General features: G+C 60.6%; 51 protein-coding genes, 1 tRNA gene and 2 pseudogenes (2 of these 54 running past the window's edge). 14 read left to right on the plus strand and 40 right to left on the minus strand.

What is annotated here, in order from left to right; genetic code table 11:
- Positions 1 to 1381, plus strand: partial view of an efflux RND transporter permease subunit gene (locus D0T21_RS16115; RefSeq protein WP_116990609.1) — the end only. It extends 1754 nt beyond the left edge of the window; 1381 of the gene's 3135 nt are visible here — the last part of the coding sequence; the start codon falls outside the window, past its left edge; its stop codon occupies positions 1379 to 1381.
- A 16-nt stretch (positions 1382 to 1397) separates the two neighbouring features.
- Positions 1398 to 1856 (plus strand): GyrI-like domain-containing protein, encoded by a 459-nt coding sequence (locus D0T21_RS16120; protein WP_116990610.1) that lies wholly within the window; start codon positions 1398 to 1400, stop codon positions 1854 to 1856.
- 10 nt (positions 1857 to 1866) lie between these two features.
- On the opposite strand, the gene D0T21_RS16125 is transcribed toward D0T21_RS16120, so the two are convergent.
- The 4 genes from D0T21_RS16125 to D0T21_RS16140 all read right to left on the minus strand — a co-directional run bounded on the left by D0T21_RS16125 (position 1867) and on the right by D0T21_RS16140 (position 6711).
- Complete coding sequence (locus tag D0T21_RS16125) at positions 1867 to 3312, minus strand: efflux transporter outer membrane subunit (RefSeq protein ID WP_229211496.1); 1446 nt, start codon at positions 3310 to 3312, stop codon at positions 1867 to 1869.
- On the minus strand, positions 3309 to 4508 hold the full coding sequence (locus tag D0T21_RS16130) for an HlyD family secretion protein (protein ID WP_116990612.1): 1200 nt from the start codon (positions 4506 to 4508) through the stop codon (positions 3309 to 3311). Before D0T21_RS16130 ends, D0T21_RS16125 begins: the two co-directional genes overlap by 4 nt.
- A gap of 5 nt (positions 4509 to 4513) precedes the next feature.
- Positions 4514 to 6187 carry an MFS transporter gene (locus D0T21_RS16135; protein WP_116990613.1) on the minus strand — a complete coding sequence of 558 codons (1674 nt, stop codon included), beginning with the start codon at positions 6185 to 6187 and terminating at the stop codon, positions 4514 to 4516.
- Between the two features lie 149 nt (positions 6188 to 6336).
- The gene (locus D0T21_RS16140) at positions 6337 to 6711 is read right to left on the minus strand and encodes a hypothetical protein (protein WP_116990614.1); all 375 of its coding nucleotides are present in this window, start codon (positions 6709 to 6711) and stop codon (positions 6337 to 6339) included.
- Between the two features lie 177 nt (positions 6712 to 6888).
- On the opposite strand from D0T21_RS16140, the gene D0T21_RS16145 reads away from it, so the two are divergent.
- Entirely contained in the window at positions 6889 to 8385 is a 1497-nt protein-coding gene (locus D0T21_RS16145; RefSeq protein WP_147328116.1) for a hypothetical protein, read from the plus strand.
- A 60-nt stretch (positions 8386 to 8445) separates the two neighbouring features.
- Positions 8446 to 9249, plus strand: coding sequence for an ABC transporter substrate-binding protein (locus D0T21_RS16150; protein ID WP_229211497.1), 804 nt, complete (start codon positions 8446 to 8448; stop codon positions 9247 to 9249).
- Between the two features lie 28 nt (positions 9250 to 9277).
- Here the strand turns inward: D0T21_RS16150 and D0T21_RS16155 are convergent, their stop codons facing one another.
- Positions 9278 to 9559, minus strand: a complete 282-nt coding sequence (locus tag D0T21_RS16155; RefSeq protein ID WP_116990617.1) for a hypothetical protein — start codon at positions 9557 to 9559, stop codon at positions 9278 to 9280.
- Between the two features lie 274 nt (positions 9560 to 9833).
- On the opposite strand from D0T21_RS16155, the gene D0T21_RS16160 reads away from it, so the two are divergent.
- Positions 9834 to 10955 carry a branched-chain amino acid ABC transporter substrate-binding protein gene (locus D0T21_RS16160; protein ID WP_116990618.1) on the plus strand — a complete coding sequence of 374 codons (1122 nt, stop codon included), beginning with the start codon at positions 9834 to 9836 and terminating at the stop codon, positions 10953 to 10955.
- Here D0T21_RS16160 and D0T21_RS16165 read toward each other — a convergent pair.
- A complete protein-coding gene (locus tag D0T21_RS16165; protein ID WP_116990619.1) occupies positions 10949 to 14743 on the minus strand; it encodes a response regulator in 3795 nt (1264 codons plus the stop codon). The genes D0T21_RS16160 and D0T21_RS16165 overlap by 7 nt on opposite strands.
- Before the next feature lie 128 nt (positions 14744 to 14871).
- On the opposite strand from D0T21_RS16165, the gene D0T21_RS16170 reads away from it, so the two are divergent.
- Both D0T21_RS16170 and D0T21_RS16175 read left to right on the plus strand, forming a co-directional pair.
- On the plus strand, positions 14872 to 17964 hold the full coding sequence (locus D0T21_RS16170; protein ID WP_229211498.1) for a ligand-binding sensor domain-containing diguanylate cyclase: 3093 nt from the start codon (positions 14872 to 14874) through the stop codon (positions 17962 to 17964).
- Between the two features lie 83 nt (positions 17965 to 18047).
- Positions 18048 to 20063, plus strand: coding sequence for a DUF871 domain-containing protein (locus D0T21_RS16175; protein ID WP_147328117.1), 2016 nt, complete (start codon positions 18048 to 18050; stop codon positions 20061 to 20063).
- A gap of 78 nt (positions 20064 to 20141) precedes the next feature.
- Here the strand turns inward: D0T21_RS16175 and D0T21_RS16180 are convergent, their stop codons facing one another.
- From D0T21_RS16180 to msrA, 11 genes and pseudogenes are all read right to left on the minus strand, one after another.
- Positions 20142 to 20627: an arsinothricin resistance N-acetyltransferase ArsN1 family B gene (locus D0T21_RS16180; RefSeq protein ID WP_116990622.1), complete on the minus strand. Its 486-nt coding sequence runs from the start codon at positions 20625 to 20627 to the stop codon at positions 20142 to 20144.
- A gap of 5 nt (positions 20628 to 20632) precedes the next feature.
- Positions 20633 to 21034, minus strand: coding sequence for a GFA family protein (locus D0T21_RS16185; RefSeq protein WP_116990623.1), 402 nt, complete (start codon positions 21032 to 21034; stop codon positions 20633 to 20635).
- Between the two features lie 44 nt (positions 21035 to 21078).
- Positions 21079 to 21813 carry a YoaK family protein gene (locus D0T21_RS16190; protein ID WP_116990624.1) on the minus strand — a complete coding sequence of 245 codons (735 nt, stop codon included), beginning with the start codon at positions 21811 to 21813 and terminating at the stop codon, positions 21079 to 21081.
- A 47-nt stretch (positions 21814 to 21860) separates the two neighbouring features.
- Complete coding sequence (locus tag D0T21_RS16195) at positions 21861 to 23285, minus strand: glycoside hydrolase family 19 protein (protein WP_116990625.1); 1425 nt, start codon at positions 23283 to 23285, stop codon at positions 21861 to 21863.
- 9 nt (positions 23286 to 23294) lie between these two features.
- Positions 23295 to 25649 (minus strand): chitinase C-terminal domain-containing protein, encoded by a 2355-nt coding sequence (locus D0T21_RS16200; protein WP_116990626.1) that lies wholly within the window; start codon positions 25647 to 25649, stop codon positions 23295 to 23297.
- A 15-nt stretch (positions 25650 to 25664) separates the two neighbouring features.
- Positions 25665 to 26681 carry a cupin-like domain-containing protein gene (locus D0T21_RS16205; protein ID WP_116990627.1) on the minus strand — a complete coding sequence of 339 codons (1017 nt, stop codon included), beginning with the start codon at positions 26679 to 26681 and terminating at the stop codon, positions 25665 to 25667.
- Between the two features lie 3 nt (positions 26682 to 26684).
- Entirely contained in the window at positions 26685 to 27968 is a 1284-nt protein-coding gene (locus tag D0T21_RS16210; protein WP_301546341.1) for a glycoside hydrolase family 18 protein, read from the minus strand.
- Position 27969: 1 nt separating this feature from the next.
- A complete protein-coding gene (locus D0T21_RS32755) occupies positions 27970 to 28140 on the minus strand; it encodes a hypothetical protein (protein WP_301546343.1) in 171 nt (56 codons plus the stop codon).
- Positions 28141 to 28193: 53 nt separating this feature from the next.
- Positions 28194 to 28412: pseudogene (locus D0T21_RS32865) on the minus strand (chitinase); the annotation flags it as partial.
- 332 nt (positions 28413 to 28744) lie between these two features.
- Complete coding sequence (locus D0T21_RS16215; protein ID WP_116990629.1) at positions 28745 to 29152, minus strand: DUF1842 domain-containing protein; 408 nt, start codon at positions 29150 to 29152, stop codon at positions 28745 to 28747.
- Positions 29153 to 29272: 120 nt separating this feature from the next.
- Complete coding sequence (msrA, locus tag D0T21_RS16220) at positions 29273 to 29773, minus strand: peptide-methionine (S)-S-oxide reductase MsrA (RefSeq protein WP_116990630.1); 501 nt, start codon at positions 29771 to 29773, stop codon at positions 29273 to 29275.
- Between the two features lie 133 nt (positions 29774 to 29906).
- Between msrA and D0T21_RS16225 the strand changes: the two genes are divergently transcribed.
- Positions 29907 to 30095: a hypothetical protein gene (locus tag D0T21_RS16225; RefSeq protein WP_116990631.1), complete on the plus strand. Its 189-nt coding sequence runs from the start codon at positions 29907 to 29909 to the stop codon at positions 30093 to 30095.
- Here D0T21_RS16225 and D0T21_RS16230 read toward each other — a convergent pair.
- From D0T21_RS16230 to D0T21_RS16245, 4 genes are all read right to left on the minus strand, one after another.
- Positions 30092 to 30910 (minus strand): ABC transporter substrate-binding protein, encoded by an 819-nt coding sequence (locus D0T21_RS16230; RefSeq protein WP_158568014.1) that lies wholly within the window; start codon positions 30908 to 30910, stop codon positions 30092 to 30094. The two genes, D0T21_RS16225 and D0T21_RS16230, sit on opposite strands and share 4 nt — an antisense overlap.
- A gap of 110 nt (positions 30911 to 31020) precedes the next feature.
- Positions 31021 to 31674: an energy transducer TonB gene (locus D0T21_RS16235; RefSeq protein WP_116990633.1), complete on the minus strand. Its 654-nt coding sequence runs from the start codon at positions 31672 to 31674 to the stop codon at positions 31021 to 31023.
- A 12-nt stretch (positions 31675 to 31686) separates the two neighbouring features.
- The gene (locus D0T21_RS16240) at positions 31687 to 32388 is read right to left on the minus strand and encodes a glutathione S-transferase family protein (RefSeq protein ID WP_116990634.1); all 702 of its coding nucleotides are present in this window, start codon (positions 32386 to 32388) and stop codon (positions 31687 to 31689) included.
- A gap of 81 nt (positions 32389 to 32469) precedes the next feature.
- Positions 32470 to 33468: an aldo/keto reductase gene (locus D0T21_RS16245; protein WP_116994429.1), complete on the minus strand. Its 999-nt coding sequence runs from the start codon at positions 33466 to 33468 to the stop codon at positions 32470 to 32472.
- Positions 33469 to 33576: 108 nt separating this feature from the next.
- Between D0T21_RS16245 and D0T21_RS16250 the strand changes: the two genes are divergently transcribed.
- Positions 33577 to 34542: a LysR family transcriptional regulator gene (locus tag D0T21_RS16250; protein WP_116990636.1), complete on the plus strand. Its 966-nt coding sequence runs from the start codon at positions 33577 to 33579 to the stop codon at positions 34540 to 34542.
- On the opposite strand, the gene D0T21_RS16255 is transcribed toward D0T21_RS16250, so the two are convergent.
- Positions 34451 to 35173 (minus strand): SDR family oxidoreductase, encoded by a 723-nt coding sequence (locus D0T21_RS16255; RefSeq protein WP_116990637.1) that lies wholly within the window; start codon positions 35171 to 35173, stop codon positions 34451 to 34453. The two genes, D0T21_RS16250 and D0T21_RS16255, sit on opposite strands and share 92 nt — an antisense overlap.
- Before the next feature lie 100 nt (positions 35174 to 35273).
- Between D0T21_RS16255 and D0T21_RS16260 the strand changes: the two genes are divergently transcribed.
- Positions 35274 to 36191 (plus strand): AraC family transcriptional regulator, encoded by a 918-nt coding sequence (locus D0T21_RS16260; RefSeq protein ID WP_116990638.1) that lies wholly within the window; start codon positions 35274 to 35276, stop codon positions 36189 to 36191.
- Here D0T21_RS16260 and D0T21_RS16265 read toward each other — a convergent pair.
- The 9 genes from D0T21_RS16265 to D0T21_RS16300 all read right to left on the minus strand — a co-directional run bounded on the left by D0T21_RS16265 (position 36188) and on the right by D0T21_RS16300 (position 44944).
- Positions 36188 to 36487 (minus strand): hypothetical protein, encoded by a 300-nt coding sequence (locus tag D0T21_RS16265; protein WP_116990639.1) that lies wholly within the window; start codon positions 36485 to 36487, stop codon positions 36188 to 36190. The genes D0T21_RS16260 and D0T21_RS16265 overlap by 4 nt on opposite strands.
- A 65-nt stretch (positions 36488 to 36552) precedes the next feature.
- Positions 36553 to 38811 (minus strand): PAS domain S-box protein, encoded by a 2259-nt coding sequence (locus D0T21_RS16270; protein ID WP_116990640.1) that lies wholly within the window; start codon positions 38809 to 38811, stop codon positions 36553 to 36555.
- 276 nt (positions 38812 to 39087) lie between these two features.
- Positions 39088 to 39444 carry a hypothetical protein gene (locus tag D0T21_RS16275; protein WP_116990641.1) on the minus strand — a complete coding sequence of 119 codons (357 nt, stop codon included), beginning with the start codon at positions 39442 to 39444 and terminating at the stop codon, positions 39088 to 39090.
- Positions 39445 to 39452: 8 nt separating this feature from the next.
- Complete coding sequence (locus D0T21_RS16280) at positions 39453 to 39842, minus strand: hypothetical protein (protein WP_147328118.1); 390 nt, start codon at positions 39840 to 39842, stop codon at positions 39453 to 39455.
- A 77-nt stretch (positions 39843 to 39919) separates the two neighbouring features.
- Positions 39920 to 40681, minus strand: coding sequence for a hypothetical protein (locus D0T21_RS16285; RefSeq protein WP_147328119.1), 762 nt, complete (start codon positions 40679 to 40681; stop codon positions 39920 to 39922).
- Entirely contained in the window at positions 40596 to 41882 is a 1287-nt protein-coding gene (locus tag D0T21_RS16290; protein ID WP_229211500.1) for an integrase arm-type DNA-binding domain-containing protein, read from the minus strand. The genes D0T21_RS16285 and D0T21_RS16290 overlap by 86 nt, the downstream gene beginning before the upstream one ends.
- Positions 41883 to 42423: 541 nt before the next feature.
- Positions 42424 to 42888 carry a HEPN domain-containing protein gene (locus D0T21_RS31725; protein WP_147328120.1) on the minus strand — a complete coding sequence of 155 codons (465 nt, stop codon included), beginning with the start codon at positions 42886 to 42888 and terminating at the stop codon, positions 42424 to 42426.
- Positions 42889 to 42890: 2 nt separating this feature from the next.
- On the minus strand, positions 42891 to 43985 hold the full coding sequence (locus D0T21_RS16295; protein WP_116994430.1) for a DUF262 domain-containing protein: 1095 nt from the start codon (positions 43983 to 43985) through the stop codon (positions 42891 to 42893).
- Between the two features lie 221 nt (positions 43986 to 44206).
- Entirely contained in the window at positions 44207 to 44944 is a 738-nt protein-coding gene (locus D0T21_RS16300; protein WP_199539638.1) for a DUF6088 family protein, read from the minus strand.
- A gap of 546 nt (positions 44945 to 45490) precedes the next feature.
- Here D0T21_RS16300 and D0T21_RS31730 point away from each other — a divergent pair.
- Both D0T21_RS31730 and D0T21_RS16305 read left to right on the plus strand, forming a co-directional pair.
- On the plus strand, positions 45491 to 46117 hold the full coding sequence (locus D0T21_RS31730) for a hypothetical protein (protein ID WP_147328121.1): 627 nt from the start codon (positions 45491 to 45493) through the stop codon (positions 46115 to 46117).
- A 29-nt stretch (positions 46118 to 46146) separates the two neighbouring features.
- Complete coding sequence (locus D0T21_RS16305; protein WP_116994431.1) at positions 46147 to 47580, plus strand: retron St85 family RNA-directed DNA polymerase; 1434 nt, start codon at positions 46147 to 46149, stop codon at positions 47578 to 47580.
- A gap of 127 nt (positions 47581 to 47707) precedes the next feature.
- On the opposite strand, the gene D0T21_RS32470 is transcribed toward D0T21_RS16305, so the two are convergent.
- The 4 genes and pseudogenes from D0T21_RS32470 to mobC form a co-directional block, all read right to left on the minus strand.
- The gene (locus tag D0T21_RS32470) at positions 47708 to 48292 is read right to left on the minus strand and encodes a DNA-primase RepB domain-containing protein (RefSeq protein ID WP_307720717.1); all 585 of its coding nucleotides are present in this window, start codon (positions 48290 to 48292) and stop codon (positions 47708 to 47710) included.
- A complete protein-coding gene (locus tag D0T21_RS32475; protein WP_307720718.1) occupies positions 48289 to 48789 on the minus strand; it encodes an IncQ-type mobilization protein MobB in 501 nt (166 codons plus the stop codon). The genes D0T21_RS32470 and D0T21_RS32475 overlap by 4 nt, the downstream gene beginning before the upstream one ends.
- A gap of 328 nt (positions 48790 to 49117) precedes the next feature.
- Positions 49118 to 49531 (minus strand): annotated as a pseudogene (locus tag D0T21_RS32870) (relaxase/mobilization nuclease domain-containing protein); the annotation flags it as partial.
- On the minus strand, positions 49521 to 49913 hold the full coding sequence (gene mobC, locus D0T21_RS16315) for a plasmid mobilization relaxosome protein MobC (RefSeq protein WP_116994433.1): 393 nt from the start codon (positions 49911 to 49913) through the stop codon (positions 49521 to 49523). The pseudogene D0T21_RS32870 and the gene mobC, both read right to left, overlap by 11 nt.
- Positions 49914 to 50498: 585 nt before the next feature.
- Here mobC and D0T21_RS16320 point away from each other — a divergent pair.
- Positions 50499 to 50672 carry an AlpA family transcriptional regulator gene (locus D0T21_RS16320; RefSeq protein ID WP_301546342.1) on the plus strand — a complete coding sequence of 58 codons (174 nt, stop codon included), beginning with the start codon at positions 50499 to 50501 and terminating at the stop codon, positions 50670 to 50672.
- Between the two features lie 66 nt (positions 50673 to 50738).
- Here D0T21_RS16320 and D0T21_RS16325 read toward each other — a convergent pair whose 3' ends face one another.
- The 4 genes from D0T21_RS16325 to pepN form a co-directional block, all read right to left on the minus strand.
- Positions 50739 to 51962, minus strand: a complete 1224-nt coding sequence (locus D0T21_RS16325; RefSeq protein WP_116994435.1) for an integrase arm-type DNA-binding domain-containing protein — start codon at positions 51960 to 51962, stop codon at positions 50739 to 50741.
- Positions 51963 to 52138: 176 nt separating this feature from the next.
- Positions 52139 to 52214: transfer RNA gene (locus D0T21_RS16330), tRNA-Thr, on the minus strand.
- A 106-nt stretch (positions 52215 to 52320) separates the two neighbouring features.
- Complete coding sequence (locus tag D0T21_RS16335) at positions 52321 to 53322, minus strand: class 1 fructose-bisphosphatase (protein WP_116991451.1); 1002 nt, start codon at positions 53320 to 53322, stop codon at positions 52321 to 52323.
- Positions 53323 to 53364: 42 nt separating this feature from the next.
- Complete coding sequence (gene pepN, locus D0T21_RS16340; RefSeq protein ID WP_116991452.1) at positions 53365 to 56040, minus strand: aminopeptidase N; 2676 nt, start codon at positions 56038 to 56040, stop codon at positions 53365 to 53367.
- A 197-nt stretch (positions 56041 to 56237) separates the two neighbouring features.
- Between pepN and D0T21_RS16345 the strand changes: the two genes are divergently transcribed.
- Positions 56238 to 56906: a DUF4136 domain-containing protein gene (locus D0T21_RS16345; protein WP_116991453.1), complete on the plus strand. Its 669-nt coding sequence runs from the start codon at positions 56238 to 56240 to the stop codon at positions 56904 to 56906.
- 100 nt (positions 56907 to 57006) lie between these two features.
- On the opposite strand, the gene D0T21_RS16350 is transcribed toward D0T21_RS16345, so the two are convergent.
- Positions 57007 to 57398, minus strand: partial view of a quinone oxidoreductase gene (locus tag D0T21_RS16350; RefSeq protein ID WP_116991454.1) — the end only. Its footprint extends 583 nt past the window's final position; only the last 392 of its 975 coding nucleotides appear in the window; the start codon falls outside the window, past its right edge; it ends in the stop codon at positions 57007 to 57009.

Here is a 57398-nt window from a genome sequence, read left to right on the forward strand (position 1 = left end):
AGGCATCAAGGCGATCTTCAGCTCCATCGGCGGCGGCTCCAGCGGCGACGCCTTCGCCCCCGGCACCGCGGCCGAAGCGCGCAACGCCGTGCTGACGCTGACCACCGTGCACCGCAATGACCGCAAGGAATCGATGCCCGACCTGGAAGCGGAAATCCGCGCCAAGTTGAACGCCATTCCCGGCGCCCGCTTCAAGGTCGGCCCGCCAGACAACGGCGTCAAGATGCAGCTGGTGCTGCGCAGCGAAGATCCGGTCGCGCTGAAAGAGACGGCGCAAAAAGTGGAGCGTGAAATGCGCACGCTCAAAGGCGTCGGCAACGTGCGCTCCAGCGCCTCGCTGGTGCGCCCTGAGATCATCGTCACGCCGGACTTCGCCAAGGCCGCCGACCTGGGCGTGACCGCCGCGTCGATCGGCCAGACCGTGCGCGTGGCCACCGCCGGCGACTACGACACCGACCTGACCAAGATGAACCTGCCGGAACGCCAGGTGCCGATCCGCGTCAAGCTGCCGGACGCCGTGCGCGCCGACCTGGAAGCCATCGGCCGCCTGACGGTGCCGGGCAAGAACGGCCCGGTCTTGCTGGCCACCGTCGCCACCATCACGATGGAAAGCGGCCCGGCGCAGATCAATCGCCTCAACCGCAGCCGCAACGTCACGCTGGAAGTGGAACTGGGCAAACGCTCGCTGGGCGAAGTGAACACCGAAGCGCGCGCGCTGCCGACCATGATGAACCTGCCGCCGTCGGTGAAGATCGCCGAACTGGGCGACACCCAGGAGATGGCTTCGCTGTTCGCCAGCTTCGGCATCGCCATGCTGATCGGCGTGTTGTGCATCTACTGCGTGCTGGTGTTGTTGTTCAAGGACTTCATGCAGCCGATGACGATTCTGGCGGCGCTGCCGCTGTCGATCGGCGGCGCCTTCGTGGCGCTGCTGATCACCGGCCGCGCGCTGTCGATGCCGTCGATGATCGGCCTGATCATGCTGATGGGGATCGTTACAAAGAACTCAATCTTGCTGGTTGATTATGCTATTCTGGCGCGTCAGGAAGGCATGAGCCGTTTCGATGCCCTGGTCGACGCCTGCCACAAGCGCAGCCGTCCGATTCTGATGACCACCATCGCGATGGGCGCCGGCATGATGCCGCTGGCGCTGGGCTGGGGCGCCGATCCGAGCTTCCGTTCGCCGATGGCGATCACGGTGATCGGTGGCCTGATCACATCGACGTTATTGAGCCTGCTGGTGGTGCCGGCCGTGTTCACCTACATCGACGACCTGGAACACCTGCTGCAACGCCTGATGGGCAAGCTGCGCCGCACGCCGGCGCCGCCCCCCGAAGCAACCGCGACGCCGCTGCGCAAGATCGCCGGCGGCGGACACTAAACGAAAGGAGATCGAGATGGAATATGAAATCAAGGATTTACCGGCAGTCCGCGTAGCCTACCTGCGCTACAAGGGGCCGTTCGGCGCGCCGATCGGCGAGTTCTGGAAAGAGGTGTTCACGCCGTGGCAGAAAGCCTTTGGCCTGGTGGGCAAGGTCACTTACGGCGTGGCGCAGGACGATCCAAGCACCACGCCGCCGGAGGAGTGCCGCTACGACGCCTGTATCGAAGTCTCGGCCGAGTATCCGATCAAGGAGCCGGCAAAGGAAGCCATGATTCCTGCCGGCCGCTACGCCGTCGCCAAGTTCAAGGGCACCGGCGACCAGGTGCCTGCGGCCTGGGGCGAGTTCTTCGGCCAACTGCATGCCGAGGGCAAGGTCGATGCCGGCCCGTGCTTCGAGCGCTATCCGGCCGATTACGCGATGGACCCGGCCACCGGCGTGTTCGAATCGGAGCTCTGCATCCCGGTGAAATAAACCACCGGACTTAAGGCCGCGCCATCCAGCCACCGCCCATGGCGCGGTACAAATCCACCGACGCCACCAGCATGCGCGTCTTCAGCTGCAGGCGGCCGACGTCGGCGTTGTACAGCGTGCGCTGGGCGTCCAGTTCCTCCAGATACGACGCGTAGCCGTTGCGATAACGGTTATGCGCAATGCGCAGCGTTTCGGCCGCCGTCGCGCGGCGCGCGTCGTTCTGCACCGCCTGTTCCTTCAGGCGCGCCAGCGCACCCAGGCTGTTGTCGGTTTCGGCAAAGGCGGTGCGCACCGCATTTTCATACGCATAGATCGATTGGTCCCGCTGCGCCGCCACTGCGTCGGTCTGGTACTGCACGCGGTCGCCCTCGAACACCGGTGCGACCACGGCGCCGGTCAAGCGCCACAACGCCGTCGGCGCGTTGATGAAATCGTGCCACTTCAGATTCTGCACTCCCCCCACCATCGTCAGCTTGAACGACGGCAGCAGCTGGTCGCGCGTGGCGGCCAGGTTGGCGTTGACCGCCACCAGGTTGAATTCGGCGCGCGCGATATCCGGCCGGCGCCGCAGCAGTTCGGACGGCAGCCCCGCCGGCACCGCCGGCGCGGACAACTGCACCAGCTCCAGCCCGCGCGCCACCGGGCCGGGATTGCCGCCGGTGAGGATGGACAGCGCGTTTTCCTGTTCGAAGATGGAGCGCTTGAGCTGCGGCACCTGCTCGGCGGTGGTCTGGTATTCGGCTTGTGCCTGCAGCCATTCCAGCCGCGAGCTGTAGCCGACGTCGAACTGGCGCTTGGCCAGGTCGCGCGATTCTTCGCGCAGCTTCAGCGTGGCTTCGGTCAGCGCCAGTTGGGCGTCCAGTCCCCGCAGGTTCAGGTAGCCCGAGGCCACGGTGGCGGCGATCGACAACGCGGCCGCATCGGCGTTGGCCTGCTCCGCCTGATAGGTGGCGGTGGCGGCGTCGGTCAGCGCGGCCAGGCGGCCCCACACGTCGACTTCATAGCTGGCCTGGAACTCGGCCTGGTAGACGTTGGTGACATAGGGAACGCCGTTGTAGGCCAGCTGGCGCGTGCGGGTCGGCGCGGTGTCGACGAAGACGTTGGCCTTCTGCCCAGCGGCGGCCACGCCCACCAGCGCGCGGTACTGCGTGACGCGGGCGCGCGCGATGCGCAGGTCGCCGTTGTGTTCCAACGCGGCGGCCACCAGCGCGCTCAGTGCGGGATCGCCGAAAGCTTGCCACCATTGCGCCTCCACGGCCGCGCCCTGCGCCGTCTCGGCGGCGGTGCGCCACGCGGACGGCGTCTGCAAGCTCGACGCGGGCGCCGGCGGCGCCTTGGCCGCGCAACCGCCGATCAACAGCGCCAACGCCAGCGAGCCATTCCCAGCCAAGGCGACGGCCAGTGGAGCAAGCCGCCGCGCGCCGGACCGACGCTCCGATGCTGCATAGCCTTTCATGGCTTGACTCCGGCGGTCTTGGCCGGCGCGGCGCTCGCGTCGTTCAGCTCCGCCGAAGTATCGATGCTGACCACCACCGACATCCCCGGCGCCAGCCGGCGCGCCTTGGCCTGGCCCGGATCGATGCGGATGCGCACCGGTATGCGCTGCGCGATCTTGACGTAATTGCCGGTGGCGTTATCGGCCGGCAGCACGCTGAATTCCGAACCGGTGGCCGGCGAAATCCGCTCCACCTGGCCGGTCAGCAGCGCGCCGTCCAGCGCATCGACCTTGAAGGTGGCGCTCTGGCCGACCTGCACGCCGTTCATCTGCGTCTCCTTCAAATTGGCGATCACCCACATCTGGCGCGGCACCAATCCCATCAACTGCGCGCCGGTGTTGACGTAGGCGCCCTTGCGCACCGTGACCTGGCCCAGCTGGCCGTCCTCCGGCGCCGTGATGCGGGTGTTATCCAGGTCCACCTTGGCCGACTTCAGCGCCGCCGACGCATTCGCCACCGCCGCCTCCAGCGACAGCTTGTTGACCACCACCGTCTGCACTTGCTGCTTGGCGATCTCCAGGCTGGCGCGCGCCTGTTGCACCGCCGCCGCCGTCTGCACCTTGGCCGCCTTGGACGAATCCTGTTCGCGCAAGGACAGCGAGCCGTCGGCCGCCAGCGAATTCACGCGGCTCAAATCGGCCACCGACTTGGCGGCCTGCGCTTCCGCGTTGGCCACGGTGGCCTGGTTCAGCGCCACGCCCGCTTCCGCTGTGCGGCGCGCCTGCTCCCAGTTGGCCAGCGCCGCCTTTTGCGCCGCCAGCTGCGCCTGCGCCTGATCGTAGCGCTGCTGGTAGATGCGGTCGTCGATCAGCACCAGCAAGTCGCCCTGCTTCACCTGCTGGAAATCCTGCACCCGCACGTCGACCACGTAGCCGGGCAGCTGGGTGCCGATCAGCGTGACCTGGCCGCGCACCAGCGCGTTCTCGGTGGAGACGATGGCGGTGCTGAACGGCGGCAGCCGCCACGCATACAGCACGATCAGCACGCCGACCAGCGCCACGAACGAAAACGCGATCGCCGAAACGATCTGCGCGCGCCGGTCCGGCGCCGGCGCGGTGGGCGCTGCGGCGGCAACGGCGGCCGCCGCAGCCGCAGCCGCCACCGCCGCGACGCGGGTTTCGGAGGAAGAGGAATTGTCGGGGGTATTGTTAGCCATAAGGGTCAGCGTGATCCGGAATTATTGAGAGAGACATTGGCCATGCCGGTTTGCGCGTTGTGCGCCGGGCTACCCGGACAGACCACGCACACCGACCACAGATAGCGGCCCAGCATCCAGGCCAGTGTCAGCAGCGCCACCAGGGTAATCATCAGGAAGACATCGTTGTACGCGAGGATGTTGGCCTCGCGCGTGGCCGCCGCGCCCAGCGCCGCCACGCCGGTCGCGCTGCGGGCGGCGGGATCGGCCAGCGCCGCGCCCACGCTGGCGCCGCCGCTCTGGATGCGCGCCGCCACCATCGGATCGAGCAGGGTCAGATGCTCGACCAGTATGCTGGAGTGGAATTTCTCGCGCACCACCTGGAACGTGCCAACCGCTGCCGAACCAAGCAGGCTGCCCAGCGTCTGCGTGATGCTGAACATGACCGAGAAGCTGACCAGGTTATTCGGCGCCGCGATCACCGCGCCGAAGCCCGAGACAAACGTCGGCCCGATGAAGAAGGCGCCGCCGAAGGCCAGCAGGAACTGGCTCACATACAGGTCGGCGGGCCGGGTCAGGTTGGTGGCGTCCGAATCCATGTAGGCGCCAACCGCCATCACCGCCAGCGAGAACATCAGCTGCAACGGGATGCGCGCCGGCGTGATGGTCAGCGCGCTGGCCACCAGCCCGGCCACGGTGCCGATCATGACGATGATCCACAACATCTGCATCTGGTCGTTGTTCAAGCCCAGCGCCTGCAGGAAGCCCACGGTGCCGTTGGCCTCCGACTGCACCACGCGGATCAGCAGCACCGACATGGCCAGCCTGGCGATATTGCCGTTGGTGAGCCAGCGCGTGTTGATCAGCGGGCGCGCGCGGTTATGCTCGACCAGCAGCGCGGCGGCGATCAGCACGATGGCGCCGGCCAGGCACAGGCCCAGCCAGCGCGATTCGAACCACCATACGGTGCGGCCCAGCGCCAGCACCGCCGACAGCAAGGCCACGCCGGGCGCGAACAGGCCGAAGGTGAGGAAGTCCATTTTCTCGAAAGCCTTGACGCGATCGCCCGGCGGCAGCTTGAGCACCAGCACGCAGGCCAGCGACAACAGGGCCAGGCCCAGCTCGAAGAAGTACAGGCCGCGCCATTCGCCGAACTCCATCAGCTCCGACGAGAACAGCCGCGCCATCGGCAGCGCCAGCTGCGAGAAGCCGATGCCGAACACCACCGCCTTGAGCCGGTGCTGCGCCGGGAAGGCCTGCAAGGTGTAGTACAGGCCGAGGGTGGTCAGCGCCGCGCCGCTCATGCCGTGCGCCGCCCGCACCGCGATGGCCGAGGCCAGGCCGTGCACGAACAAATGGGCCACGGTGGCCAGCGCGTACAGCACCAGGAACAGTTCGGTAAAGAGACGCAGGCCGTACTGCTGGCGGAATTTCACCAGCAGCAGGTTCATCGACACATTGGCCATCACGTAGGCGGCCGGCAGCCACTGGATCTCGGCTGAGTACACGCCCAGCGAGCCTTGCAGGTAAGGCAGGTTGACCGACACCAGCGCGTTGCCCAGCCCGCCGGTGACGGCGACGATGAAGCCGATCACCAGGAACGCCAGGCGGCGCTCGGCCGTGTGCAGCGGTGTCGACGGCGACCCCGGCAAGGAGGGACGCTCATGCGGAAGCCATACTTGTGGAGCGTAAACGTCCATGCTCAGCTGATCCTGATTCTATTTTTGCGGGGCGTAAACTGCGTAATGACGAGCATATCACTATGCACGCCATTGTTGCGTATTTTACAGTTTAGCCAAAAGGGATAGGCTGGAGGACGAGGGAAGAGCCGGCCGGCGCCGGCCCGGTGTTACTTGGCGCTGCGCGAGCTCAGCAGCTTGGACAGGCCATAGCCGGCGGCGGCGGCCAGCAGGACGGACACGGCCGGATGGGCGCGCACGCGGCCGCGACCCGATTCGGCCAGTGCCTTGTAGCTCTCACTCACTTGTTTGCCGCGCGCGATCAGGCGGCTGGAAGAGCTTTCCACAGTATCGGCCACTTTGTTGACGCCATCGGCCACCTTGTCGACGCCGGTGTGGGCGCGGTTGGCCAGGCGGTCGGTGGTGGGCGGGACCTTGTCGGCGACCTTGTCGATGGCCGCATGCGCGTCGGCGCGCAGGTTGTTGCCGATCTGGGTGACGCCGTCGCGGGCGGAACTGATTTTGCTGTCGATGCTGTTTTCCATGATGCTTTCCTTTTTCGGGTGAATGTTGGAACTGCAGGGGCTACGATAGGCGCATAGCCGGGACTTAACCGTGCGGAAACGAACAGAAAGACAATCGGTCCACTATGTGAACTGGCACACGGACGACAGCGCCTGAAAGGAGCATGCTGGGCGATACACCCAGCCCAGGAGAGCGGCATGTTTCCCATCTCATCAGCGTCGTTGACGACGCCAGACAGCGTCACTCCGCTGGCGGAGAGCGCCGCCGTGACAGCGGTCCATCCCAATCAAGTGGCCGCCGCCGGCTCGGCCACCGATGCACCGCCAGCGGCCTCGGTCACCATCGAACTATCGCCGGTGGCCAGCTTCCTGCTGACGGTATCGCAGTCCCAGGAGCAACTGGCCCAGCTGCAGACAACGGTCGCCAACGGCGCCGAGCCCCGTGAAGCCGCCGCAACCTTGAATGACACCACGCAAAACGTGGTGAACGCATTCAACTTGCTGCCAGCGGTAGATTTCAACCAGGCTCAGCTGCAAGGACCGTCGCTGCTCAACAAGCTGGTGCAAAGCCTGCAACAACAGACCTTCGGCAACGACGCGACGCAGCCTCAGCAGACGGCGGCGCGGAGCCTGGCGCAGATCGGCGTCACCTTGCAAGCGCCGCTGCTGTCGGATGCGAGCGGCGGCCTGTCGCTGGACAATGAAGTGCTGCGGGCCTCGTTCAACACCGATCAGCAGAACACCACGCAAACCTTGCAAAACACGCTCAATACCTTCAGCGAACTGGCGACGCGTTTTGTCGAACAGTTGAGCGCCGCCGGCACCGGCGCGGTGGAAGCGCTCACCGCCCGCCAGCAGGCGTCCCTGACGCCAGCCGATGTGGCGGCCAAGGCGCCGCCTTCGCCCCTCGTCAATCCGCAGCAGGCCGGCAGTCAGGACCAAGCTCAAGCCAGCACGCAGGCCGGCGCACAGGCGGCAGACGCCGCCGCGGCATCACAGGCAGCGCGCCAGCAGTCATCGTCCGACCTGAGCGCGGCAACCGCGGCCAGCACCCAAGCGGTGGCGCAGGCCGCCATCGCGCGCAATGCCGCCGCCCTGGCAGCGGCCGCGGGCGCCGCAAACGCCGCCAACACCACGGCGGCCCAGCAAGCGACTGCCGAACAAGACGCCGCCGCCAATCTGGCTGCGGCCAACCAGGCCGCCGCCTCGGCTGTCGCGCAGGCGCAGGCGGCCCAAGCCGCCGCCGACGCCTTGGCCGCCCAGAGCGCTGCCGCCTCCGCCGCAGCACAGCAAGCTCTCGCCGCGCAGATCGCCGCCACCACGCCGGAAGCCGCCAACGCCGCAGCCGCCGTCGTGGCGCAGCAGGCCAGCGCCGCCCAGGCCACCGCAGCCAATCTCGCAGCAGCCAACGCGGCCGCCGCGACAGCAGCGCAGCAGGCGAGCGCCGCCCAAAGCGCGGCGGCCCAGGCGCAAACCGAGCAGAACGCCGCCACGCAAGTGGCGACAGTGCAGGCCAGCACACTGCAGAACGATCCGTTGCGCGCCAATCCCGCCCTGGCCGCAGCCATCGCGGCCTACAACATCAACGATACCGGCGCCAACGCCCACACCGCCCAAGCCGCCACCGACACGATCCCCCGCGTCCCGGCAGTGGAAGCTGCCGCCCGCTCACGAGCATTAGGCAACGCGCCATAAACCTTGGGGCGCTTGCAGGAAGCATGTAATAATCGGCCGATAGCCACTGCTCAATTGCCGATGAAACGATTGCCGATACCGGGTACCCTGCTCGCCGCCGTGCTGTCCTGCATCCCGCTGGTGCATGCCGCCCCGGCCGCATCGGCGCTGCCGGTGGTGCCGCTGCTGATCGGCGACACGCTCGATGAGCAAGGCAAGCCGCGCCCGATGCCGGCGGTCAAACGCAAGGTGCTCGATGCGGTGGCCCAGGAGCTGGGCGTCACGTTCGAGCCGCGCACCTATCCGTGGGCGCGCGCCGAGCGCTACGCCATCGACGGCGTCGGCCTGGTGTATGGCCTGCCGAAAACCGCCGATCGCCTGAGCGCGCTGCGCTACTCCGACACCGCCAGCCACAACAGCCTGTGGCTGGTCACGCGCAGCGACGCCACCTTCCCCTTCAGCCGTCTCGAGGACCTGCGCGGCAAGACCGTCGGCACGGTGCGCGGCTATAGCTACGGCCCGGAATTCGACACCGCGCGCGGCAAGCTGTTCCGCACCGACGAAGACATCTCCTCGCGCGGCACCCGCCTCACGCGCCTGATGCTCAAGCGCGTGGACGTGGTGCTGCTGTTCCAGCCCGACGGCCTGAGCGCGAAAGACCTCGAGAACGACATCCGCGCCTTCATGGCTCCGCGCTTGCCGGCCATCGGCGCCGCCGCCAACGCCGGCTTCAGCGTGCTGCCCAAGCCCCTGGCCACCGACAGCGGCCAGTTCTTCGCCATCGCCCGCGCCAAGGACGACGGCATCATCGACCGCATCAACGCGGCGCTGGCGCGCATCCAGAAGCGCGAGGAGGAAGCCAGGCGCCAGCGCGCACCGAATTAAGACGCCATCCACATGGAGAAGATCAAGCTTAACTGCTTTTTTTTGCAGCCGATTTACTCATCAGATGCAGTATCAGGACGATACCAATCGAAACAAAAATGGAAGCGCAATGATATTGGCTATAGATAAATACATTCTCGCTGACCTCGGTCAACTTACCATGATAGGAAAGGAAAAAATGCCCATTCTCCTCTTTTCCATTGAGCGCATCACCGCCGAAATAGGCCATCCCTAAAATCGCGGCCAGGAAATTCAGAAAGGTGAAGTTTCCGGCAAACACCCTGAATTTCTCAAATTTTTCGTTTGTCATATATTGGCATGATGCGCATTTTGTCGTGGCGGGATTTTAATTAATTCATCCAATGCAACACATTACGCTTTAGTAATAGAAGACGTGCTGGCCGCGCTCCTGCGGAAAAAGAAAGCACGAAACCGCCGAGCGCCGAATTAAATTCTGAACGCAGCCCATTTGAAAGGCGATAGCGTGCAAAACAGGCCAATCGAAAGCCCAAGTCACACGATAATATTTTGCGTTTTTGGCGATAATCTTGCCATCACCTCACAACACAACATCAGGAGATCGCATGAAATTGAAGCATATTGCAGCCACCCTCGCCTTGCTGGGCGCAGCCGGCGCCCACGCGCAGGACACCGTGGTCAAGATCGGCCACAGCGGCCCGCTGTCCGGCGCCCAGGCGTTTTCGGGCAAGGACAACGAGAACGGCGCGCGCCTGGCGGTCGAGGAACTGAACGCCAAGCCGATCACCGTGGCCGGCAAGAAGCTCAAATTCGAACTGCAATCGGAAGATGACCAGGGCGACCCGAAAGCCGGCGTGGCAGCGGCCCAGAAGCTGATCGACCAGGGCGTCAAATACGTGGTCGGCCCGTACAACTCGGGCGTGGCCATTCCCGCTTCGCGCGCCTACAACGATGCCGGCGTCCTGATCGCCACCGTCGCCACCAATCCCAAGATCACCCAGCAGGGCTACAAGGGCCTGTTCCGCGTGAACGCCAGCGACTCCCAGCTGGGCACCAAGATGGCGCTGTACGCGGCCAATGAACTCAAGCTCAAGACCGTGGCCGTGATCGACGACCGCACCGCCTTCGGCCAGGGCGTGGCCGAGGAATTCAAGAAGCAGGCCAAGGCCGCCGGCATGACCGTGGCCGGCCACGAGTTCACCACCGATAAGGCGTTCGACTTCACCGCCATCCTGACCAAGCTGAAAACCAAGAAGGTCGAGGCGATCTTCTTCGGCGGCTATGCGCCACAGGGCGCACCGATGGCGCGCCAGATGAAACAGCTGGGCATCAACGCCAAGCTGCTGGGCGGCGACACCATCTGCACCGCGGAGATGGGCAAGCTGGGTGGCGACGCCGTCGGCGAGAACGTCCTGTGCTCGCAGGGTGGCGCCATCCTCGACAAGTTTGCCAGCGGCCCGGCCTTCAAGGCCAGGTACAAGGCACGCTTCAAGCAGGAGCCGGACGTCTACGCGGCGGCCTACTACGACGCGGCCATGATGTACGCGCAGACGATGCAGAAGGTGAACTCGATCGATCCGCAAAAAGTGGGAGCCGCCATCAGCGCCGGTTCGTACAAGGGCGTGGCGGGCACCTACTCGTTCGACGAACACGGCGACATGAAGCAGTCGCCGGTCACCATCTTCAACTTCAGGGGCGGCCAGCCGGTTCCGCTGACCACCTACTGATGTAGCGCGCCGTCGTCCTGCATCGCGGCGACGGCGCTGTTCAGAATCTCAAGCGCCTGTTCCATGTCGAAATCGCCGACCGCCTGTTCCAGCTTGCGGTAGTGCTGGGGGAAGGCGGCGGCCAGCAGCGCGCCATGTTCCACCAGCAGCCGTTCGGAGCGGGCGTCATCGTCCGCCAGCAACGCGCCCAGTTCGCGCACCACGGCGTCGCGCTGTTCGGGATCGACTTCCACCTTCTCCAGTTCCGCTTCCGCCGGCAGGCCTGCAACAATCTCCGCCACCTGCCCTGCCAGCACGGATTCAAGCTGCGCCAGCTGCGGCGCCAGGCGCGCCGACAGCGCGGCGGCGCCGGCCTCCCCCACCGCCGCAGGCGACAGCGCATGTTCGGCTTCGCCAGCCAGCACCTGCAAGGCGCTGGCACCGATATTCCCGGCCAGTCCCTTGAGCGTGTGCGCGCCGCGCTCGGCACCGGCGCGGTCGCCGGCCGCGATCAATGCCGATATCTGCTGTACCGCGCCAGCCTGGTTGGCCACGAAGCCGCGCAGCATGGCCAGGTAGCGCGGCCGCTTGCCCAGCACGCGGCGCAGGCCGGCCACCATGTCCAGGCCCGCAATCTCGTGCGCGAAGTCGTCTTCCTGCGCCGCTTGTAGCTCGGAACCCAGTTCGAATCCTGGCTCACCGCGCTGATCACCGCCGGCAGCATCGTGCGCCGGCAACGCATGGCGCGGCGGTATCCAGCGCAACAGCGCGCGCCACAGGTCGTCCGGTTCGATCGGCTTGATCACAAAGTCCACCATGCCCGCCTGCGTGCACAGGTCGCGGTCGGCCTGCATGGCGTTGGCCGTCATCGCCACCACCGGCAAGCCGTCCAGCTGCGGCAAGGCGCGCAATGCGCGGGTAGCTTCCACGCCGTCCATCTCCGGCATCTGCATGTCCATCAGAACGATGTCGTACTGGTCACGCTGCGCCATCGCTACCGCCTCGACGCCGTTGTTGGCGATGTCCACCACCAGGCCCGCATCGGCCAGCAGCTCCGACGCCACCTGCTGGTTCAGCTCATTGTCCTCGGCCAGCAGCACGCGCGCGCCGCGCAGGGTGGCCAGCGCCGCCAATGTGCTGACCGGCGCCGGACGCGCCAGCGCGCTGTCGTCCACTTCGCCGCCTAGCAGGCGGATCAGGGTATTGAGCAGCACCGACGCGTTGACCGGCTTGATCAGCACATCCTCGATGCCGGCGCCTTGCGCCTGCTGCTGCACTTCCTCGCGTCCGTAGGCCGTGACCATCATCAGGCGCGGCGTCTCCTGCAAGCCCAGCGCCCTGATGGCGGCGGCGGTCTCGATGCCGCTCATGCCCGGCATCTGCCAGTCCAGCAGCACCACGGCCAGCGGCTCGCCGGCTGCGGCGGCATCGCGCACGATGGTCACCGCCTCGGCGCCGGACGCCGCCACCTGCACATTGAAGCGCATGCCGCGCAGCAGCTCGGCGATCACGCTGCGGGCGCTGTCGTTGTCGTCCACCACCAGCAGGCGGCTGCCGCGCAGGTCCGGCGACGGCAGCAGCGAGGCCCGTTCGTTCTGGCCAATATCCAGGTGGGCGGTGAACCAGAACGTCGATCCGTGGCCCAATTCGCTCTCGACACCGACCTCGCCGCCCATCAGCTGCGCCAGTTTCTTCGAGATCGCCAGACCCAGGCCGGTGCCGCCGTACTTGCGGGTGGTGGAGGCGTCGGCCTGCTGGAAGCTCTGGAACAACTGACGCATCTGTTCTTCGCTCAAGCCGATGCCGGTGTCGCGCACGGCGAAGTGCAGCAGCACGCGATGCTCGTCGTGGCTGCGCACGCGCACCGTCACCGCCACCTCGCCGCGCTCGGTGAACTTGACTGCGTTGTTGGCGTAGTTGATCAGGATCTGGCCCAGCCGCAGCGCATCGCCCACCAGCGCGGTCGGCACGTCGGGGGCGACGTCGAATACCAGCTCCAGTCCCTTGGCGTTGACCTTGTCGCCGATCAGCGTGGCCAGGTTCTCCAGCAGCTGATCGAGTTCGAACGGCTGGTTCTCCACTTGCAGCTTGTCGGCTTCGATCTTGGAGAAGTCCAGGATGTCGTTGATGATGCCCAGCAGGTGCTGGCCGGCGCGCTGGATCTTCTGCACGTAATCGTGCTGGCGCGGCGTCAGGCCGGTCTTCAGCGCCAGGTGGCTCATGCCGATGATGGCGTTCATCGGCGTGCGGATCTCGTGGCTCATATTCGCCAGGAATAGCGACTTGCTGCGCGTCGCGTCTTCCGCCGTCTGCTTGGCGGCGCTCAGCGTCTGCGCCGCCGTGTGCTCGGCCGTCACGTCGGCCAGGTAGCCGTTCCACACTTCCTCGTCCGCCTGCTGGTGCACGCAGGTGCAGTGGATGTCGACCCAGCGCGCCGCCACCATGCCCTGCGCGCCGAACTCCATGCGGCGGTGGATGGACCAGTGCTGGCGCGCGCTGTCGGCGATCTGCGCCAGCAGGCCCGCGCGGCCGTCGGGATCGAGCAGCGCGAACAGCATGGCGCCGTCTTCCAGCACATCGCTGGCCTGCAGGCCGGTGATGGCGGTGATGGCGGGACTCATGAAGCGGAAACGCGGCTGGCCCGCCGCATCCATCTGGAACTGGTACACCGCCACCGGCAGGTTGTTGGTGATCTCGCGCATGCGGCGCTCGTTCTCGAAGCGCAGGCGGCGCGCGCTTTCGGCGGCGCGGGTGCGGCCCGTCACCACCATGCCGCCCAGCCAGACGGCGCCGATGCAGGCCGCGGCCAGCATCATCTGGTTCCACAGCGGCAGCCACTCGCCCTTGTCCTGCATGATTACCACGCGCCAGGCGCCGCCGTCGTCAGGCCAGTTCAAATCGGTGCCGGCCAGCGCGTAGGTCAGCCCCTGGATGCTGGCCTGCTTGCCGACGGGTTCAAACGACAGTTGCAGCGGACCGGTGCCGGTGAACAGTTCGCCGAACTGCTTTTCCTTTTCCAATTGGGCCAGGCGCGCCGGCGCGATCTTCCGCGACTGCGTGAACAGCCATTCATTGCGGTTGGTGGCGAACACCACGCCGTCCGGCGACAGCAGCAGCACCGGGTCCTTGCTGCGCGCGAGGATGCGGTCGATTTCGGCAGCCGGCATCTTGATGGTGTAGACACCGGCGATCGGCGTGTCGCGCGAATTGCCGCTGTAGACCGGCGCGGCGAAATACAGTCCGCGTTCATGCGAATTGCTGCCGATGGCGGCATAGACATTGGCCTCGCCGGCCAGCGCCCGCCGTACGTAAGGGCGATAGCGCAGGTTGCGGCCGACGCCGATGGCCTTGCCCTCTTTGTTCAGGTAAGCGACGGTGGTGCCTTCGCCGTTCAGCACGAACACGGTGTCGGCGCTGTACTGATCGAGGACGGCGGCGAAGTCCACATGCAGGCGATAGGCATCGGCGACCAGTTCACCGGACAGCAGCAGCTTGACGCTGTCCTCCACTAGTCCCATCAGGATCGCGCCGCCCATCACTCGGCCGTCGGTGGAATCGATCTGAATCTGGCGCGCGATGTCGTCCGCAGTGGCTTTCAAGTCGCGGCTATGCTGCTGGAACACCAGCTGGCGCTGGATCAGCACCGCGCCGCCGGCCAGCAGCAGCGCCAGGGTGGCCCAGCGCATGGTCTGGCGGCCCGGCAGGCCGCGCTGGCGCAGCTGCCCCCATGCCGCACGCCAGGTGCGCAGGGGCGGCTTGGGCGACAGCGGCGCCGGTGGCAGGGGTACTCCGTCTGAAGATCCGTTCATGTCGCCTTGCGATGCATAAGGATTTGTCAATGGATTATAGCGGAAAAGTGTTTCTCCAACGCTTCCCCGGCGGCCGATTATGTGCTTTACTTGGCTAGCCAAAATACCAAGGTCCCCGAATGCCGCGCATGCCCTTACGCCCCGTCCTACGCCTGCTGCTGTGCGGCGCGCTGGCCTGCCTGCACGCCGCGCCCTTGCAGGCGGCGCCGCGCCCGCTGGCCTTCACCGCCGTCGATTCGCTGGGCGCCGACAGCCGCGCCATCCTCACCATCCTGCAGGACCGCCAGGGCTTCGTCTGGATCGGCACTATCGAGGGCGGCTTGTTCCGCCACGACGGCCATAAGCAGGTGCGCTACATGAACGACCCGTCCGACCCGCATAGCCTGCCGGGCGGCCGCGTCACCGCGCTGTACGAAGACGAAACCGGCAAGCTGTGGATCGGCACCGACGAAGGCCTGGCGCGCTTCGACCCGGTGGCCAACAACTTCACCCGCTACGTGCCCACCGGAGGCCCGAACAACGCGCGCATCGTGCGCCGCATCGTCGCCGACAACAAGGGCGGCATGTGGGTGGCGACATGGGGCGGCCTGCAGCACTTCGACCCGCGCAAGGGCAGCTTCGTCATGTACCGCCACGACGACGCCAAGCCGGACAGCCTGCTCTACAACGACATCAACGCGGTCGCCGTCGACCACCTGGGCGGCGTGTGGGCCGCCACCTGGCCCGGCGGCCTGGATTACCTGGCGCTAGGCACCGGCGGCTTCCAGCACTTCCGCGTCGACGACCCGGAGCATCCCAACCCCAAGGCCAACGACGTGCGCGCGCTGTACTTCGACAGCGCCGCCACGCTGTGGATAGGTTCGGCCGACGGCTTGGTGACATGGAAGACCGGCCAGCCCTGGGACAAGCGCGAAGCGCTGTCCGTGCAGGCCAAGCGCGTGACCGACATCGACGAAGACCGCGCCGGCGACCTGTGGATCAGCACCCGCACCAGCGGCTTGCTGCGCTGGGACCGCGAGCTACGCCAGTTCCAGAGCTACCGCCACCGCGCCGAGGACGCGCATAGTCTCAACAGCGACGCCATCAACACCACCATGCGCGACCGCAGCGGCACCCTGTGGGTAGGCTCGCTGACCGATGGCGTCAGCCGCGCCAACCTTGGCTATCACGGCTTTGAGCGCTTCGTCCCGCGCGACATCGATCCCGACTTCGTCAAGTCCAGCAATTTCGTGCGCAGCGTCGGCGCCGCCGCCAACAACCAGCTGTGGCTTGCGCTGGATGACGGCCTGGCGCTGTTCGACCCGGCCAGGCGCGAGATGGTGCGCACCTGGAGCGCCACGCCCAAGCGGCCGGGCGCACTGAGTTCCAACGTCATCTACAGCACCTACCAGGCGCCGGACGGAGTACTGTGGATCGGCACCTCGGAAGGCCTGAACCGGCTGGACACTCACGATGCGCCATTCAAGGTGATCCACTTCGGCAGCAAGACCACGGACTTCATCAACGCCATCGCGCCGGGACGCGGCGGCGTGCTGTGGCTGGGCACCGGCACCGCCATGCTGCGCTACGATCCGGCCAGCGGCGCGGTAGAAAGCTACGCCCACGACGACAAGAACCCGGACAGCCGCGGCGTCAACGGCGCCACCACGGTGGTGGAAGACAACGCCGGCCGCGTATGGAGCGGCGAGTTCTATCGCGGCGGCGGGCTCGATATGCTCGATCCGGCCACGGGGAAATTCCGCCACTTCCGGCTCGATCCGAAAAATCCCGCAAGCCTGAGCAGCGACCGTGTCAGCAGCCTGCACCTGGATGCGGACGGCAGCATGTGGGTCGGCACGTCCAAGGGTTTGAACCATGTGGTGGCCGGCAAGGACGGCGCGTTCACCATCACCCGCATCCAGGAAAAAGGCGAACTGGGTACGCGCCTGATCGAAGCGATACGCTCGGATAAAAACGGCATGATCTGGGTGACCACGGCGGCGGGCCTGAGCAAGATCGATCCGGTCTCCGGCACCGTTACCGAATACTCGGTGGAGGACGGCCTGACAGAAGGCTTCTACATGGACTCCGCCGCCAACAGCGGCAACGGTTTCCTGTACTTCGGCAGCAGCAGCGGCGTCACCGCAGTCAACCCGGCCATCCACAGCAGCGCCTCGCGCCCGCCGCAGCTGGCGATCACCGACATCCGCGTGCTGAATCGTTCGCTGGGCGGCAAGAACCCGCCGGAGGACGTGGTGCTGGAAGGCAGCCTGACGCAGCCCCGTTCACTGAGCCTGCCGTGGATCGCCAACACCATCTCGATCGAATTCGCCGCGCTGCATTTCGCCGAACCGCGCAGGAACGCTTATTCCTACTGGCTGGAAGGCTTCGACAAGCAACCGGTGCAAGCCGATGCCGGACATCCCGTGGCGACCTACACCAATCTGGCGCCCGGCAAATACCATTTCCATCTGCAGGGCAGCAACAACAAGGGCGTGTCCAGCCGCGACGAGATCATCCTGCCGATCACGATCACGCCGCCGGTGTGGGAAACGTGGTGGGCGCGCAGCGCCGTGGCGGCGCTGGTGGTAGCGCTACTGGTACTGCTGTTCCGCTGGATGGTGCGGCGCCTGAGCGTGCGGGCGCGCGAACTTGAGGCACTGCTACTGGAACGCACCGAGACGCTGCGGATTACGCAGCACAAGCTGGCCAACCTGTCGGCCACCGACAGCCTGACCGGCATCGCCAACCGCCGCTGCTTCGATGACCAACTGGCGCGCGAATGGCGCCGCGCGGCGCGCGAAAAGAAGCTGATGGCGATCGGGCTGGTGGAGATCGACCAGCTGGGCGCCTACCGCGACCATTACGGCCAACAGGCCGCCGACGACGTTTTGCGACGCGCGGCCAATGCGCTGAACGGCGCGGTGCAGCGGGCCGGCGACCTGGTGGCGCGATACGGCGCCGATCAATTCGCCTTCCTGGCGCCCGGCACCAGCGGCGAAGAAGCGATGCTGATCGCGCGCCGCATGGAAGCGGCCATCAACGCATTGAACCTGCCGAACGTGAAAGCACCGTCGGGCAGCATCAACGCCAGCATCGGCGCGGCCTCGCTGCCGGCGACGCAGGACGACAACGCGGAGGACCTGGTGTTGGCGGCCGACCAGGCGCTGTACCGCGCCCGCTCCGAAGGCGGCAAGCGCAGCGTGCTGGCGCCGCTGGACAACGCGGCCCAGCTGGTCTGACCAACTTGGTCTTGTGCGCCTAAAGTCCACGAGTGGTGAAATGTTGTTATTATTGACACCCTTTCCCCAACAAATCCCGAACCATGCGCTTTCAACTCACCTCCAGCCTGCCCGTCCTTCCCTTTTCCTTGTTGCTCGCTGCCACCGGCATCGGCAATCATGCTTACGCCGAAACGGCGACGGTCTATTTCTCGGCTAGCTCCACCAGCATCGAGCAAGGCCACAGCGTCAATCTGGCCTGGGACGCGAGCAACGCGACGGCCTGTTCGGCGTCTTGGTCCGGTCCAATTCCCTTGTCGGGAAGCTATGCCACACCACCGCTGCAGGCCGGCACGAACTACACCATCAATTGCACCAGCGGCGAGCAAACCATAACGCGCAATGTCGCGGTCGACGTGACGCCAGCCTGCGAGAACTGCTTCAAGAAACGCTGGATCTATTACTACGGCGGCCTGGGCTACAAGCGCGGCAACGACAACGCCTCCTACAAAAAACTCGTCGAGCTGATCGGCCGGGCCAAACAGGCGGGCTACAACGGCATCATGCTAAACGTCGGCAGCGACGATTCCTACACATCCTTGCTTAAACCGGGAGAGGCACCGGAATTCCAGGCGAATTTCGACGAGATCAAAAAGCTGGCCAGCGACAACGGCATCGAACTGATACCGGTCGGCGGCAGCCCCGACGTCGCGGCGAAAATCGACCCCACGCTGGCCGAGGCCCTACCTGTCAGCAATACACCTTTCGTGGTGAACGGCAGCAAGGCGACGCCGGTGGGTGGCACGATCGTGAGCAACGGCGGCTTCGACAAGGGCACCGAGGGCTGGTACTTGTTCGACACCAGCGTCCACTACGACACCAGCGAGCAAAACGGCGCTGTCAAGCTGGACCAGACCGATCCGAATGGCCGGGCGCGCCTGTATCGGCCTTTCACCGACCTCAAAGCGCACACCGCCTACCGCATGTCCTTCTCGGTGAAGACCCAAAACTACGACGCCCCGCTGCGCATACAAATCTACCCGCCGGCAGCGGACGACGTCAACACCGAAATACCGCTCTACCTGAGCCGCAACTACCTCGGCTGGGGCAGTACAAACGGCAAGTGGAACGATAAGGCCAACGCCATCGCCACGACCCAGGACTGGACACGCTACAACATCGACTTCAACACCCGAGAATACAAAGGCTTCCGTCTCTACATCGGCGCCTGGGGCAACGGCACCACCAAGACCGGCTTCGCCTTGATCGACGATATCGACATCCGCGAGATCGGCCTGGCCCACGCCGTGCGCCGGCCATCGCTGCCGGTGGTGGTCAGCGCCGACGCCGACGACGGGCGCACCGTCTACACCGAAGGCAAGGATTACCAAGTCGGCGTCGAGTCGCTGCTCATTCCGGCCGGTAGCGCCATCCAAGACAAGCAGCGTTTGCGCGTGTCGAGCTACCAGGAGGCGACGAACATGATGCCGGTCTGGAACCCGCCGGGCAACTCCTGCTCCAGCAAATACTACGACGTCCAAAAAGCCGCCTACCAGAACATCAAGCAACTGTTCACATCGTCTAAATTCTTCATCAACTACGACGAATGGCGCATCATGAACTGGGACCCTTCCTGCGGCAATCTGACGGCGGGCGAGTACCTGGCCAACACCACCAGAACCATGCAAAACATGCTGTCGGGCGAGAACCAGAACATCGACATGTATGTTTGGAACGACATGTTCGATCCCAACGCGAACGCGGTCGACCATTATCTGGCGGTCAACGGCTCGCTGCTGGACGGCTGGAAGGGATTGCAGAGCAACACGACCATCATGAATTGGATTCAAAACCGGACGGACAAGAACCTGCAAGTCCCCTCGCTGAAATTCTTCAGCGATAGAAAGTTCCACCAGATGATCGCGCTCTACTACGACGACAACAGCAACCTGGACCGTACCAAGCAATGGCTCGACAGCCTCGATGCCGCTGAGAAGGACGGTGTGACCGGCGTCGACGGCTTTATGTACACGACCTGGCAAAACAACAGCAACTACGGCGACCTCGAAAACGTGTCGAACTTGATCAAGACGAAGTATTCAAAGCGCTGGCCGAAGTAGGCCGGGCTAGCCCGAATATTTCATCGTGAACGACGGCGGCATGCTGCTGTTACGACAGATCGGCAGGGGAATTGCGGGCTAGGACAGCTGCAACTCCCAGTAGCCGACATCGATCCAGCGATCAAACTTGCGGCCGACCTGCTTGAAGTGGGCGACCTTCTCGAAACCCAGGCTTTCGTGCAGTGCCACGCTGGCTTCGTTGGGTTGGGCGATGCCGCCTATCGCCATGTGGATTTCTCGCCCGCGCAGTTCTTCCAATAGTGCCTTGTACAACGCCGAGCCGATGCCCTTGCCGCCCTGCCCGAACGCCACGTAGACGCTGGTCTCGGCGGCAAAGCGGTAGGCGCTGCGGGCGCGCCACTTGGTCGCGTAGGCATAGCCGAGCACTTCGCCGTCCTGTTCATACACCAGCCATGGCAGCCCGGCAGTGACGTCGCGGATGCGGCCAGCCATGTCCTCCGGCGTGACCGCATGCTCCTCGAAGCTGATGGTGGTGGTGGCGATGTAGTGGTTGTAGATAGCGACGATGGCTGCGGCGTCGTCTGGCGTAGCGGGTCTGATCATCGGATTCAAAGATAGCGGGTTTCGGTGGGTGGCGAGATCCAGTTGTCGGCGCGGCCATCGACGTAGGTAATCGGCGTGCCGGCCAGGTCCTCGTCGCTGACGCCATCTAGGCTGGCGACATTGACGCCGTAGAATACACCGTAGCGCGGCGAGTTGCCGATGCCGTAGGGACGCACGCCGCAATGCTTGCAGAAGTAGTGATGCTCGTTCTTCGCGCCGAACTGGTAGACGTTCATCTCGGCCTCGCCGGCCAGCAGGCGGAAGGCTTCCGGCTTGGCCATCACGGCCCAGCAGCGTATCTTCAAGCAGAACGAGCAATTGCAGCGCAGGCTGCCCTGGCTCAAATCGAGGTCCGCCTCAAAGCGCACCGCGCCGCAATGGCAGCTGCCGTTGTAAGTCCTCATCATCTGGCGTATTCTCCTTATGACAAGTATAAACGAACGGCGCAGTTTCAGTTCCGGGCAAGCAGAATGTCGTCGATGACGGGGATAATGGCAAGCGACAGCAAGGCCACGGCCAGCGGCACCGTGGAGATGTAGCCCAGGTATTTGAAGCCGAACGCGCCGGCCAATCCACCCAGCAGGAACATCGCCAGCAGGGAACCCAGTAACAGCAACTTGCCGCGGTCGGCCGCGACCCGGTCCGATGCGGTGCCGGCGTTCCAGTAAAACAGTTTACCCAGTTCGATGCCGATGTCGGTCACCAGCCCGGTGACGTGGGTGGTGCGGATTTCTGCCCGCGAGACCTTGGTGATAATGGCGTTTTGAAGTCCCATCACAAAGCACAGCAAGGCGACGATGGCGGAGACCTGGCCGGAAGCTCCCAGGCTGGCGCCCATCAGGCCAAAGCACAACAGCAGCGCTGCCTCCACGATCAGCGGCAGCGCATACTGGCTTTGCGCGCCGCGCCGCCGGCCCCAGTTGATCAGGATCGCGGAAGTGGCAGCGCCCAGCAAGAAAGCCAGCAACGCCGCCAGGCCTGCAGCCACCACCCGCATCTCGCCCATCGCGGCGCTATCCGCCAGCGACGAGACGATGCCTGTCATGTGCGATGTGTACTGCCCCACTGCGAAAAAACCGCCGGCATTGACCGCGCCAGCCACGAAGGCAAGCGAACGGCCAAGGCGGCGGTTGCTGATGTTGGTGCGTTGCGGGCTGGTGAGGGCCCGCAGGTAGTGCATAGGCATGGTTGGCCTCCCTGTTACTGTCGGCCAGACCATTGTATGCCATCAGATCACTTGAGCGTTACTCCCCAGTTCTTCTCCACGCACTTGGTGTAGTTGCCGGCGATCAGAGCGCTGTACGGCGTTTGATAGCTCACCAATTGGCATTGATAGTCGCCGCCGCTGCTCCAGTTCTTCTCCCAGTAGATGTTGTAGGCCGCCGAACTGGATCCGCTGAAGCGCTGCATCGTGGCGCAGGACAGCTGCTCGCTGCCGATGTTCCAGCCCAGGTCCGCCGCGAACTGCTTGTAGTAGTCGATGCGGTTCTGCGCTGCCGCCTTCTCGGTGCCGGTGCCGCATTCGGCGTTGATGATCATGATGGTGGTGGCGAAGTTGTTGTCCGCGCCGGCCGCCTTGTCCGCCGCATTCGGCACCCAGGTCCCGTCCAGCACATGCAGCATCGACGGCTTGGGCGGCTGCGGGTAGACGAAGAAGAACGTCGCCGAGGCGAGGTTCAGCCAGGTCGACGCCACCAGGTCGGGATTCTTCAGCAGCACCGACTGGTCGCCGTTGTACATCACCTGCGAGAACGGGCCGTAGTTGTAGTTGTACGAGAGCTGCTTGGCGCCGCGGCCGTAGTACTTCTTGAAGGTACCGTCGGCGTTTTTACCGCAGGTCCAGACGGTGTTGAACACCGGGTCCGAGCATTCGACGTTGTAGCCGCAGTTGGTGCCGGTTTCGTCGCAACCCATCTCGCGAAGATACTTCAGGCCCTGGCGCCATTGTGGCAGCGGCAGGCTGGCGTTGTGGTCGCCCGTCTCCTGCGCGAAGTGGGCGAACATCGTCGCCAGCGAGTGGCGGCAGATGGCGTCCGCATCGCGGCCGTCGGTGTAGTCGCCGCAGATTGCCGGGAACTTGGCCACCGCTTGCAGGAAGCGGCCGTACGTATAGCTGGGCTCACGGATGCCGAAGTAGTAGTCCCATTTGGCCGACGTCAGCAAACGCTCCACCCGCTTGACGTTGGCCGGGTTGGCCGCCGCGCCGGGCGATACCGCGTCCACCGCCGCGTTGTCCAGCGTACGGATCGATGCCTTCACGGTGCGGAAGAAATCGTTGTCGGTCAGCTGGACTTCGCGCGCCTCGGCTTGCGCCTTGGTCGGCACGCCGCCCGGTTGCGGCGTGCCGGGATCTGGCGGCGTTGTTGGATCGGGAGCGTCGGTAATGTACTTCCACGGCCCCCAGGCATCGGTGGGATTGGGCGCGGTGCCCTGCACCCACCATTTGGCTTCGTACTGCTTGCCCTGGTAGATCGCACACATGCCTGCGGTGTAGACCGCCGTGGCGGTCCATGCCGGGCATGCGGTGGCGGCGGCGGTGGAGATGCCGCCGGAGAGTACGCGCGGAGCGCTGCTGTCGGCCTGGCCGCCGTCGCTGCCGCCGCCACAGGCGGCAAGCAGCAAGGCGCTCAGCACAGCGATGCTGTGAACTGATTTCATCGCGTCCCCTTATTTCAGCGCGACCGGCAAGCCGGGATACTCATCGCTCAAGGCATAGCGCACGCCGTTCACCGTGACCACGTAGGCTGACGGCCCCGAGATCGGCAACGAGTAGTTCAGCGTCAGCGACACCGAAGCACCCGGCGCCAGCGACTGCCACGTCGGAATCGTGAACTTGGCGTGGTTGAAGCTGGCCTTGAAGCCGCCGATGTTGTTCGGTCCCGAGTAGCCGGCCTTGGTCACCACCAGGCCGTAGCCCGATTGATCGCTCATGTTGGCGGGCGCCGATACAGGATAGTCGAACTCCACCACCGAGCCGCCCGGTATCGTGACGGTGGTGTTGTTCGTCACCGTCATCACGGGGTTGATCGGGTAGTTGCTGTCACCCAGGACCCAGCCACCCAAAGCGATGCTGACCTTGGCACTGCTGGCTGGCATTGCCGATTCCGCCCGCGTGGCGCCGTATGGACTGGCGGTCTTGAAGGCGTTGTAGATGTTGGTGGTCAGCGTGTAGCCCATGAAGTACTCGCCTTTGCCGCCGTTCTTGCTGGCGTCCCAGGCGTAGTCGCCGGCCAGTTCCCAGATCATGATGCCGCCGATGGCGTTGTCGATCACGTACTGGGTCTTGGCTGCCATCGATTGCACCGTCTCCGTGGAGATGAAGACTTTGCGCGTGGCGTTCCACAGCCACGGCGCCGCCATCGTGGCGCTGTAGTTGGCGGTGTAGGTGCCGGTGATGGTTTTCTCGGTGACGCCATAGGCATCCAGGTAGTCCGGCACGATGGCGCTTTGCAGGTTGAGCGCATGCCACAGCGGATTGCCGCCGCCGGGAACCGGCTTGCCGTTGGTATCGAGGTCGTACCAGACGTTGTCGATGCCGACCGCGCCGGTGCCGCAGGTTTTGACGCCGGCGCAGGTGACGGTGTCGTTCACCACTGGCGAGGTTCCCCACAGGCCGCTGGTGCCGCCGGTGACATCCTTCCAACCGCGCGTGTAGTACGGCACGCCGATGTTGATGCGGCCGGCCTGCAATGCGCCGCGATAGTAGTGGTACGCCCAGTCGACGTTCAGGTAGCCGATGCCGCCGTAGGAGTAGGCGTTGCCGGCTTTGAGTTCGGCGTCGTTACCGTCGTCGAACAGCGCGGCGTTGGGACCGACGTACTGGTTCCAGCCGCCATGCAGGTCGTAGGACATCAGGCTGGCGTAGTCGAGGTACTGCAGGCCGGAGAGGTTTTCCTCACCGCGCAGTATCCAGCCCGACGCGGAGCCGGCGATGGTCAGCATGTAGTACTTGTTGTCGGCGACGGCTGCGGTGTCCAGCTTTTGACGCACGGTTTTCAGCAGCACGTTGTAGCTCTTCATCAGGCCCGCCAGGCGTGGCTTGGAGAGGCCGAAGTCGAGCGGGTTGCCGGCTTCGTTGTTGGTGGTCGGGTGCTCGTAGTCGATGTCGATACCGTCGAAGAAGGTGTATTGACGGAGCACGGCCACCATCGAGTCGGCCAGGGTGTTGATGCCTGCGGTGTTGAGCGAGCCGTCGGCATTGGTGGTGGCGGTGTAGTAGCCGCCGCTGCCTGCCCAGCCGCCCACTGACAGCATGACCTTCACGCCGGGGTAGCGCTTCTTGTATTGGGACAGCAGGTTGAAGTGACCTTTGTACGGCAGCGACGGATCCATCGCTGCGGCGGGGATGTTCGGCCAGGTCATGCCGGTGTCCGGATTATTGGCGCCGCTGCCCAGTTGGACTTTGGCGTTGGCGTCCACCGAGGCGAAGGCGTAGTTCACGTGGGTGATTTTGTCCCACGGGATGTTGTTGACCAGGTAGGACGGCGTGTTGTTAGCGCCCGTGCGCCAGCTGGTGAAGTAGCCGACGATGCGGCGGTTCAGGCCATTGGCCAGCTTCTCGCGGCCGTTGGCGTCGTACACGCCGCAGTAGTTCACGTTCGGCACCGGCGAGGCCAGGCCGTCGGGACGGCACGCGACCGGCGTTGGCGTTGGCGTTGGCGTCGGTGTAGGAGTCGGCGTTGGTGTCGGAGTCGGAGTCGGTGTTGGAGTCGGCGTTGGCGTTGGCGTCGGAGTTGGCGTTGGCGTCGTGGAATCCAGCGCCCACGGTCCCCACTCTTCGGTACCCGGCACGTTATTTTGCGTCCACCACTTGGCCTTGTAGGTAGCGCCGTTGTAAGTCACGCACATGCCGACGGTGTAGATCGCGCTGGACGACCATGCCGGGCAATCCGCTGCGGCGGCTGCGGTTTGTATCCCGCCCATCAGTTTGGGGCCGGGCGTCGCGCTTTGAGGATCGGAGCCGCCGCCACAGGCGGCGACGGCGCTGCCGATCAGCGCCAGCATCAATAGGTTATGTCGCATTTTGTCTCCCGTATTTTAAAAATCGTGATTGTTCGGGTAATGACTGTAGAAGTCGTTGTCCCACTTGAAGTGGGTGGCAGAGATGGTGATGGTGATATCCAGCGCTTCGACGAAGTGCCACCAACCGACAGGCAGGAACAGGATCTCGCCTGGTTCCAGCACGCAGTCGATGACCGGCACGTCTGCCATCATCGGAAAACGCTGCAGGTCGATGTTGCGTCCATCGACCGGGGTAAAGCAGTGGCGCTGGTTGTACAGCTTGGGCGTATCGCAGGGAGCGATCAGCCGCACGCGTTTGCGCCCTGCGATCTGGATCATGAAGTTGTTGGTCAGGTCGTGATGAAACGGCGTGATGGTGCCGGCCGGACCAAACCAGAAAAAGCCCCGCCCTGCCGCGTTCAGGTATTCCGGCAGCGGCGGTGCGTCGGCCATCAGTTCATGCAGCGACTCGCGATTCTGGCCGTCGTTATTGGCGGTCATGTAGAAGTCGTTGGTATGGCCGCTGTCGCGCACCAGTTCCACGTACTCGCCGAAACGCATGCGCCGCTTGTGCGACTGGCTGTTCATCTCGTAATCGGGATCCGCGCTGCGGCCGAACTGCACCTCCACCATGCGTTCGCCCAGTTGTTCGCTGAGATATTCCAGCGTCCACTTGCTGCGGGCGGCGCAGTCGTCCAGCATGCCGGTGATGATCACCGGCAGGTTGCTGCGGTAGTGCTGTTCGAGGAACTCCGCGCCGGAAAGGCGCTCCCGGTGCGGCACGTCGGTCGGCGCCAGCCGGTTCAATTGCGACTGGATGCGGAGCACCCAGTCACGCTTGGCCAGCCGGTTATGCAGTCGAGATACGCCCTGCAGGTAAGGGCTGCGCAGCGCGGCGGCGATTTCCGTGTTGGCTTCGCGGGCGCCGATGCCGGACTGGGTCAGGATGCCGGCCAGCGTATCCGGCCGGATGCCGAGGATCAGGTTCTCGGCGATCCAGCTGCGCCATGCGTCGGTGACGCCGATGGTTTGGACGACGGCATGGCGCTTCATGGCTTAGCGTCCTTTCCAGACGGCGCTGGTCAGGGCGCCGCTGGCGTCGCCGTCCAACTCCCACGAGAAGGCGCCGCGCAGACTCTGATCCTTCACGTACTGCATCTTGGTGGCGATAACGGTCGGATCGTCGTAGCTCCACCATTCACCGGTTCCGGTGTACAGGAACAGCTGCTTGGTCTGCGGATGGTACCAGCGCGTGCCGGCTTTGTTGACCAGGACCTTGTAGTCATCGATGCCGGTTTCGTAGGTGCCGGCCGCGCCGCCGGTGGTGGTTTGATACAGGCCGTTGGCGTTCGGGCCGGCGGCTACGCCTTTCCATCCGCGTCCGTAGAACGGCACGCCGAGCAGGATCTTATTACGCGGCATGCCGGCTGCCACCAGCGCCGTCACGGCGTCGTTGGTGTTGTACTTGGCGAGGATGCCGGTCGCAGGATCGGCAGGATCGTGATACAGCGGCGCGTGGAAGTTGGTGGTGCTTTCCCATGCGCCGTGGAAGTCGTAGCTCATCAGGTTGACCCAGTCCATGTACTGCGAATACAGGGTCGGTTCGGTTTGGGCGATCTTCTCGGTGCCGGCGCCGATGGCGGCCGTCAGCGCATAACGCTTGCCGTCGATGGCGCCTTGCGCGTCCAGCTGTGCGCGGAACTCAGCCATCAGCAGCGTGAAGTTATGCTTGTCGTTGACCGCGTCGTAGGTGTTGTACGGCTGGCCGCCGCCGCCCGGATATTCCCAGTCGATGTCGATGCCGTCAAACACGCCCTTGGCGGAGCCGGGGCCGCCGCGTCCATCCTGCACCGGCAGGTCGCCGGCGATGAACATCTTCACGCAGGACTTGGCCAGCTGCTTGCGCAGGGCGTCGGTCTTGGCTGCGGCCGAGAAGTTTTTCGACCAGCTCCAGCCGCCCAGCGAGATGAACACTTTCAGGTTCGGGTGCGCGGCTTTGAGCAGCTTCAGTTGCAGGAAGTTGCCGGTCAGCGGAGCGTCCCAGGCGACGGTCTTGCCGTCCACGGTGCGCGTTGGCTGGCGTTGGTAGTCGGCGTAGGCGTCGCCACCGGTGCCGGCTTGCGGCGAGGTCGGTGTGTCGTTGCCCACTTCGGCGCTGGTGACCATGTCGCATTCGTAGCCGCCGTTCTTGGCGTAGGTGTTGCCGAAGGCGTAGTTGATGAAGGTGAGCTGGTCGGCGACGCTGGTCTGCACTCCATTGACCGGAGTCTTGGTGGTGTGGATGTCGGCCACTTCGTAGCTGCGGCCGTACACGCCCCACTGCGCGAAGTAGGAGCCGATTTCACGGCCGCCGGTCGGCGTTGGGGTTGGTGTCGGCGTTGGCGTTGGGGTTGGTGTCGGCGTTGGCGTTGGCGTTGGCGTTGGTGTCGGAGTTGGGGTCGGCGTTGGCGTTGGCGTTGGCGTTGGCGTAGGAGTTGGGGTCGGCGTAGGCGTCACGGCCTGCAGCTCCCAAGGTCCCCACTGCTCTGTGCCTGGCACGTTATTTTGCGTCCACCACTTGGCCTTGTAGGTGGAGCCGTTGTAGGTCACGCACATGCCGACCGTGTAGATCGCACTGGACGACCAAGCCGGACAATCTGCGGCTGCGGCGGCGGTTTGCACGCCGCCCAGCAGTTTCATTTGTGGTGTGGTGGTGGTGGGGCTGTCGCTGCCCCCACCGCAAGCCGCCAACATACTGGCGATCAGGCCGAGTACGGCCGCGTTTCCCTTGACTGCACGTTCCATGCTTTCTCCTCCTTGGGTGGGTGAATCTATGCTTTTATTATTTTTTTAGGATGGAACGCAAAGAAGTGGTAGTCAAGTGGTTTTATTTTATTACATCCAATCAAATACCAGTTACAGCACAGGAAGAGTTATTGCGGCAAGAATCGATATGGAACTTGAAAGAGAGTGTGAGTGCCCACCAACCAGTTTCAGCAAGCAAAAGGGGCGCAACTGCGCCCCCAACTTTCGAATGTCTTAAATTGAACATTGTGTTAATTGGTGAGTACCAATTTTGTGCACTCTGGAAGTGGTACTGACGACGACAGCGGCCCAAAACCGCTGAAATCCAGAAATCAGGTGCTGGTAGCCAATTCCGGATGCACCGCATGCGCACTGCCGTCACGCACCTCGACGATGCGCGGTTGTTGTGGATTACCAAAACTCATCTTGTAGCAAACCTGACCGTTCTTCGAAGCGGTCGGCAGCACCATCAGCAGCTGGAACGCGCTTGGCGCTTCCTCCACCGAGGGGAAAATCGCCGGCAAGCCGGCCAGCACCACGGCCTCCAAAGAGTGCTCGCCTTCGATCCGGGTGTGATGTCCGCGCACCGAAATGCCGGCGGTTTCGCCGCCCTCAAACGCCATCCGCGCGTGGCCGATCACGCTATCGTTTTGCGCATTCACGACCAGATTCAACCACAAGGTGGGCGAGCCGGCGGCGCCGCTGGTGACTTCATACACTGCTGTAAATAATTGACTCATGGTGCTTCCTAACGAAGAGAGGTAAAACATGAGTCAAACTGTAGCGGCGATGCGAAAACCTTGCCTTCCGAATACCTTCCGGCATCCAAGTGGTTGATTACAATGAATATTTATTTCAGCTCAGCGCTTGGGCAATTGCCAGTCCGGACGGATGAAATGGCAGGTGTAGCCGTTGGGAATGCGCTCCAGATAGTCCTGGTGCTCCGGTTCGGCCTCCCAGAACGTGCCGGCCGGCGCCACTTCGGTGACCACTTTGCCCGGCCACAAGCCCGATGCATTGACGTCGGCGATGGTGTCCTCGGCCGTCGCCTTCTGTTGCTCGTTGGTATAGTAAATTGCGGAACGATAACTCGTGCCGATGTCGTTACCCTGGCGGTTGCGGGTGCTCGGATCGTGGATCTGGAAGAAGAATTCCAGGATTTTGCGATAGCTGATGACGGCCGGGTCGAAGACGATTTCCAGCGCCTCGGCATGGGTGCCGTGATGGCGATAGGTAGGGTTCGGCACGTCGCCGCCGCTGTAGCCGACGCGCGTCGCCAGCACGCCAGCTTGTTTGCGCACCAGGTCCTGCACGCCCCAGAAGCATCCGCCGGCCAGGATGGCGGTTTCAGTTGTTGTCATGTTCTATCCTTGGTGAGTGTGTCTGTTCAATTTAGTGACGTTCGCCGTTTCTTCAAGGTGAGCCTATCCCACAACAATTGCTGTTGTGCTAAGCTTGAGCGTTGTTGCACACCTAAAAAAACGGGAGTCCTCCATGCATGTAGAACGACGTTCGCGCCCGGACCGGGTCAAAGCCATCGCTGTCAACGCCGGCTTGGCCCTGCTTGAAACCGCCGGCCGTGAAGCCGCCGCTACTTTTCTGGAAGATGCCGGCGTACCCTTGCCGGTGATCGCCCGCGTGCTGTCGGAACCGGACCGGCGCCGCGCCGAAGACATGCGCTAATACCGCGTGGGCGAGTACCAGAGTTCCTTGTTCTGCAACGGCGTTTCTTCCGGCAGGTCGGGATTGGGCAGCTCCAGTACGACGCGCTGGCTCAGCCTGGTACGCCGGATGAGATCTGCATTATACGAGCGGAACAGCTGCTCGAACGAGCCGTCCTTGCGCGCCCGTTTCAATCCCGCCTCCAGCGCCTCGGCCAGCGCCGGGTTGTTCTTGTTGACGAAGAAGTAGACCGCTGCCGGATAGTGCAAGGCCAGCGTCATTTCCACCACCTCCCCTTGCGCCGCATGCTGCTCCGCCTCGCCCCACACCTGGCGTATCGAGCGCGGGAAATAATCGAAGCGCTTCACGGCCAGCATCGCATGCAGATTGTCGGCGGTGGCGCCGGTGACCACGTCAAAGCCGCTGGCCTTGAGCACGGCGGTGTCGGCCCAGTCGTAGCCTTGTCCGATCTTGTATTGCCGCAGTTGATCGAGGGTGCGCACCGCCTCGAATTTGGCGCTGTCCTGGGCGTTGATCACACCGATGCGCCAGCCGGCCAGCCCCATGTCGAGCGGAATGCGCACCGGCAGCAGCAGTTGTTCACGCTCGCGGGTGGTCATCGCCCAGATCACATCGACGTTGCTGCCATGCGCCAGCTCCTGCACGGCGCGGCCTTTGATCGCCTTCACATCCCAGGTCTGCAACTGGTATTTGGCGCCGGACTTGCGCATCACCAGTTCCAGCATCTTCACGAAGTAGCCCCGGTCGAGCTCGATCTGCGGCTGCGGATAGGCAACGCGCATGGGCTCGGCGTGCACGCCAAGCACCGTGAGCATGGCTAGCGCGCAGGCGGCCAGCCATTTCAAAAGATTGTATTTATTGCCAAGTTGCCTCATATGCAAAGAATAGCACAGAGTATTGTCATGCAACCATGAAGACGCGCCGATCAGGGCTTGAGGAGCACTCGGCCGAAAGCCGTATCAGTATGCTGACCGACCGCTTGCGGGTCGATCGCGAAGCGGCAAGTCTGCAGGTAGGCCTCAGCCTGCTGCACCACATCCGGCGCCTGGCCGTTAGACTCGGCGATCACGCGGATCGGCGCGCCATCGCTGCTGACCAGGAAGCGCAGCAGGATGCCGTCGCTGCCGCTGGGCCGGCGGTCGAATTCCTTGAACGCCTGGAAGCGCGCGGACGGCTGGCAACTGTCGGCCACCAGCAAGGGGCGGACAGCGGGACCGTCGCTAAATTGCCAGACAAATTGCATCGGGAAGGAGGCGCCGTTTTTGGCCTCGTCCAGGTTAGGCTGGAACACGCAGCGGGAGATGCCGCGGATGGCGGCATCGTCGAGTATCTGCCATCCGCTGCCTTGGGACACTTCCGGATGCACCACCTTGCCATCGGCGCCGATCTGGAAACGGATCGTCGTCACGCCTTCGATCTCATAGCGCTGCGCCTCTTTCGGCCATTGCGGCTGAGCGCAGGTGGCCGGAGTGAGCAGCGCGTTGAACGGCGCCTGGCTGCGCTGCTCGGCGTGGCTCATCAAGTTGAGCAAACCCAGCAGGCCGGCGGCGGCGCCGACGAAAATCAGTTTCTTGTTCATCGGGCGATGATATCAGACGCCCGCGAAATACCGATCATGCATGGTTGCGACGTAGCGGACCACATTCGGATGCGACCTCACGATGTCGTTGAACGCATCGTCAAAGTCGGCGTCCACCATCGACTCCATGAACGGATAGACCGCTGCATCGGCGGCGCTCGGTTGCGCGCCCAGCATGAATGGCTGATCGCCGAGTATGTCCGCAATCGAGGCGACCGTTTTGCGCACGAGATCCATCAGTTCCGCCGGCGCGTGTCGCCCCATCCCCTGCGCCCGAAGGTTCTTGCCGGCCTGGCGACGGGCCAGATAGCCCACCAACGGACGCAGCGGCCATGGCAGTTTCCTGAAAAAGTAAGCGGTGACTCTCGGAGCATTCACCGGATCGCGCCAGACCCGGTGCACCAGGGCCCAGTACAGATGGTCTTCCACCAGTTTTTCCAGCGCCCATGCCACGCCGCGCTGCTGGCTGGACAGGCCGGTATCGAAATCGATAGCGTATTTCTTTTCCAGGTGCCAGCGAATGAAGGTCGAGTCCGACAGGATCACGCCCTGGTCATCGATATACGGCAGCTTGCCCTTCGGCGCCCGCAAGAGTTTGCCCGTTCGTTTTTGATATGGCAGATTTGCCAGCTTCAATAGCGTTTCAGTCTTCTTCACAAACGGGCTAGCCTCCGAACGTCCGAACGCCGGGCCGAAACCATAAACAGTAATCATCGTCTTGCTTTCCGAGGCAGGAAGGAGCACCGACTATAGCAACCGTTTATTTTTGGATATTGAACGAAAACGACACGGCGCTTATCTCTCCACCAGGTCGAAATCGCCTTGGGTGTAGCGCTCGCCCTGCACGCTGCCGACGCGGAAGATGGCATCGATGGCGGCCAGGTCCGCCGCGCCCAGCGTCACCGCTGCGGCGGCCGTGTTCTCCTCCAGGTGGCCGAGTTGGCGCGCCCCCGGAATCGGCACGATCTGCTCGTCCCGTTGCAACAGCCAGGCCAGCGCCAGTTGCGCCGTCGTGATGCCGTGGCCGGCGGCCAGTTGCTGCAACTGCCCGATCAGCGCCAGATTACTGCGCAAGGCCGCGTCCTGGAAACGCGGCAGCGAGCGACGGAAATCGTCGTGCGCCAGGCCATCGGTCGAAGTCAGCGCGCCGGTCAGGAAGCCCCGGCCCAGCGGGCTGTATGGCACAAAGCCGATGCCCAGCTCGCGGCACACCGGCAGCACCTGGCGCTCCGGTTCGCGGCTCCACAGTGAATACTCGCTTTGCACGGCGGCGATCGGATGCACCGCATGGGCCCGCCGCACAGTTGCAGCCGACACTTCCGACAAGCCCAGGTGGCGCACCTTCCCTTCGCGCACCAGATCCGCCATCACACCCACCACCTCCTCTACCGGCACGGATGGATCGGGCCGGTGCTGGTACAGCAGGTCGATGGTGTCGATCCCCAGGCGCTGCAAGGAGCCGTTCACCGCGACGCGGATATGTTCCGGCCGGCTGTCGACACCGGCCATGCGCTGCAGGCCCTGGCCATGCGGCAAGATGCGGAAGCCAAACTTGGTGGCGATCTGCACTTTGTGGCGCACGCTGCGCAGCGCCTTGCCGACCAGCTCTTCATTGACGTAAGGCCCGTACACCTCGGCCGTGTCGAAGAAGGTCACGCCCAGATCGACCGCGCGCTCCATGGTGCGGATGGACGCCGCGTCGTCGCCGCCGCCATACGCGAAACTCATGCCCATGCAACCAAGGCCGATGGCCGAAACCTGCAAGCCGCCACTACCTAATTTCCGCTGTTTCATACTTTGCTCCGTGTGTGATCAATGGTGAAAATGATACGTTTGCTCTATCATCCATACAATCGCCAGGAAACCACTTGGACCCATGAACGGAATTCAGCAATAGACGCTATGCGGCACGATCTCAACGAACTGGAAATATTTGTCGCCGTGGCGCGCCACCGCAGCTTTCGCAAAGCGGCCGAAGAAAGAAACGTCACCGCCTCATCGCTCAGCCACGCCATGCGCGCGCTGGAAGCACGGCTGGGCATACGCCTGCTGAACCGGACCACCCGCAGCGTGGAGCCCACCGAAGCGGGCAAGCATTTGTACGCGCGGGTGAGTCGCGTGATCGAGGACCTGGAGCAAGCGCTCGATGAAATCAACGGCTTCCGCGATACGATCCAGGGCACGCTCAGGCTGAACGTGCCGCGCCCTGCGGCACGCCTGCTGCTGGCGCCGATGTTGAGCGGCTTCCTGAAGATGCATCCCGGCGTCAAGATCGAAGTCATCACCGACGACCAACTGGTCGACATCGTGGCCGAGGGCTACGACGCCGGCGTGCGCTTCGGCGAGAGCCTGGCGCTGGACATGATCGCCATCCCCATCGGCGCGGCGCAGCGTTTCGCCGTCGTGGCTGCGCCGGAGTTACTGGCCGTGCATGGCCGTCCCGCCAGCCCGCTCGACCTGCGCGGCCTGCCCTGCATCGGCCGTCGCTTCCCCAGCGGCGTGATCTATTCGTGGGAATTTGAACGCGACGGCGAAAACCTGGCCATTAGCGTCGATGGCCCGCTGGTGCTGGACGACGACGCGATGATGGTGGACGCGGCACTGGATGGGGTCGGCATCGCCTTCGTGCACGAGACCTATGCCGTGGAACAAATCCGTCAAGGCAAACTGGTGCGCCTGTTCGAAGACTGGTGCCCGGCCATGCCGGGCTTCTACCTGTACTACCCCAGCCGCAAGCACATGTCGGCGGCGATGCGCGGCTTTGTCGATTGGTGCATCAAGTATCCGCACCAGCGGTCTGGCGAAGCGGGCATGACGCATCATTCGCCGCACGCCACACCGCTTCCGCCACATCCACGGCCTGCGTAACCGCAGTCGACTGCCCCCACGCCTCGAAGACACTCTTCGCCAAGCCGGCATAGGCTTCGGGTATGCTGTCTCGCATGCGCGCTTGCGCATTTTCGCCGAACCTGGTCGATGGAGCACGTCCCGGCAGCACCAGGTTCACCCGCACATTGAATTGCTGCAGTTCCAGCGCAAGCGACTCGGTGAACGCATTGACCGCCGCCTTGCTCGCCGTGTACACCGACAGCAAAGGCAATGGCGTCAAGGTCACGCTGGACGTCACGTTGATGACGATACCCGCCCGCCGCAGCCTGAACTGCGGCAGCACCGCCTGGGTCATCGCGATGGTGCCGAGCGTGTTCGTTTCGAAGACCTCGCGCGCGGTGGCCATGGAAATGCCCTCCAGCGCACCCAGCACGCCTATCCCGGCATTGTTGACCAGCACGTCGATCTGCCCTGCCGCCTCCACTGCACGGCGGATGCTGTCCGGATCGGTGACATCGAGCGCGAGCACGCGCAGATGCTCGGAACGCGGCAGCAGATCCTCGCGCGGCGTACGCATGGTGGCAATGACCTTCCAATCGCGATCGAGGAAGTATCGGGCGGTTTCGAGGCCGAATCCGGATGAGCATCCGGTGACGAGGACGGTTTTCATGGCGACTCCTGTTGAGTGGTTTGCAGTGAGCAAACTATAGTTCGCCGACCTCGGACTTGCTACAATCAGGAGTCCAGATTTAATGAGCGATAGTCCAGATATGATCGATCCCCTCGCAGAAGTCGTCACGTTGCTGCAACCGCAGGCTCGGTTCTCCAAGGTCGTCGGCGCTGCGGGTTCATGGCGTGTACGGCGTTCGGAATCCGGGCAACCGTTCTACAGCGTGATACTCAAAGGTTCGTGTCGCCTCGAAATCAGCGGCCAGGAACCGATCCAATTGCAGCAAGGGGACTTTGTCCTGATTCCGTCGGCTTACCGATTCACGATGACCAGCCTGGAGCCACCAGCATCGGAGGACCTGGATACCCCGCCCATTCAGTTGCCGAACGGCGAGTTCAGACACGGCGTTCAAGACGTGCCGGCCGACACACAGCTGTTGGTAGGCTACTGCACCTTCGGTTCACCCGATGCGGCCTTGCTGGTGTCGCTGCTGCCGCAACTGGTGCACGTACGCGGCGACAAACGGCTATCCACCGTCGTGCAGTTGGTGGGAGAAGAATCGCGGGCGGCGCGGCCGGCGCGGAAAGTGATCCTGGCGCGGCTGCTGGAGGTGCTGCTGATCGAAGCGCTGCGCTCCGCGGCAGGGACCGCGGCATCGCCAGGTCTGCTGCGCGGCCTGGCCGACGAACGCCTCGCTGTCGCACTACGGCGCATACACGAAAACATGACCAAGTCCTGGACGGTCGCGCAACTGGCCAAGGAGGCAGCCCTGTCGCGCTCGACGTTCTTCGAACGGTTCAGCCGCGCATTGGGTGTCGCGCCGATGGCGTATTTGCTCACCTGGCGCATGGCTTGGGCGAAGCACCTGCTGCGACGGCAAGAGACCGGCATCGCCGAGGTTGCTGGACGCGTCGGCTACGGTTCGGCAAGCGCGTTCAGCGTCGCCTTCACCCGCCATGTCGGACTGCCACCGGCGCGTTATGTGCGAGAGCAACTGGAGATGCGGCAGCCGAATTAATCCGTTGGCAGTTCGCGGATTTCCACCCCGCCGCCGGCTTCGTAGTGCGGATTGCCGGTCAGGAAGCGTGCGGCATCGTCGATGCTCTCGGCGCGTACGCGCAGGAAGCCGGTGACATCCAGGCTGGCGGAATCGGTGGGGGCGCCCTTGCGATACAGCGCGCCCTTGCCGATGGAACTACCGCCGTCGAACTGGCCGCTCTGGCGCAGGCCGGTGATGTAGGATTCCCAAAGCGCGCTGCTGGCGGCATCGGGATGCGCGGTATCGTCAAGCATGAGGATGATGTAGTCGTTCATGGTCGCTCGCGGAGTGGAGTTGATGCTGTATTTTATCAGCGTACGATCTCCGAGCCCGTCGCCGGTTATTGAAGCGCCGTCCGCAACGCAGCCAGGGTGAACGGCTTGCAGAGAAAACTCCCTCCCAATTGACGCACCTCTCCCCCTACCCGGCTGTCACCGGAAACAAACACCAGCTTCAAATCAGGTTGCTGCCGGCGCAGCCGGTGAGCGAGCGCCAAACCATCCATGCCGGGCAGGTGTATGTCCGTCAATAAAACATCGAATGTACGAGTCTCCAGCAAGGGCATGGCCGCTTCCGCGCTGGCGATGGCGCAGACGTCGCAGCCCAACATTTCAAGGCTGTCGACAGTCACCTGCAAGGCATCCTCATCGTCTTCGATGAGCAACACGCGCTTGGAAGCAAGTGGCAACTGTGCCGCAGACGCCGGCGCGACGGGATTTGCCTCGCTCAGTAGTTGGCGAACCTTGTGCGCCAACTGCTCGCGTCGATAAGGCTTGGATAGCAGATGAACACCCGGATCCAGCCGGCCGCCGTGAATGATGGCATTCTGTGTATAACCCGAGGTGAACAGTATTTTCAGATCGGGCAGCAGAGCCTTGGCCTGCTGCGCCAGTTCGGTGCTCTTGATCGTGCCCGGCATCACGACGTCAGTGAACAGCAGATCGCAGCGCACGCCGGCACGCAACACTGCCAAGGCGGTATCCGGATTGTCGGCTTTCAGCACTTGATAGCCGAAACTGCGCAGCACGTCGACCACGACGCTTTGCACTGCCGGATCATCTTCCACCACCAGGATAGTCTCACTGCCACCCTTCACGTCCGTACCTGCAGGCTCCGGCACCGTAACGTCCGACGCATGAGACCGGACGAAATACATGCGGACAGTGGTGCCATGCCCGACCTCGCTGTACAGGCGGAAGTGGCCACCGCTTTGCTTGATGAAACCAAAGACCATACTGAGACCGAGTCCGGTACCTCGCCCTTCCGCCTTGGTGGTGAAGAAGGGTTCAACGGCGCGTTCCAGCACGTCCGCCGTCATGCCGCAGCCGGTATCGCTGACGCTAACGACAACGTACTGGCCGGCAGGAATATCCGGTGTCGCCGCGACATAGGCGTCATCCAGCACGGCATTGCCGGCTTCGATGGTCAGCTTGCCGCCATCGGGCATCGCATCGCGGGCATTGATCGCCAAATTCAATAAAACATTTTCCAGCTGGTGCGGATCCAGGACCGTATTCCACAGGCCGTCGGCGACGACCGTTTCGACGGCAATCGATTCCCCCAAGGCGCGTTGCAGCAGTTCCTCGCTATCGGACAGCGTACGGCCAACGTTGAGCACAACCGGCTGCAGCGGCTGGCGACGGGCGAATGCGAGCAGCTGCGAGGAAAGCTTGGCGCCACGTTTCACCGCCTGCAAGGCAGCCTCCACATGGCGCAGGGCTGGCGCTCGCCCGGCTACGTCGAGCATCAACAATTCCAGATTGCTGCCGACGACTTGCAGGATATTGTTGAAATCGTGCGCCACGCCGCCGGTGAGCTTGCCGACTGACTCCAGCCGTTGTGAATGCTGCAGCGCCGCCTGCATGCCCTCCATTTCGAGGCGCTGCGTAATATCGCGGGTGACCTTGGCGAAACCGATCAACTGTCCTTGATCGTCGCGAATGGCATCAATGATGACGTGTGCGCGGAACTTCGTCCCGTCCTTGCGAATGCGCCAGCCTTCTGCTTCGAAACGGCCGTATTGTGTGGCAGTGTCCAGCGCGCGCTTGGGCTCGTTGAGTACCTGGTCTTCAGCCGAATAGAAGCGCGAAAAATGTGTGCCGATCACTTCGTCGGCGGCATACCCTTTGATGCGTTCCGCCCCGGAGTTCCAGTTAGTGATGACGCCGCCTGGCGACAGCATATAGATCGCATAGTCGGTCACGCCTTGCACCAGCAAGCGGAAACGGTTCTCGCTCTCCTGCAAGGCGACTCTCGCCGCCCGCTTCTCATCGATATCGCGGGTGATCTTGGCAAAGCCCAGCAGTTCGCCGTCATCATCGCGCAGGGCGTCAATGACGACCGACGCCCAGAACCTGGTGCCATCTTTCCGCACACGCCAACCTTCGGCTTCGAAGCTGCCGTGCTCGCGGGCGGCCTGCAGGGCCCGCGCCGGAAGTCCTGAACGCTGGTCTTGCTCGCTGTAGAAGCGCGAGAAATGCTGTCCAATAATCTCGTGATCGAGGTAGCCCTTGAAACGGCGAGCGCCAGCGTTCCAGGTGGCGATGGTGCCATCGACGTTGAGCATATAAATGGCGTAGTCAGCCACCTTTTCAACCATGAACTTTGTGCGGCGAAGAATCTCTAACTCTTCCGGGGTAACGGAACTCGTCTCGGTTTTTTTCATGGCGGAAAATGATCTTCACGTGGTGGCGCAAACTGAACAGTTACGCAGCAGATAACTATCATATCGTTTTTAATCCATGAAACAGCGACGCACGATACGATAGCTGTTGTGGATGAGGTCGAAGATTTCTTTTGCGCACTATATCTCCAAGAGGGTGAGGTGCCGAAAGCCTCGGTTCAAGAACCTGCCTATCCTATGAAGATAAACCGATCACTGACGCAGCTGTTTTTCCACTTCATGCACAAGACCCCGTATGTAGCGCACACGGTTTCTAGATGGTCGTTGATGCATTGGTGAACTCAACTCATCAGGTTGACTAAATCCTTCCGCATCGATTTGCCTGCTGATGATGGCGCGGAGCTTCCTGAACTCATCGTCAAAGCATTCGTCGTTAGCGGCGCGCTCTTTCAAGTGCGGCAGCACCTGAAGGAATTCCGGATTACTGGCAAGGTGACGTATCAACGTGCGGCGCGCCCGTGTATCCCTCACGAAGTAATAGCACTGCAAAACAAAGGCCATCGACGCAATGCACACTCCAATGGCTTCAAGCACGATAGCAGGATGCATAGCTCCTCCTAGTCAGCTCTCAAAAAATCAAAAAACTCTCTCTGATTGACTACATGACGCCTGTATCTCTCTATGATATGCACTCCAAATACGATGGCAATAGCCGCACAGGAAAATAAGCGAGCATGTTCAAGCGGAAGTTGCGTGGACAAGAAACCGAACGCTGCTGAGAAAACGAAACTCAGCAACACGCCTGCACCGAACATCGCAACGTTACGAGAAGACAGGCCAATCGCAATGGAATACAGGGCGGCCGTCAGAGCAGCGGACTTAGCCTCGATTTTTCCTGAGAACCAAAGTTCCAATGCCAGCGGCAATAACGGCAGCAACATATGCAACGCTACACATACAAAAAAATTCTGCCAGCCTGCCGACGCATTCAGAGTATCGTTGTTCACATTGCCTCCAGACCGTCGCAGAGTCCTACCCCGCGCAGCTCTCGCGGCGGGAAATATCGGTTAGCGCCATAGGACTACTATCTAAAACTAATCACTGAGTCATAGGCATGCTTACGAATGAGCTCCGTCAGCTTGGCATCCCCCTTGTATTTCGCTTTCAGCGTCTTCAACTGCTTCTGCGCAGGCCGGCAGTATTGGACAACGGCCCGCTCGATCTCCCGCTGTCGCTGCTCGCTTAAGCTCCCGTCGAACTCCCCCGCTGTATGGTCGCATTCATCTGCATTGAGTATGAAATTTTGGATATCCTTCGGGACGAGAGCCGCGATCACATCAATATTGCCGGTCGCAGAATAGAGGATGCGAACATTTTTTGAAGCAGTAAGCGACAGCAAGTAGGCACTTCTATTTTTTTGAAAACTTCCGCTCTGTCCTAGTACGCCAAAAGGAAAACTGACACAACCGAATTTTCCGCGGGAATCAGTCACAGTGCCCCATTCCGCCACATATGGATTCAGCTCGGTGGGACGCATCGCAAAGCCCGAGAGCGCACGGGCCGAATCGACTGGATAGATCTTGTGATCGAAGAGGATGCCCTTCTCCGCCCCCTTCTCGGCATAGCCGATGTCCTTTCCTTGCACGGCGAGATAATAGGTTGCGTTGAACCCATCCTGGTAGTCATCCTGCGAGTTAATTTCCTCAGTCGACAGAGCCCTCCAAGTAACCGACGAGGAAACGGACCTTGCGGACAAACAGCTAAGAATCGCGGCGTTGGAAGGCTCGGCAGCGCGTGCATCCAACACAAGCAGACAGAACACGAAGCTCAGACGTCGGCGTATCATTTGTATTCCCATCCATGCGTAACTTCCAGAAACTGTGGATTGAACTTCCAGAAGATGGTTCCACCGTAAGCTGCTGTCGAATCGTACTGATGTATGCACGCCCATTCGGATCGATCACGCGATGCGCCAACTGATGCTCGATCAGGTCCACGCGTTCGTTCAACACTTCGTCTAGGATCGTCCGCGCCGTCGCCCGGAAACCATGTGCCGTCATGACGTCTTTCGCGTACCCCATGCCGCGCAGCGCCGCATTGATGGTGTTCTCGCTCATGCACGCATCCTCGGTACGCAGACTGGGGAAAACATATTTCCCATGCCCCGTCACGCGATAAAGTTCGCGCAGAATTTCCACGGCTTGTGTGGGGAGCGGCACCATGTGCTCCATCTTCATTTTCATTTTCGCCGCCGGGATGCGCCACTCCGCCGCATCCAGATCGAATTCCCGCCATTCTGCGGCGCGTAATTCGCCCGGACGTACAAACAGCAACGGTGTTAGTTTTAACGCCGCCACGGCCACCACATGACCGTTATAGGCGGATATCGAGCGTAACAACACCGCCAGTTCCTTCGGCTCCGTGATCGCCGCGAAATTCGTCCGCGGTATGGCAACCAGTGCGCCCTTCAGGTCCGGTGTCACGTCGCGCTCCAACCAGCCTATCGCCACACCAAAGCGCAGAATCTGGCCGCACACTTGTTTGATGCGGTGAGCCGAGTCAATCGCACCACGCGCTTCGACGCGCTGTATAACGCCAAGTATGTCGCGGGCCTTGATGGTCGATACCGGCAAGTTGCCAATGAAGGGGAATAGATCGTGTTCCAGCCAGGCCAGCACCTTGTCCTGAGTGTTCGGGCTGCGGCTGGCCTCCATCTTCGTGAGCCACTGACGCGCCAGTGCCTCAAAGGTGTTGTGCTCAGGCTCCAGCAGATCCGCGCGCGCATCGACCTTGTGCTGCTTCGGATCGACACCGGCGCGCAGCTGCTTGCGTGCATCCGCGCACAGCTCACGTGCTTCAGCCAACGATACCTCAGGATAGATGCCAAGAGCCAAAGTCTTGTGCTTGCCATCGAACCGGTAATTCATACGCCAGTACTTATTTGACTCTTTGACAAGCAGGTACAACGATCGGCCGTCGCTATATTTGTCGCCGCTGGGTTTGCCGGAATGCTTGAGTTTCCGTACGAAAAGGTCGGTAAGGGCCATGACTGCCTCCCGGAGTGATCTGGCGCCAATTGAGGGACCAAACTTCCAAGTGAGGGACCTGGCGCTTTTTTGTCCCTCACCCGTCGTGGATTTCATGGTACTCCGACGGATTTGAAGAGACAACAAAAAACCCGCTTCTCCTATGAGGAGAGCGGGTTTTTAGACTTCTTGGTATTTCTTACTGCTGAGTTCTGGTGCGCTTGCCGGAATCGAATTAGCTATGAGATGTTGGTACAAATTCGGCAAAAAGTACCAACACAGGTACCAACAAAACTGAATGGTTCCTGAGTTCGGTTCCGTTTCATTCCCTCCAGGAAAAATTACATCTCGACTGTACTGTAATTTTGCGAATTCAATTATCTCATATTCACGCCTGTTAACAGCAACATTGAAGGATTCCAACATTTTCAAAAACACAAGCACTTAAAATTCCATAACCCCGCCATCTATTGAAATTAATCATAAACCAGACTGAAACATATCTTCGAATAAGGTAATCGACCCAGCCAAAAAATTTAGATGCCTACACAATACAAATTGGCTATAAATTAAGCATAGTGTCAATTTCAAAAATTACTCGCTTTACCTGCTTATAGTAGCGCGAAACTCTTTCATAAGTTACATCTGCCGACTGTCCATGGGCAATAGAATGTCTAAGCGCTACAATACTATTAATGGCATCCTTCGCCTCATCAACTAAAAGTTCGTCAAGTAATTTTTGCCAATTTTTATTCAAGGCAACATAATGCTTGGTGATTTTCTCACAATTTAAGTTTGTAATTCGATTGGTTTGACTGACGACAAAGTCCGCGATTTGAGGTTGGGAACGCTCCTTAACATATTTTGCTGTGGAGCTTCGCACGTACTGTTCTAAATATCCAGAAACTAATACACATAGATATCGTGAAAAATCCGCTCTAAGCTCAATTTCAGTTGAATCAATGTCATTTATGCGCGCAAACGTCGAATCAAGCACATCTTGCGGAGAATTATTTTTCTTACTCATATTCAAGCAAGGAATGCCTCCGCCGCCAATTTCATTCTAACTGACACTTGATCTTCACGCGCGGTAGCTTTCCCAACTGCCGCCAAATAAGACGAATTCTTTACTAGATTTTCATATATTTCTTTTAATTGGCCAGGCAAAAAATCACGTCCTTCAGCCAGTCTCGTTGCAACACCTACCATGACAGATTCGAAGACCGCAACATTGAATGCCCGTTGCAAACGAAAAGCCTTTTTTCCTATTTCAGCCACTATAAGATCAATTGCGGAAATAAAAGCATGTCTAATTATTTCTTCTGATTGCCGGCTAAGATCAGAATTAAATTGAGCATATTTCGTTAAAAAATCTTTCATCGGACTCTTATATGTTCCAAGAGAAAACCGCATAGCCAAAAATCGGAGTATCAACTCCTGATCCTTTAGCGTTTTCGACGGCTTCCCAAATACTGAACGCCACGACGGGGTACTATTTAAGTCTCGCACCAAATACATGAGAGGTCCGGGCGCTAATGCCACACGAATTTCATGAGGGGAAAGCTGAGTACCGCCGGAATTCAATCTTTCAAAAAGGGAATATACACTTGCCAAATCCTGCGCGTTTTTAGTTTTTCTAATAACAGTCGCATGGATAATTGCGTCATCCAAAGTTCTTCGATTTTCCTCATCTAGAGTCTTATACGTTAATCCAACAAACTCCGACTGGACATGCTCCAGTGAAAATTCTTTCTTATTCAGAATTCCGCTATAGAACGCCGCCAGAGTTAATAACCTTTGCTGTCCATCAAGAACAAGCAATCTCTTATTATTTTGCTGGACCAAAAAAATTCCGGGGACAGGAAACCCCAAAAGCAGCGACTCAACAAATCGATCACATTGTATTTTTGACCAAACAAATTTCCGTTGAAAGGCTTCGACATCAATAGCTAAGTCATGTCCTGGATCAAAAGAAGGAACTACAATATCTTGGTTCCCCAATCGCTTCACGAGGCCATCTACAGGATAATCGGCACCGTAAAATGTTAAGTCAAATTGATACTCGACACTTTCATCAAGTATTTCGCCATCATCAATGTTTTCGGAATTTATTAAGGAATCCATAATATTTATTTTATTTTCCAATGTGCCAGTTTAAATAATATAGAATTTGGCAATTTATTAAGTTATTATAAAATCCTCTATCCAAAAAAAGGAATTAGAGGATTTGTCGAATCTTCCTATTACACCAAGGATAACGCCTAAATTCGGCGGCGCAAAGCTAAACATTTGCATGGCATAAAAATCTTCACTCCACCCCACTTGGTGCTGCTCAGCTCGCTAACTCAAACTTTGCATTGTGCAATTCGACGCATGACACCGGCAATCCATACCGGCGCTAAAGGAGCATCAGCCAAGAGCATGGCCTTGTCCTCCGCAGTCAACTTGGCCGTGAGCATCTCGACCACTTGGTCGTCAGTATGGACTTGCTTGAAATGACGTAACGCCTGGATAACCAAACCACTAATGCGCCCGGCCGTCGCCATATTGCGGGGAGTTGTGTGCTTCAACAAAATGCTCTGATTTCCAACGTGCACGGTACGCGACATACCATCAGTCAGAAATGCCAACTTCACTGGAACCTGCTGGGTCAGACCCAACAGATTCGCGGCATAGGCACCAGATGGTTGCAGCCGCAGGCTACCCTTGCCTGCAATTGCCTTGGCAATATCATCGGCCGATGGCAATAGCAGCCCCAAAACTGCATGTGTGCGCGGAACATCGTAAAGTCCGCGTGCCACTCGTCTAAGCGCTCCGGCGGCCGTTAACCGCGAAAGCACCTTATCCACGGCCGCACGGCTACCTAAATGAAGAAAATCTACTGGGCTGAAGACTTTCCCGGCTTCGCTTGAATTCAACACAGAGCGAATTGCCGCATCCACGCTACCGCGAGCAAGCGGATTTTCCGGCACGAGCCGACTGTGCCCAGTAGAAGTTGACGGGATGTACATGTCAGGAAATATAGCACGTTTTTCTGACAACTCGACTGGATATTGAAGTTCAATCCCCAGCAAAGTCGGCACTACAACTCAACTTTAAGCGCCGGTCCTCCGGTTAACAACAATACGTTTCCATGACAAGTACAACCAAAATCGCTCGTAAAATCGGGCCTCAAGTTGCCAAAGAGCACGTATCACAAAGGCTGCTACCTACAACTAAATCACAACTTGCAATATGCAATTTACAAAATTCCAACAATTTTCCTGGCAACAAAAATTTCCACGTTATAATTTGCAATACCATCATCAAGACAGACCAAGTCTAAATGACAACAAATACCAAAATACTATAGAGATACATTATGGAACAATTAATTGAATGGATTAAAGGCCACATCCTCGAAATTGCAATTCCAACTTCTCTTGCTATTGGACTTGTCGTAATACGTGTCCGTAGCATTCAGGCAAAAATTCGAGGGAAAAACAACAATAACCAAGTCGCGGGTCGCGACATAAAGAACTCGACAATACGGGGCAAAAAAAATAAGGTAAACATCAAATAATTCGTGAAAAAGTATAAAGACAATTTATATTATTACAAATAAATTGCTAAACGAATCCAAAAATAAAATGCTCAGCCTCATTCGTTCAATATTCAATAGCAAAAATCGCAAAACTCAGCTTGCCGGCGAATCGATTGCAAACGTCGAGGTAAAAGGGAATAGCAATAATATATTCATCAACTCTCATGGTCTCGATGACGAATTATCTATGGTTTCCGCAGCGCGGAAATATAAGATTCTTCTGTGCATACCATCTTCTGAAAAAAAACGTCATAAGTGGATTGAGTTCTCCCAGAAATTAGCTACGGCGTTGAGAGACAAAGGCTTCGAAATAGTTGAAGCTGGCCATTTGGTGCCACGGGAGAAAGAAGAGTTTATATATCTAGCAGAACAAAGAGAGCTCATGGACAAGAGCTGTCAAGCCCTGCTAATTCTTGCATGTGACAATACTACTTTAAGCCAACTCACGCATTTAACAAGTGTGGTATTAGGAAAAAATAGAACAAGAAAAGAAATTGTTGTCGTGCAAGATGAAAAACTTATTAGCGGAGAGAAATATTTTGAAGAAGGCGCACTAAAGGCAGTTCAAGCCATGGGAAAAGTCATTGAGACGCCGTCCGGCAAAGTACCGTCATTAGATCTAATAGATGAAATTGTGAGTATTTTCACCACATACCGCCATGTGATGCGTTAGCATTACCTGAATATTCTTCCCGATAAAAAATGAGCCACACAAGAATAAATGAATCTATTTTGCTTTGGGCGATTGGGGTGATTCAACCAGGATCACCGGCCGAAGCAATTGAAATTATTGAAAAGGCAACAAAATCAAAGCTTCCTCCTGGTTCGGCTGAAGGTATCACTCTTCAATGTGAACATTACGTGCAACGAGGTTTGTTGCGGCTAGTTCATAAGAAGAAGAATTGGTACAGCCTAACCCATCTTGGGGACGTAAGTATCCCAAAAGTATTGCGACGTCGAAGAGATAGAATCCGATTGTTCTTGCTAAAAAATACGTGGCAATCTAGAATTGCCGATGTAGGCGCGCCAGTCATGCAGAAGTCGGTCGATGTTTCGTCGACCATGCAAAACAGTGGTGAGTACGTACAAGAAGTTCCGCGGCCAACGAAAAGTTGTAACCGCGGCGAGCGCGGTCACGAACGTTTTCGTTGGCCGCGGATCTACGAGCAGATGACTAAAGGATCTGGTTCTGCTAACGGTGCGCCTACCCCTCCCGTTACACCTAATCCACTCACTTTCTACACCTTCTCTGGAAAGCATCGCGGAGAAATTGAAAACCCCTATCCTATTAATGCGCGTGAACTATCGTTAGCCATTGGGATTAGCGCGCGGCTAATTACGTCCATAGCAAAAATACCTGAGAAACATTATCGACGTTTCAAAATACCAAAAGCAAATGGCAGCTTTAGAAATATCGCCTCGCCGAAATTGTTCTTGAAGGTTATTCAGTACTGGCTAAAAGACTATCTTTTATTCAGGTTACCAATACATGAAACGTGTTTTTCCTTTATAAAAAACGTATCCATTGAAGATAACGCAAGTCCGCATACAAAAATGGCATACGTAGGAACCATTGACATCGAGGACTATTTTGGTTCAATTAAGGTAACAGCCGTTCAATCCGTCCTAAAAAGAGCAGGATTTACAGCATCGGCTTCCAGAATTATATCCAAACTTGTCACTTTAGATGACGCACTTCCTCAAGGTGCCCCAACCAGTCCTATTATATCCAACACATTTTTATTTAGATTTGACGAATTTATTTCTAGGTGGTGTAAAACCCATGAGTGTACTTACACCCGATATGCGGATGATGTGACAATTAGCGGGATGAATAAGAGTTCAGTATTGCAGTGTATTGATCGAGCCGAAATATTGCTAAACAGGTATGGACTAAAGCTCAATTCTAAAAAAACACGCATACAGAGTCAGAGTACTCGCCAAGTAGTTACTGGATTAACAGTTAATGAATTAGCCCAGCCGTCTCGCGAACAACGACGCAAGGTTAGAGCGATGCTCCATAACTATCAAATTGGGAAATTAAATGATCCCAAAGAAATCCAACGGCTAAGGGGCTGGATTAGTTATTTTCGATCGTTTGATCATCTTAAAGAAATTTTCCAGATGCCTGCGTAGATTTACCGGACCGCTGTCGTATTGCCAATATTTTGTCTATTCGTGTATTTATTCAGGATATTTTATGTGATTAAAAAAATGACTACAGATTCTTAATAGGATATAAGCAAATTAAATGGAATTTATTTCACCGGGAAGGCCCAAGTAACCGCCCATATTGCTGGTCTTGCTGTGTAGCCCGGCCCTTCGTCCATTCCTGCGCTAACCGAGCCAAATAAGCTGTTGCCGCTGGGGCGACTTGTCCCAGAGATTCCTCCACTAAGACGAACGGATGCCTTCTGCCTGTGCGAAGCAACTGCTGGTTGGTGAAGCCAGCCAGTCGACCATCGGTGCGACTGACGGCATTCCCCCCAAGACGGCCAAGACCTTGCACCAGCACCTCTGCTGCTCGTCCGCGCACTTGGTCTGCCAATGGATGCTGGGACAGCTTCACCCACGCTTGGTATTGTTCTTTCCCCGTTTCCGCGACCATTGCAGGGGAAAAGCCCCGTTCACGCAACGTCTGCAAATCATTCTTTTTCAAGCCACCCAGTATCACCAGTCCATGCTCACCATCAGGCCGTATCCAGACATCGTAGCCACGCGCATTCATGCGCTTGAGCCACGCCATGCTCTTGGCCACTTCAGCCTTGCTCCACCGCCGTTCCTCTTGCTTGCCCTGCGTCGCGTCCACCAGCGTCACCACGAAACGGTCCACACCCATTGCCGTCATTTGCCTTTGCGCTGCTTCAGCGCTGCGATCTCTGACCGCAGCAGTTCCGCTACCGCCTTTGCGTCCAGCGTGTACTGAACCGTCGGCGCTGGCGCCAGCCAAAGCCAGAATACGCTCGCGAGAATCCCCGTCATCAAGCCCGTCAGCACGGTCAGCAGGTAGTGGCTCACTTCCATCCGCTGCCCTGCCTGGTCCAATCGTTCGGCTGCTCTCTCGGCCGCTATCGTCGCATTGCGCCATGACGTGATCGCTGTCTCGACCTGTGCCCGGAATTGTTCGCCCTGCTCCCGGCTGTGCTGCCCGATCTGCTCCAGGCTTGCCCTCGTCTCGTCCGTCAACGCTGCCATCGCCTGCGCCAGCGGCTCCAATAGCGTCGCCAGTTCTTCCGCGCTGGTCAGCTTCGCCTGGCGCAGGCTCTCGATCTGCTGGTTCAGCGCTTCCACCCGCGCCGCGTTCGAGGCAGCGGCCAACTGCCGCACCGTCTCGCTCTTTGTCATAGCTCACCCCGCGTTTCGCCAGCCCCATCGGGCTGTAACCCTTCCCCAGGTCGCTGCCTTTCATCATCACGCCATCCAGCCGATACGAAAGGCCCGACATCTTGCGGCCTTCCAGCTGCGTGACCGGCACCAGCTCGACGCCAACCGCCGCCAGGCGCTCGGCGTATTCGCTGAAGCTGTGGCAATGGGCGGCAGCGCCATCGCACAGCTGCTGCAAGCGCTGGCGCGTTGACGGCACGCCAGTGCGTAAGCCTTCCTCGATCTCACCCTTGGTCAGCGCGTGGCGCTGCACCTCGATTGATGGCGTCACGCGCTGCAGGTCAAATTCGCGCTCGATGGCGCGCATCAGCGTCTCCTGGCGTCGATAATCATGGCTGTCAGATGTAACGCCGCCATCAAAGCGGATGCGGTTCACCAGCAGGTGAATATGCTCGTGCTCCGTGTCCGTGTGACGCGTCACCAGGTACTGATTGTTCTCCAACCCCATGCCATGCAAATAACGCTGCGCCACCTGCTGCCACTGCTCGTCGCTTAAGTGCTCCCCTGGTGCCGCCGACAGCGACACATGCAGCACCGCCTTGCCCAGCTTGGGTCTCAGCTTGCGCACCTCGCCGAATTCCTTCGCCAGCTCACGCGGCGTGGTGCCGCTCATGTTGGTGTCGATGACGCGGCCGTGCTCTTTGCTCAAGTCGTAATCGAGTGCGCCACGAAAGCCCTTTCCTTTGACGGCCTTAGCGATCATCGTCGGTCGCCTCCACGCCGAGCAAGGCTTGGCGCAAGCGCTGCGTCTCCGTCAGCAAGCGCGCTAACAAGGCGTCGGCCACCGTCACCTTGCGCCCTTCGTTAGCCAAGCGTGTGAGCTGGTTCAGGTTCGACGCCAGGCGCGCCAGTTCGACGTACTGCTCTCGGTTGATCGCAGCGACGGGGGGCGACGGCAAACGCCGTGATAGCGCGGCGGTCCGCAGCCATTGGGCCGGTTTCATATGCATGGCGGCGGAACGTTCGCACAGCGTGGCGTATTCGGTGATGGAGACGCGCACACCGATGACGGCGGTGCGCACGGCGGCAGGGTCGCCTTTACGGCGGCCGCCCTTGGACTTGCGAGGAGTGAGGTCGGTATTCATCACACGGCCTGGCGGGCTTTGGTGAGCGAAGCGAATGCAGTTAGGCGAGCGCAGCGAGAGTAGCCCCGCAGGGCAAGCCACGTTTGAGTGAAACGAAAACATGGCTTGCTCCTAGCCCGACGGCACATCCCCTACCACTGTAAACGGACTGTGCCGTTACACGCTGAGCCGCATCAAACGTCGGAGGTGTCGCACCGTCCGCAGCACCCAAGGTGCCACCACGACAAGGTATGCAACGCCGCAGAGTTTCCGACACGACAGCCGCACCATGGCAGATTGCGCGGCATCCACTTTGCGGCGCGTCAAATGCACTGCGGAATCTCGACGGCCGCTGCGCTCGCTCAACATTTTCACTACGCCGCCGACCAGAATAGCAACAGGCAGCCGCAACGGCGCGGCGCCTTTCCACAGCAAGGCCTCGCACCATGCGCATCTTCAACATCGACCAAGCACAAGCCTTTCTCAGAATGCACAAAGAAGTGCTGCGCAATCAGGTCACGCCAAGCCAACTTTCTCTGAAATGAATACCGACCAGTGGAGGCCAATATGAACAACAACGATAACCAACCCACAGCGTGCAGATTGATGCGATTGCGGGAAGTCCTTCACATCTGCGGGATGTCCCGGACATCGCTGTATCGCGTGATGAAAGCGCATGAATTTCCGACTCCGGTCAAGCTGTCCGCTCGATCAATTGGGTGGCGCCAGGACGAAGTGCTTGAATGGGTGGAGAATCGGTCGAAGTCGCGCAGCTGGTAACATCAGGCGCCCTACGGAACTGAAGCGCAGCTAAGCTTCGTCGTCACCATAGGGCACTACGATAATTCACTCATGCTCCGGTCTCGAAAGAATGACTTCTCCATCGAAGCGCAGCTTATCCAAATAGTCGGCCCAGCGCTGCATCATCGCGAGGCGCGCCGGCAGGTGCGCGGTGCGGTTGTATGCACGCCCGTTCGGATCGATCACTCTATGCGCCAGTTGATGCTCAATCAGATCAACACGTTCACCCAAGACTTCATCGAGGATGGTCCTCGCCGTCGCACGGAACCCGTGCGCGGTCATGACTTCTTTCGCATAGCCCATGCCGCGCAACGCGGCGTTGATGGTGTTCTCGCTCATACAAGCGTCGCCGGTACGAAAACTTGGGAACACAAATTTTCCGTGGCCTGTCACACGATGCAGTTGACGCAGGATCTCCACCGCCTGCCGCGCCAGAGGCACCATGTGCTCCACCTTCATCTTCATTTTCGACGCCGGGATGCGCCACTCCGCCGCGTCCAGATCGAATTCGCGCCATTCTGCGGTCCGCAATTCGCCCGGACGTACAAACAGCAGCGGCGAAAGCTTAAGCGCCGCCACGGCCACAAAATGGCCGTTGTAGCCGTATATGGAACGCATAAGGGCCCCGAGCTTCTTCGGCTCCGTGATCGCGGCAAAATTAGTTCGGGGCACAGAGATCAGCGCCCCCCTCAGGTCCGCCGTCACGTCACGCTCCACCACGCCGATCGCCACGCCGTATCGCATGATCTGGCCGCAGACCTGCTTGATGCGATGGGCCGAATCAATTGCGCCTCGCGTCTCGACCTTCTGTACCACCGTCAGGATGTCACGCGGCTTGATCAACGTCACCGGCAGCTTGCCAAGGTAGGGAAACAAGTCATGCCTCAACCAAGCCTCCACCTTCTCCTGGGTGCTGGCCGAGCGACTGTGCGACATCATCGCCAGCCAAGCCAATGCCAGCCCTTCAAAGGTGTTGGCTGCCTCTTGAACCTTGTTTGCTTTAGTCTCGCGTTTGAGCTGGCTCGGATCAATACCAGCCGCCAGGGCCTCGCGAGCCTCGGTACGAAGCTTGCGGGCCTGAGCCAGCGAAACTCCAGGATAAACACCAAGCGCCAGCGTCTTTTGCTTACCGAGCCACCTGTAGCTCATGCGCCAGTACTTGTGTGTCTTTTTGACCAGCAAGAACATACCCTCGCCGTCGGAATACTTATCTCCAGCTGTCGCCCCGCTATGCTTGACGTGCCGGATAAAGGTGTCTGTCAGTGCCATAGTTGACTCCGGTGTTGGTACTTTTTTTACCTGCTGAGGTAAGTACCAACAGAAATACCAACCAGATGTTGGTATTTCATGCTAATTCATTAAACGTCCGGGTACAACAAAAAACCCGCTTCTCCTATGGGAAAAGCGGGTTTCGGTACTTCTTGGTATTTCTTACTGCTGAGTTCTGGTGCCGCTTGCCGGAATCGAACTGGCGACCTTTTCATTACGAATGAACTGCTCTACCAACTGAGCTAAAGCGGCGAAGTCGCACATTCTAACAAATATTTCTTGCTACACGCTAGTCCCAACACGATAAATTTTAGCCATGCTGCAAAAATGTCATTGCTTTGTGCGATTTTGAAGCTTCTCAGCCTGCGTGGTAGCCCGTCACCACCGCCACTTCGTCCCGCGAGCCCAGGAACACCGGCACGCGCTGGTGCAGCTTGTGCGGCTGGATCTCCATGATGCGGTTCTGGCCGTCGGTGGCCGCGCCGCCCGCCTGCTCGACGATGAAGGCCATCGGATTCGCCTCATACATCAAACGCAGCTTGCCTGGCATCGACGTGTCGCGCGTGTCGGCTGGGTACATGAAGATGCCGCCGCGGTTCAGGATACGGTGCACGTCGGCCACCATCGAGGCGATCCAGCGCATGTTGAAGTTGGTGCCGCGCGGGCCGGTGTCGCCGGCCAGCAGTTCGCTGACGTAGCGCTGCACCGGCGCATGCCAGTGGCGCTGGTTCGACATATTGATCGCGAATTCCTTGGTCTTGGCCGGGATCTGCATGTTGCGCTGCGTGAGCACCCACGAACCCATCTCGCGGTCCAGCGTGAAGCAGTTGACGCCATTGCCGGTGGTGAGCACCAGCATGGTCTGCGGGCCGTACACGGCGTAGCCTGCGGCCACTTGCTTGGTGCCGGCTTGCATGAAGTCCGCTTCGGTCGGCTGGCCCATGCCTTCAGGCGCCTTCAGCACCGAGAAGATGGTGCCGATCGAGACGTTGACGTCGATGTTCGACGAGCCGTCCAATGGGTCGAACAGCAGCATGTATTCGCCTTTTGGATAGCGGTTCGGGATCGGGTGGATCGATTCCATCTCTTCCGACGCCATCGCCGCCAGGTGGCCGCCCCATTCGTTCGCTTCCAGCAGGATTTCGTTGGAGATGATGTCCAGCTTCTTCTGCACTTCGCCCTGGATGTTTTCGGTGTCGGCGGTGCCGAGCACTTCACCCAGCGCGCCTTTGCCTACCGAGTGGCTGATGGTTTTGCAGGCGCGTGCTACCACTTCGATCAACAGGCGCAGTTCGGCCGGGATCGAGTTGTTCTGGCGCTGTTCTTCCACCAGATATTGTGTGAGGCTGATGCGTTTCATGGTTTCCCTTGAGGTGAAGATAAATCGTATAAATTGTTATGCTTAATTGGCGAGCGCTTTGGTGACCACTTCCAGCACGTCGTTCGACAGCTTGGCGCGGCCGGCGACTTTCTCCAGTGCGCGCTTCATCTTTGCCTGCAGCGCCGGCGCGTAACGGCGCCAGCGGTCCATGCCGCGCGCCAGGCGTGCCGCCACCTGCGGGTTGATCGCGTCCAGCTTGATCACGAACTCGGCCCAGAATTCATACGCGCTGCCATCCGCCGCATGGAACTGCGACGGATTGGCGCTGATGAAGCTGAAGATCAGGCTGCGCGCGCGGTTCGGATTCTTCAGCGTGAAGGCCGGATGCTGCATCAGCTTGCGCACGGCGGCGACGTTGGTGGTCGGCGCGGCGGCCTGCATGGCGAACCATTTGTCGATCACCAGTGCCTCGTTTTCGAAGTCCTGGTAGAACGCCTTCAGGTACGGCCCCGCTTCGGCGCCGCTGTGTATCATCGAGACCAGCGCGGCGGAACGGTCGGTCATGTTGCCGGCCTTTTCGAACTGCTGCTGCGCGAGCTTCAGCTCCGCCATGTCCGGCGCCACCATCAGGTAGGACAGGCACAGATTCCGCAGCGCGCGCTTGCCGGCCGACAGCGCGTCCGGGCTGTAGGCGCCGGGCGTCTGGTTGGCGTGGTATTGCGCCAGCAGCTCGGTCTTCAGGACCGCGCCGATGGTGCGGCGCATGAACTGGCGCGCCACATGGATCGCCTGCGGATCGACCACGTCCATCTGCTCGGCGATGATGATTTCCGACGGCAGTATCAGCGCCAGTTCGCGGAAGGCCGGATCGAGCGACTCGTCGGTCAGCACGGCGCGCTGGGCGTTGAGGAAGGTGGCGTCCAACTTCAGATTGGCGTCGCTGCCGCCTGCCAGCGCCACTTGCGCGGTCAGCTTCAGCAGACGCTCCATCGCCAGCCGCTGGCCCGCTTCCCAGCGGTTGACCGGGTCGCTGTCATGGCTGAACAGGTGCAGCAGCTCGTCGTCGGTGTAGTCGTATTCGAGGATCACCGGCGCCGAGAAGTCGCGCAGGATCGATGGCGTCGGCCGTTCGTCGACGTTGCGGAAGCGGAATATCTGCTCCTGCTCGGTCAGCTCCAGCACCACCGTGGTGGCGCCCTTGGCGTGCTTGCCGCCTTCCAGGGTCAGCGGCAGGTCCTTGCCGCTGGCGCTCAGCAGGCCGACCGCCACCGGAATGTGGAACGGCAGCTTGTCGGCCTGGCCGGCGGAGGCCGGGCAGCGCTGGCTGAGGATGATGTCGAAGTTGCGCTTGACGGCGTCGTAGCGGGTGCGCGCGGTGACGATGGGCGTGCCGGCCTGCGAATACCAGCGCTCGAACTGGTGCAGGTCGCGGCCGTTGGCGTCGGCCATGGCGGCGCGGAAGTCGTCGCATTCGACGGCCTGGCCATCGTGGCGCTTGAAGTACAGGTCCATGCCCTTGCGGAAGCCGTCGCGGCCCACCAGGGTCTGGTACATGCGCACCACTTCGGCGCCTTTTTCATACACGGTGACGGTGTAGAAGTTGTTGATCTCCACGAAGGAGTCGGGCCGCACCGGGTGCGACATCGGGCCCGCGTCCTCCGGGAACTGGGCCTGGCGCAGGGTGCGCACCTGGTCGATGCGGGTGACGGCGCGGCCGCTGTCGGTGCCGATCATGTCGGCGGAAAACTCCTGGTCGCGGAACACGGTCAGGCCTTCCTTCAGCGACAGCTGGAACCAATCGCGGCAGGTCACGCGGTTGCCGGTCCAGTTGTGGAAGTACTCGTGGCCGACCACGGCTTCGATGCCGGCGTAGTCGATGTCGGTCGCCACGCGCGGGTTGGCCAGTACGAACTTGGTGTTGAAGATGTTCAGGCCCTTGTTTTCCATCGCGCCCATGTTGAAGTCGCCCACGGCGACGATCATGAAGCGGTCCAGGTCCAGCTCCAGGCCGAAGCGTTCCTCGTCCCAGCGGATCGAGTTCTTCAGCGACTGCATGGCGTAGTCGGTCTTGTCGAGGTTGCCCTCTTCCACCCACACTTGCAGCAGCACTTCGCGGCCCGATTGCAGCGTGTAGCGCTCTTCCTGGCACACCAGGCGCGCCGCCACCAGCGCGAACAGGTAGGACGGCTTCTTGAACGGGTCTTCCCACTTGGCGTAGTGGCGACCGTCGCCGAGTTCGCCCTCCTCGATCAGGTTGCCGTTCGACAGCAGCACCGGATAGGCGGCCTTGTCGGCGCGCAGCATCACGGTGTACTTGGCCATCACGTCCGGACGGTCCGGGAAATAGGTGATGCGGCGGAAGCCTTCGGCCTCGCACTGCGTGAAGAAATTGCCGTTCGAGACGTACAGGCCGGACAAGCTGGTGTTCTGCACCGGCGCGCACAGCGTTTCGATTTCCAGCACCACTTTGGCCGGGGCCTTGCGGATGATCAGCGTGCTGCCGTCCAGTTGATATTCCGTCGGCGCCAGCGGCTTGCCGTTCAGGCGCAGCGCCACCAGTTCGATCTCCTCGCCATGCAGCACGATGTCGTGGCTTGCGCGGCCCCGGCTGGCCGGGTTCTGCCGCATGGTGATGCGGTTGGCGACCACGGTGCGGTCGGGATCGAGGTCGAAACCGAGTTCTACGGTATCAACCAGGTAGCTTGGCGCGGTGTAATCTTTGCGGAATATCGTCTTAGGACTGCTGTCTGTGCGCATTGGAGGACTCTGGTGACGTGAGCAAAGGCCTATTTTACCAATACCAGCGGGGACGGACGCGTGAATTGCCTGCGCTGGCACATATAAGTTGCTGGTTTCCACCTTGCCGTAACATTCTGTAATAATCGTGCAAGGTACGGGCGACCGTCGTAGACTTAGTACTGAAAAATACCGTCTGAACAGAGAGGGGCACTATCATGAAATACCTTGCCATGCTGGCGACGGCCGCCGTAGTACTGCTGAGCGGCTGCGCCACTACCATCCGCAGCGATGTCACGGCCTTCAACGCCTGGCCGGCTGACATCCAGGACAAATCCTATGCGTTCGAAGCCCCGCAGGGCGCGGACGACACGCTGGAATACCGCAGCTATCAAGTGCTTGTGGGCAACGAACTGGGCAAGCTGGGCTTCCATCAGGTGGCCGACAACCAGCAGCCGAAGTTACTCGTCGGAATGAAATTCAGCACCATCGACCATCCGGTGCGGGTGCTGGAGGCGGATGATCCGTTCATGGGGCCGTATTGGGGTCCGGGCTACGGCCGTTATGGTTGGGGTTATTCGCGCTGGGGCTATCGTCCGTTCTTCTACGACCCTTACCGCTTCGGGCCGACGTATGTGGAAGAGCGCGTCAAGCATGAATACCAGCGCCAGCTGCGCGTGACCATCAATAGCATCGACGGCCGCAAGCTGTACGACGTCACCGTGCAGAACACCAGCCGCGTGCAGGCCACGCCGCACGTGATGCCGGCGCTGGTGCAAAGCGCCTTCACCGGCTTCCCCGGCGTGAGCGGCGTGCCGCGCAGGGTCGACCTGACGATCGAGCCTAAGACGGAAACCGTGCAAGCCGCGCCGGCCAAGGCCGGCTAAAACAGTCGGGGGTCAAGTCTGACATTCGGACACGGGCTCTGCCGTAGCAGCCGCTACGGCAGAGCCCGTGTCCGAATGTCAGACTTGACCCCCGATTTCTTTACGGCAACAGGATAGAGGAGCCGGTGGTCTTGCGCGCTTCCAGTTCGGTGTGGGCCTGGGCCACGTCGGCCAGGGCGTAGCGCTGGCGGATGTCGATCTTGACCTCGCCGCTGGCGACCACGCCGAACAGCGATTTGGCAGCTGCCTCCAGGTCCTCGCGCTTGGCCATGTAGGACATCAGCGAAGGCCGCGTGATGAACAGCGAACCGCGGCTGGCCAGTTCGCCCAGGCTGAACGGCGGCACCGGTCCCGACGCGTTGCCGAAACTGACCATCGTGCCCAGCGGCTGCAGGCAGTCCAGCGAGCCGATGAAGGTGTCCTTGCCGATCGAGTCGTACACCGCCGACACGCCCTTGCCGCCGGTGATCTCCTTCACCCGCTCGGTGAAGT

The organism is Duganella sp. BJB476 (assembly GCF_003416895.1).
GTDB lineage: Bacteria > Pseudomonadota > Gammaproteobacteria > Burkholderiales > Burkholderiaceae_D > Rugamonas.

Excerpts from the sequence above, each read along its gene's own strand:
- D0T21_RS16120 (WP_116990610.1), top strand. The coding sequence starts at position 1,398 with ATGGAATATGAAATCAAGGATTTACCGGCAGTCCGCGTAGCCTACCTG.
- D0T21_RS16125 (WP_229211496.1), bottom strand. The coding sequence starts at position 3,312 with ATGAAAGGCTATGCAGCATCGGAGCGTCGGTCCGGCGCGCGGCGGCTT.
- D0T21_RS16130 (WP_116990612.1), bottom strand. The coding sequence starts at position 4,508 with ATGGCTAACAATACCCCCGACAATTCCTCTTCCTCCGAAACCCGCGTC.
- D0T21_RS16135 (WP_116990613.1), bottom strand. The coding sequence starts at position 6,187 with ATGGACGTTTACGCTCCACAAGTATGGCTTCCGCATGAGCGTCCCTCC.
- D0T21_RS16140 (WP_116990614.1), bottom strand. The coding sequence starts at position 6,711 with ATGGAAAACAGCATCGACAGCAAAATCAGTTCCGCCCGCGACGGCGTC.
- D0T21_RS16145 (WP_147328116.1), top strand. The coding sequence starts at position 6,889 with ATGTTTCCCATCTCATCAGCGTCGTTGACGACGCCAGACAGCGTCACT.
- D0T21_RS16150 (WP_229211497.1), top strand. The coding sequence starts at position 8,446 with ATGAAACGATTGCCGATACCGGGTACCCTGCTCGCCGCCGTGCTGTCC.
- D0T21_RS16155 (WP_116990617.1), bottom strand. The coding sequence starts at position 9,559 with ATGACAAACGAAAAATTTGAGAAATTCAGGGTGTTTGCCGGAAACTTC.
- D0T21_RS16160 (WP_116990618.1), top strand. The coding sequence starts at position 9,834 with ATGAAATTGAAGCATATTGCAGCCACCCTCGCCTTGCTGGGCGCAGCC.
- D0T21_RS16165 (WP_116990619.1), bottom strand. The coding sequence starts at position 14,743 with ATGAACGGATCTTCAGACGGAGTACCCCTGCCACCGGCGCCGCTGTCG.
- D0T21_RS16170 (WP_229211498.1), top strand. The coding sequence starts at position 14,872 with ATGCCCTTACGCCCCGTCCTACGCCTGCTGCTGTGCGGCGCGCTGGCC.
- D0T21_RS16175 (WP_147328117.1), top strand. The coding sequence starts at position 18,048 with ATGCGCTTTCAACTCACCTCCAGCCTGCCCGTCCTTCCCTTTTCCTTG.
- D0T21_RS16180 (WP_116990622.1), bottom strand. The coding sequence starts at position 20,627 with ATGATCAGACCCGCTACGCCAGACGACGCCGCAGCCATCGTCGCTATC.
- D0T21_RS16185 (WP_116990623.1), bottom strand. The coding sequence starts at position 21,034 with ATGATGAGGACTTACAACGGCAGCTGCCATTGCGGCGCGGTGCGCTTT.
- D0T21_RS16190 (WP_116990624.1), bottom strand. The coding sequence starts at position 21,813 with ATGCCTATGCACTACCTGCGGGCCCTCACCAGCCCGCAACGCACCAAC.
- D0T21_RS16195 (WP_116990625.1), bottom strand. The coding sequence starts at position 23,285 with ATGAAATCAGTTCACAGCATCGCTGTGCTGAGCGCCTTGCTGCTTGCC.
- D0T21_RS16200 (WP_116990626.1), bottom strand. The coding sequence starts at position 25,649 with ATGCGACATAACCTATTGATGCTGGCGCTGATCGGCAGCGCCGTCGCC.
- D0T21_RS16205 (WP_116990627.1), bottom strand. The coding sequence starts at position 26,681 with ATGAAGCGCCATGCCGTCGTCCAAACCATCGGCGTCACCGACGCATGG.
- D0T21_RS16215 (WP_116990629.1), bottom strand. The coding sequence starts at position 29,152 with ATGAGTCAATTATTTACAGCAGTGTATGAAGTCACCAGCGGCGCCGCC.
- msrA (WP_116990630.1), bottom strand. The coding sequence starts at position 29,773 with ATGACAACAACTGAAACCGCCATCCTGGCCGGCGGATGCTTCTGGGGC.
- D0T21_RS16225 (WP_116990631.1), top strand. The coding sequence starts at position 29,907 with ATGCATGTAGAACGACGTTCGCGCCCGGACCGGGTCAAAGCCATCGCT.
- D0T21_RS16230 (WP_158568014.1), bottom strand. The coding sequence starts at position 30,910 with ATGCTCACGGTGCTTGGCGTGCACGCCGAGCCCATGCGCGTTGCCTAT.
- D0T21_RS16235 (WP_116990633.1), bottom strand. The coding sequence starts at position 31,674 with ATGAACAAGAAACTGATTTTCGTCGGCGCCGCCGCCGGCCTGCTGGGT.
- D0T21_RS16240 (WP_116990634.1), bottom strand. The coding sequence starts at position 32,388 with ATGATTACTGTTTATGGTTTCGGCCCGGCGTTCGGACGTTCGGAGGCT.
- D0T21_RS16245 (WP_116994429.1), bottom strand. The coding sequence starts at position 33,468 with ATGAAACAGCGGAAATTAGGTAGTGGCGGCTTGCAGGTTTCGGCCATC.
- D0T21_RS16250 (WP_116990636.1), top strand. The coding sequence starts at position 33,577 with ATGCGGCACGATCTCAACGAACTGGAAATATTTGTCGCCGTGGCGCGC.
- D0T21_RS16255 (WP_116990637.1), bottom strand. The coding sequence starts at position 35,173 with ATGAAAACCGTCCTCGTCACCGGATGCTCATCCGGATTCGGCCTCGAA.
- D0T21_RS16260 (WP_116990638.1), top strand. The coding sequence starts at position 35,274 with ATGATCGATCCCCTCGCAGAAGTCGTCACGTTGCTGCAACCGCAGGCT.
- D0T21_RS16265 (WP_116990639.1), bottom strand. The coding sequence starts at position 36,487 with ATGAACGACTACATCATCCTCATGCTTGACGATACCGCGCATCCCGAT.
- D0T21_RS16270 (WP_116990640.1), bottom strand. The coding sequence starts at position 38,811 with ATGGTTGAAAAGGTGGCTGACTACGCCATTTATATGCTCAACGTCGAT.
- D0T21_RS16275 (WP_116990641.1), bottom strand. The coding sequence starts at position 39,444 with ATGCATCCTGCTATCGTGCTTGAAGCCATTGGAGTGTGCATTGCGTCG.
- D0T21_RS16285 (WP_147328119.1), bottom strand. The coding sequence starts at position 40,681 with ATGATACGCCGACGTCTGAGCTTCGTGTTCTGTCTGCTTGTGTTGGAT.
- D0T21_RS16290 (WP_229211500.1), bottom strand. The coding sequence starts at position 41,882 with ATGGCCCTTACCGACCTTTTCGTACGGAAACTCAAGCATTCCGGCAAA.
- D0T21_RS31725 (WP_147328120.1), bottom strand. The coding sequence starts at position 42,888 with ATGAGTAAGAAAAATAATTCTCCGCAAGATGTGCTTGATTCGACGTTT.
- D0T21_RS16295 (WP_116994430.1), bottom strand. The coding sequence starts at position 43,985 with ATGGATTCCTTAATAAATTCCGAAAACATTGATGATGGCGAAATACTT.
- D0T21_RS31730 (WP_147328121.1), top strand. The coding sequence starts at position 45,491 with ATGCTCAGCCTCATTCGTTCAATATTCAATAGCAAAAATCGCAAAACT.
- D0T21_RS16305 (WP_116994431.1), top strand. The coding sequence starts at position 46,147 with ATGAGCCACACAAGAATAAATGAATCTATTTTGCTTTGGGCGATTGGG.
- D0T21_RS32470 (WP_307720717.1), bottom strand. The coding sequence starts at position 48,292 with ATGACGGCAATGGGTGTGGACCGTTTCGTGGTGACGCTGGTGGACGCG.
- D0T21_RS32475 (WP_307720718.1), bottom strand. The coding sequence starts at position 48,789 with ATGACAAAGAGCGAGACGGTGCGGCAGTTGGCCGCTGCCTCGAACGCG.
- mobC (WP_116994433.1), bottom strand. The coding sequence starts at position 49,913 with ATGAATACCGACCTCACTCCTCGCAAGTCCAAGGGCGGCCGCCGTAAA.
- D0T21_RS16320 (WP_301546342.1), top strand. The coding sequence starts at position 50,499 with ATGCGATTGCGGGAAGTCCTTCACATCTGCGGGATGTCCCGGACATCG.
- D0T21_RS16325 (WP_116994435.1), bottom strand. The coding sequence starts at position 51,962 with ATGGCACTGACAGACACCTTTATCCGGCACGTCAAGCATAGCGGGGCG.
- D0T21_RS16335 (WP_116991451.1), bottom strand. The coding sequence starts at position 53,322 with ATGAAACGCATCAGCCTCACACAATATCTGGTGGAAGAACAGCGCCAG.
- pepN (WP_116991452.1), bottom strand. The coding sequence starts at position 56,040 with ATGCGCACAGACAGCAGTCCTAAGACGATATTCCGCAAAGATTACACC.
- D0T21_RS16345 (WP_116991453.1), top strand. The coding sequence starts at position 56,238 with ATGAAATACCTTGCCATGCTGGCGACGGCCGCCGTAGTACTGCTGAGC.